Source organism: Oerskovia enterophila, from assembly GCF_001692445.1.
Classification (GTDB): domain Bacteria; phylum Actinomycetota; class Actinomycetes; order Actinomycetales; family Cellulomonadaceae; genus Oerskovia; species Oerskovia enterophila.
Map to the genome: position 1 here is coordinate 1 of NZ_MAQA01000001.1, position 55,763 is coordinate 55,763.

A 55,763-nucleotide genomic window follows, 5' to 3' on the forward strand; every position below is an offset into this window, starting at 1 on the left:
AGATGGGGGGCTCCTTGCCGGGGCGGGGACTGTCCCGCGACCCTACCGGCGGGTGAGGCGCGACGCTCAGTCGTTCGGCGTGACCTCGGGCAGCGGCGACGGACCGTCCGCGGGCACCCAGCCCTTGGGCGGTCGGATCGTGGGGACGTCGCCCACGATCGGCACCGGGCGGCGGTGGAACGGGAAGCCGTAGCGCGTCACGAGCCCGGCGAGCGTCGTGAGGCGGTTGCGGGGCCCGATCAGGCTCATGATGTGCACGAACAGCCACGCCAGCCACGCGCTGCCGCGGGTCAGCCGCAGCTTCCCGGCGATGTCCGCGACGGCCGCGCGCCGCCCGATGACGGCCATGGTGCCCTTGTCGAGGTAGGTGAGCGACGTCGTCGGGCGTCCCTGGACGAGCGCGCGGATGTTGCGCCCCGCGACCTTGCCCGACTGGATCGCGGGCTGGGCGAGCTGCGGCAGGCCCGCGGGCGAGATCGCGATGTCGCCGGCCGCGAAGTGGTCCGGCCAGCCCTCGACCTGCAGGTCGTCGCCCACGCGGATGCGCCCGCCGTCGCCCAGCGGGAGGTTCCAGCGCGAGACCTCCTCGTGCGGGGCCACGCCCGCGGCCCAGACCGTGAGGTCCGAGCGGATGAAGGTGCCGTCGGTGAGCTCGACGCCGTCGGGCAGGACCTTCGCGACGCCCGCACCCAGGTGCAGGTCGACACCGCGACGCTGGAGCTCGCGCGCCGCGTAGGTGCGGAGCTTGGCGGGGAACGGCTTGATGAGCTCGGTGCCGCGCTGGACGATCTTGACGCTGAACGCGTCGCCGTGGATCTCCGGGTACGCCGGGGCGAGGCCCTGCGTGCGCAGCTCGGCGAGCGCTCCCGCGACCTCGACCCCCGTCGACCCGCCGCCCACGACGACCACGCGGAGCCCGTCGTCGGTCTCCGGGGTGGCCGCGGACTTCTCGAGCCGCACGAACAGGGTGTCGCGGATCTTGAGCGCCTGCGAGCGCGAGTACATGGCGAACGCGTGCTCCTTGGCGCCGGGCGTGCCGAAGAAGTTGGTCGTGACGCCGTTGGCGAGGACGAGGTAGTCGTACCGGATCTCCTCGTCGTTGAGGAGCCGGAGGGTCTTGTGCTGCGGGTCGAGGCCCACGAGGTGCTCGTGCACGACACGCACGTTGGGCTGCTTGAGGCGCAGCGCGCGCAGGAAGTACGTGACGTCGCCCGGGTTCAGGCCGCCCGTGGCCACCTGGTAGAGCAGCGGCTGGAACGTGTTGTAGACGCGGCGGTCGATCAGCGTGATGCGCACCGGGGCGCCGGCGAGCGCCTTGACCGTCGCGAGGCCGGCGAACCCGCCGCCCACGACGACGACGTGGGGGAGCGTGTCGTGCGCCCCGGTGGGTGCGGGCTGCGCGGCGGTGCCGTCGTTCACTGTGTGCCTCTCGATACGTCTCGTGGTGCGACACGACGATGTGCCGGGTGGTCCGGGGCACGAGCGTATGCCGGGCGGGGGCCCGCTGCCACGGTGCCGCGCGCTGCGCAGGGGAGCGGGGCGGGGGCGACAGGGGTGTCACCAGCGGCCGGGCCGCGGGTCCGGGCGGCGCCCGTGATGCGGATCACGGGCCGTTCTATCTGACGTCGTGTGGACAACCCGGCCTCTCGGCGCGTAACTTCGAACTGACCGGTCAGTCTAAAAGAGTGGCCGGACTGGAACTTTCGGAGGAACCCCCATGAACCAGCCCGTCGCCCGACACGGCAGCGACGAGGCCACGTACCTCGTGCAGGCCACCGTGACCACGCCCGCCGGCGCCCCCGGCACCACGAACCACCAGGTGCCCGACGGCGCCGCGCACCTCCCGCAGGGCCGGCTCGCCGCCGCGGACATCGCCGACGACATGACGCTGCGCGGCCCGCTCGGCGGCGAGATCGCCGAGACCCTCGAGCCCGCCGACGGCACCCCGCTCCCCGCCGCGGCCCCGCACGCGATCAGCGCCTACGACCTCCAGCTCCACGGCCCGCGCGGCCTGGTCTACGGGCCGGTCGACCTCGAGGTCCCGGCCGGCGAGGTCGTGGTCCTCCAGGGCCCGCAGGGCGCGGGCCGCTCGAGCCTGCTCCTGACCCTCGCGGGCCGCATGGCCCCCGACCACACCCCGGACGGCTGGCTCGTCGTGCTCGGCGAGAGCCTCACGGGCCGTCGTGCGCGCCGCACCGCGGTCCAGCGTCGCGCGGCGATCGCCGGCTTCCACGGGATCGACGAGCTCGACGACGCGGTCACGGTCGGCGACTCGGTGCGCGAACGCCTCACCTGGCTCGCGCCCTGGTACCGCCGTACCCCCAAGGTCACCCAGGAGGTCTACGAGCGCGTGGCCCGTCCCGTGTTCGGCCCGCGCGAGCTGCCCGCGCTCGACTCGATGGTCTGGGACCTCGACGAGGTCGACGCGATGCTCCTGCGCATCGCGATCGCCATGGCCCAGGGGCCCGAGCTGCTCGTGGTCGACGACCTCGACCAGGTCCACGACTCGGCCCGCCGCCAGATCGTCTGGGAGCGCCTCGAGGCGATCGCGGCCACGGGAGTGACCGTCGTCGGCTCGGTCGCCTCGGCCGGCGAGGTCGACGCGATGCGCTGGGGCCGTGCCCCCCACGTCGTGCGGCTCACGACCGGCCCGCAGCTCGTCGCGGCCTGACCCCACCACCCGGGCGACGCTCGTCGCCCCGCCCACGCTCCGCCGTCGGGCCTCATCCTTCGCACGTACAGAACGGAAAACACCTCTCGTGATGTCTTGGACCTCCACCGGTACGGAGCTGCGGCGGTTCCGCCGCGGCCTCCTGCCCAAGCTCGCCGTGGGCGCGATGATCTTCGTGCCCCTGCTCTACGGGGCCATGTACCTGTGGGCCTTCTGGGACCCGACCGGCAACCTCGACAAGCTGCCCGTCGCGATCGTCAACGCGGACACCGGCACCACGATCGCCTCGGACGACGGCGACGAGACGCTGAACGCGGGCGACGAGGTCGCGACCAAGCTCGTCGACTCGGGCGACCTCGAGTGGGCCCAGGTCGACGCCGCGACGGCCGAGAAGGGCGTCAAGGACGGCACCTACTACTTCGCGCTGACCATCCCCGAGGGCTTCTCCGAGGGCATCGCGAGCGCCGCGGGCGACGACCCGCAGGCCGCGCAGCTCATGGTCACGTACAACGACGCGAACTCGTTCCTCGCCACGACCCTGGGACGCAGCGCCATGACGCAGGTCCAGGGCGCGGTGCGCGAGGAGATCGGCGCGCAGGCCGTCGACAAGGTACTCGTGGGCCTCGGCAGCGCGCGCGACGGGTTCGCACAGGCCTCCGACGGCTCGCTCACGCTCACGACCGCGAGCGGTCAGCTGACGGACGGTGCGACGCAGGTCGCCGACGGCGCCTCGTCCGCCGCCGACGGCGCAGGCACGCTCGCGTCCGGGATCGACCAGCTCGCCGACGGCGCGGGCAGCGCCGTGACCGGCGCGGGCAAGCTCGCGAACGGGGCGGGCGCGCTGTCCCAGGGCGCGTCCTCCGCGAGCGCGGGCGCCTCGAAGCTCGCCGCGGGCGCCTCGTCCGCGGCCGACGGGGCCTCGGCCCTCGCGGCCGGTGCGGCCACGACCCAGTCGGGCATGGTCCAGCTCGCCGACGGCGCGCACCAGCTCGCCACGGGCTTCACGGCCCCGACCGGCCTCGTGGCCGGGGCGGACAAGGCCGCCGCGGGCGCCCAGCAGGTGTCCGACGGCGTCGCGCAGGTCCAGGGGCAGGTCACCTCGCTCGCCGGGAGCGTCCCGACGCTCCGCGCGCTGCTCCAGCAGAACGCGGCGGCGCTCGGCGCCTCGACAGACCCCCAGGCCCAGGCGCTCGCGGCCGCGAACCGGCAGGCTCTGGGCCAGCTCCCCTCGGACGCCGAGCTCGCGCAGAGCGCGGCCGGCCTCCAGGCCCTCGCCGACGGCTCGCAGCAGGTCGCCGCGGGGCTGCCCGCCCTCTCGTCGGGTATCAAGGCCGCCTCGGCCGGGGCCGCGCAGATCGACGCCCAGCTCCACCCGGGCGCGGGCACGCAGACGGTCCGTGACGGCGTCGACGGCGTGGCCGCCGGTGCCGCGAACCTGAGCAGCGGCCTCTCGACCCTGCGCGGCGGGGCCTCCGACCTCGCGACCGGGAACGCGTCGCTCGCGTCGGGCGCGGGCACGCTCGCCGCCGGGACCTCGTCCCTCTACTCGGGTGCCCAGCAGCTCGCGACGGGCGCGCAGTCGGCCGCGACCGGGGCGGGGGCGCTCGCCGAGGGCACCCGCACCCTGGCCGACGGGGCCACGCAGGTCGCCGACGGCGGGGCCCAGCTCACCGAGGGCGCGCAGACCCTGACCGACAAGCTCGCCGAGGGCTCCGAGGCGATCCCCGACGACGGCACGGCCCTGCGCGAGCAGCGCGCCGAGGTCATCGCGGCCCCCGTGACCGTCGCGGACACCGACCTGGCCGAGGCCGAGGGCTTCGGCGAGGGCTTCGCGCCGTTCTTCATCCCGCTCGCCCTGTTCGTGGGCGCGCTCATCACGTGGCTGCTCATGCGTCCGCTGCCCTCGCGGGCCCTCGCGACGCCCGCGTCGGGTCTTCGCACCACGCTCGCCGGGTTCCTGCCCGCGCTGTGCATCGGGTTCGCGCAGGTCGCCGTGATGCTCGCGGTCATCCACTGGGGCGTGGGCCTCGACATGACCCACGCGCTCGGGACGCTCGCGTTCACGACGCTCGTCGCCGCGACGTTCCTCGCGCTCCAGCAGGCCCTCATGGCGCTGCTCGGCCCGGCCGCGGGCAAAGTCGCGATCCTGGCGCTGCTCATGCTCCAGCTCGCGTCCTCGGGCGGCACGTACCCCGTGCAGACCACGCCCGCGTTCTTCCAGGTCATCCACCCGCTGCTGCCCATGAGCTACGCGGTCGACGGCCTGCGCCAGACGATCACGGGCGGGGTCGACGGACGGCTCTGGTTCGCGGTGGTCTACCTCGGCGTGCTGCTGCTAGCGTCGCTGGCGATCAGCGCCTGGCGGGCGGGACGCATGCGCACCTGGACCCTCGACCGCCTGCACCCGGCGCTCGAGATCTGACGACGAAGAGGTTGGACGAACGATGACGACGACCGAGGCGGACCCGACGGCGGACGGACGCGACGCCGTCGGGCCCCTCGAGCCCGGTGCTACCGCTGGGGCCGCTGGCTCCGGGGCGCCCGCTGGGGCCGCTGAGCCCGACGTGCCGACGGGGACCCGGCGCGAGCAGGCCTTCGCGGCCCGCCGCGCCGGGACCCGGCAGCAGATCATCGACGCGGCCGTGAGCCTCATCGCCGACCAGGGCTTCACGGCCACGTCCGTCGAGGACATCGCGTCCGCGGCGGGCGTGGCCAAGGGCAGCGTCTACTACAACTTCGGGTCCAAGTCCGACGTGTTCGAGGCCGCGCTCGCGGGCGGGCTCGAACGGCTGACCCTCACGCTCGAGTCGGCCCGCGCGGACCTGCACGGCAAGGCGGCGCTCGCGGCGCTCATCGCGTCCCTGCTCGAGCAGATCCGCGCCCACCCGGACTTCGCGAAGCTCCTCGCGGCCGAGGTCTTCCGGGTCGGGCGCGAGTGGCAGGAGACGGTCGGGCACATCCGCGCACGCGTCATCGAGTTCTACGCGGCCGCGCTGCGCGAGGAACGACCGGGGGCCGACGTGTCGCTGCTCGCGGCGTCGGTGTTCGGGGCGACGCTCGTCGCGGGCCTCGAGTGGCTCGTGTTCCAGCCCGAGCGCGAGTTCGACGAGGTCCTGGCCGCGGTGCTGGAGCTGGTCGCGGGGCTGTGACGGGCGTCGGCCCACCGGCCTGAGCCGTGGTGCCGGCCGCACTCGCCGCCCGCGGGCGCCGGGCGCGCGACAAGCGGTGCGTGCCTTGCCGTCGGCAGCGCACTGCACAGACGGGATGCGGTCCGCCCGGGACCCAGGCCTGTGCCCGGCTCGGCCGAGACGCGACGGCGGGACGCACGCTCCGCCGTCGGGCCGCTGCACTGCTCAGCCGAGCAGGAGCTTCCAGCAGCCCACTCCGATGAGCCCCGCGAGGAGCGGAGCCACGACGGGCACCCACGCGTAGCCCCAGTCGGAGGGGCCCTTGTGCTTGAGGGGCAGGAGCGCGTGCACGATGCGCGGCCCGAGGTCACGGGCCGGGTTGAGCGCGGGCCCCGTCGGCCCGCCGAGCCCCGCGACGAGCCCCCACACCAGGAAGCCGAGCGCGAGGTGCGCGAGACCGGGCTCGGTCGTCGTCAGGGGCGAGTTGATGATCGCCAGGGCGCACGAGAACAGGATGACCGAGCCGAGCAGCTCGTTCGCGAACCCGTTCAGGCGGCTGTGCGCGGCGTTGACGGTCGAGAAGGTCGCGAGCACGTCGTCGACGTTCTCGGTGCGGTCGTAGTACGGCTTGTGCGTGGCGACGATCGCGAGCTGCCCCGCCATGGCCCCGAGCATCTGCGCGACCACGTACGGCGCCACGTCGGCCCACGGGAACATGCCCCACGTCGCGAGCCCGATCGTGAACGCCGGGTTGATGTGGTTCCCGCTGATCCCGCCGAACATGAGGGCCGGGATCATGACGCCGAACCCGTAGCCCATCGCGATCAGGCTCCAGCCGCCGCCGTAGCCCTTGGACCCCTTGAGGTGCACGTTCGCGACCGTGCCGTTGCCGATGATGATGAGAATCGCCGTGCCGATGAACTCGCACGCGGCGCGCACGGCCAGGGAGTAGTCGGGATCCATGCGCACACCCTGCCAGGGGCGGGGGCCGGGCGGGCGGCGCGACACCCCGCGAGACGCGGCCTGGCGACGGGGCCACCGAGACCCCGGAAGTCACCTGAAAAGGGACGATGCGGTAAGTATCGTGTTAAGTCCCCGCTTTCCTCTGTCGTGTTCTGCCCGCTGCCCTTACGCTCGCGACAACCGAACTCCCCGCAACGTCGCGCCGAGTGTGCGGTCGCCTGCGTGGGGGACCAGTGGAGGAGAACGAGTGTGAGAACACGTCCGATCGTCCCGTCCGTCGCCGCGCTGAGCCTGGGGCTCGCCGCGGTGTTCGTCCCACCGGCAGCGGCGGCCCCGCCTGCCCCGCCCGCCCCGCTCGAGGACCACGTCTCGGGCGAGGCCGTCATGCAGCACCTCGAGCAGTTCCAGGCCATCGCGGACGCCAACGGCGGCAACCGCGCCATCGAGACCCCCGGCTACGAGGCCAGCGCCGCGTACGTCGAGCAGGTCCTGACCGACGCCGGGTACACGCCCGAGCGCCAGTACTTCACGTTCGAGGACCTGAACGTCGACGAGCTCTCGCTCACGGCCGCCGGGGTCGCCGTCACCGAGGACGTCTACCCCGCCGAGTTCGCCCCCGACACCCCCGCAGGAGGCGTGACGGGCCCGCTCGTCCAGCCTGTCGACGCCCTCAAGCACGGCTGCACGGCCGAGGACTGGGCCGGGGTCCAGGCCACGGGCGGCGTCGCTCTGATCAGCCGCGGCACGTGCGCGTTCGGCCTCAAGGTCCAGCTCGCCGCCGAGGCCGGCGCCTCGGCCGTCATCATCTACAACAACACGGTCGGCGCCATCAACCCGACGCTCGGCGCGCCCAGCGACGACTGGGTGCCCGCGGTCGGGATCCCGCAGGCCGCGGGCCAGGCCATCGTCGCGGCGCTCGCGGGCGGCCCGGCCGACGCGACCTACGTGCTCCAGACGTCGATCGTCTCGCACACGACCTTCAACATCCTCGCCGAGACGAGCACGGGCCGGGCTGACAACGTCGTCATGCTCGGTGCGCACCTCGACGGCGTGCCCGAGGGGCCGGGCATCAACGACAACGGGTCGGGCTCCGCGGCGATCCTCGAGACCGCGGTCCAGCTCGCCGAGCACGGCGGCCCGCTCGACAACCAGGTGCGCTTCGCCTGGTGGGGCGCCGAGGAGGTGGGCCTGGTCGGGTCGACGCACTACGTCGACGACCTGGTCGCGAACGACCCGACGACGCTCGACCAGATCGCGACCTACCTGAACTTCGACATGGTCGGCTCGCCGAACTACGTGATCGGGGTCTACGACGCCGACGAGTCCACCTACCCGGCGCCGGTCGAGGTCCCGCCGGGCTCGCCCGAGACCGAGGACGTGTTCACGGACTACTTCGACTCGATCGGTCAGGCCTGGGTCGACTCGGAGTTCTCGGGCCGGTCGGACTACCAGGCGTTCATCGCGAACGGCGTCCCGGCCTCGGGCCTGTTCACGGGGGCCGACGACATCAAGACCGACGCGGAGGTCGCGCTGTTCGGCGGCACCGCGGGGATCTGGCAGGACCCGAACTACCACTCGGTGAACGACGACATCGAGAACATCGACCCGGTCGCGCTCGACATCAACGCCAAGGCGATCGCGCACGCCACGGCGTCGCTCGCGGCCGACACGTCGGCGATCAACGGTGTGGTCTCGCCCGTCGACCCCGAGCTGACGGGGCTCACGGCGACCGCGCGCTGCACGGGCAAGGTCGCCACGCTCTCGGTCGTCGCGACCAACGGTGAGGACCGGCCGCTCGACGTGCTCTTCTCGACGCCGTTCGGCACCAAGACGTTCAACCACGTCAACCCGGACAAGAACGTGCACCAGTCGTTCAGCGCCCGGTCCGGCTCGCTCCCGGCAGGCAGCGTGACCGTCAGGGCGTGGGACGACGCGGGCTCGCAGGAGACCTACACGGTCGACTACGCGGCGCTCACCTGCTGACCCGGCCGTGAGCCCGAGGTCGCCGAGGTAGAGGCCGACCGTCGAGAGAGAGGGTCCCGGCCCTCTACCTCGACGTGATCCCTCTACCTCGGCGGCCGTGCCCGACAGCGCCCCCTCCTCCGGTGAGACTCTCGCCGGAGGAGGGGGCGCCGTCGTGCACGGGAAGGTCAGGCAGGTGGGGCCGGGTCGCCCGGCGCACCTGCCCCGCCCGGCGCACCCGCAGCCTCAGCCGCCTCGCGCGCCGCCACGTTGCGCTTCGAGAGCAGGCTGTTGCGGTACCCGAACGACGCGTAGAGCACGAGCCCGATCACGACCCACACGAGGAACCGCAACCACGTGAGGGTCGTCAGGTTCGTCATGAGCCACAGGCACGCGACGCCCGAGAAGATGGGCAGCACGGGCGACCACGGGACGCGGAAGCCGCGCGGGATGTCCGGGCGTGAGCGGCGCAGGATCGGGATGCCGAAGCTCACGAGCACGAACGCCGAGAGCGTCCCGATGTTGATCATCTCCTCGAGCAGCTCGACCTGCGCGAGCCCTGCGATGAGCGCGACCACGATGCCCGCCCCGACCTGGAGCCGGACCGGGGTGTGGAAGCGGTGCGAGGTCTTGGAGACGCCGCGCGGCAGCAGGCCGTCGCGGCTCATCGAGAACATGACGCGCGTGAGGCCCAGGAGCAGGACCATGATGACGGTCGTCAGGCCGATGAGGATGCCCACCGAGATGACGCGCCCGGCCCAGTCCGCGCCCACCAGGATGAAGGCCGTGGTCAGCGAGGGGTCGTCCGAGGCCGCGAGGTCGGTGTACGGGACCATGCCCGTGACCACGAGCGTCACCAGGATGTACAGCACCGTGACGACCGCGAGGCCGCTGAGGATGCCCTTCGGGATGGTCTTCTGCGGGTCCTTGGCCTCCTCGGCCGTGGTCGCGACGACGTCGAACCCGATGAACGCGAAGAACACGAGCGCGGCGCCCGCGAGCAGGCCCATGACGCCGTACGTCGTGGGCTCGAGGCCCGTGAGGAACCCGAACAGGGGCTGCTCGAGCGCCGTCTTCTCGGGCGCGGGCTGCGACGGCGGGATGAACGGCGTGTAGTTCTCGGCCTTGACGTAGAAGAAGCCCACGACGATCACGAACAGCGTGATCGCGACCTTGATGATCGTGAACACGCTGTTGATGCGGCTGCTGAGCTTGGTGCCGATCGCGAGGAGCGTCGTGAAGACCCCGACGATGAACACCGGCCCCCACTCGAGGTCGACCGGGCCGATCGGGATGCTCAGCGGCAGGTCCACGCCGAACAGCGAGAACGCGTCCGCGAGGTAGATGCCCCAGAACTTCGCGATCACGGCCGCCGCGAGCAGCATCTCCAGGATGAGGTCCCAGCCGATGATCCACGCGACGAGCTCGCCCATGGTCGCGTAGGAGAACGTGTAGGCCGAGCCCGCGATGGGCAGCGCCGAGGCGAACTCGGCGTAGCACATGACGGCCAGCGCGCACACGATCGAGGCGATGACGAACGAGATGATGACCGAGGGCCCGGCGAAGTTCGCGGCGGCCGTCGCACCGACCGAGAAGATGCCCGCCCCGACCGCGACCGCGACGCCCATGACCGCGAGGTCCCAGGCGTTGAGGTCGCGCTTGAGCGAGCGTTCCGGGTCGTCGAGGGACGCGAGGGACTCCTCGACGGACTTGAGTCGCAGAACACCTTTGGCCATCGCTCCAGTCTGTCGGCCGGGTGGGCATCACGCGCGGTGGGGGCCCGACGGCGCAGCATCCGTCGAGGAGGTCCCTCGCCGAGGAGGAGGGGTGCGCTCCGTGTCTCATGATGTATCTTCTGGTATCTAGTGGTACGGATGCGACGAACGGTGGAGAGCGATGACAGCGACGAACGGCCGTCCCCTGCTGGGCACGACGAAGCAGGTGGGTGCATGAGGCTCACCGCCCCGCTCACGGTGCTCGTGAACCACCTCGGCTACGCCGCGACCGGGACCAAGAAGGCCGTCGTCGCCACGACCGTCCCCGTGGACGTGACCTCCGCCCGGCTCGTGCGCGTCGGCGCCCCGGACCCGGGCGACGTGTCCCGAGAGGTGAGCCTCGCCGTCGGGCCGGAGGAACAGGTCCCCGGCTGGACCACCGGGACCTACCGTCGCATCGAGCTGCCCGAGCAGCTCGCGCCCGGGACCTACCGTGTCGAGGTGGTCGCGGCCGACCAGGTGCACGCCTCGCGCGACGTGATCGTGGGCGACCACCGTCTCCAGTACTCGACCGTCTCGGACGTCGCCGCCTACTTCCGCGCGGTCCGCTCCTCGGGGGAGATCGACCGCAAGGACCGCCACGCTCGCTTCTACGGCGACGGCTCGGGTCGCGAGGTCGACGCGCGCGGCGGCTGGCTCGACGCCTCGGGAGACTTCTCCAAGTTCCTCAGCCACCTGACCTACACGCGCATGATGAGCCCGCAGCAGATCCCGCTCTGCGCGTGGGCGCTCATGGCGGCCCGCGACGAGCTCGAGCACCGGCACCCCGAGCTCTGGCGGGCGCAGGGCAACCGGCTCCGCGACGAGGCGCTGTTCGGGGCCGACTTCCTGGTGCGCTTCCAGTCGCCCGAGGGCTACTTCTACACCGGCATCTTCGACGCGCTCACCAAGGACCTGCACGAGCGCGTGATCACGGCGCCCCTCCAGGACTCGGTGCGCACGCAGCGCTGGCAGGCCGGCTACCGGCACGGTGGAGGGCTGGCCGTGGCCGCGCTCGCTCGGGCCTCGACCCTCGACGACGACGGCGAGACGACCCGCGCCGGCTACCTCGCGGCAGCCGTCCGAGGGTTCGAGCACCTGGAGACCCACAACCGGGAGTACCTGTTCGACGGCGAGGAGTCGGTGATCGACGACTACTGCGCCCTCCTCGCGGCGTCCGAGCTGCTGGTCGCGCTCCGCGAGCCCGCCGCGCCCCGCTCCGCCGACGAGGACCTCCGCGCGACCGTGGAGGAGGCCGCGCGCCGCCGCGCCACGTCGCTCTGCGACCGCTACCGCACGGACCCGGACGGGATCGGGTTCCTCGAGGGGGACGTGCTCGGGCGTCCGTTCTTCCACGCGGCCGAGACGGGGCTGCCCCAGGTCGCCCTGCTGCGGTTCGCCGAGGCCGTGCCCGACGTGGGCGGCGACGTCCCCCTCGCGGCCCGTGCACGGCGCACGGCCCTCGCGCTCGCGCTCGCGACCGCGAGCCGGGTCGACGACGTCCCCAACCCGTTCGGCTACCTGCGCCAGTACGTGCAGCCCGACGGCGAGGAACCGCGCACCGCGTTCTTCTACCCCCACGCGAACGAGACCGGCTACTGGTGGCAGGGCGAGAACGCCAACGTCTCCTCGGTCGCCTACGCGGCGGTCCGGTGCGCCGAGCTCGACGAGTGCCCGCCGGACGCCCGGGCGCGGCTCCTGCGTCTCGCGGACGACCAGGTCCACTGGGTCACGGGGCTCAACCCGTTCGACGCGTCGATGCTCCAGGGCAGGGGCGCGAACAACGTCGAGTACTCGACGGCCTTCCAGAACGTGCCCGGCGGGATCCTCAACGGGATCACGAGCGGGTTCGACGACGAGCAGGACGTCGACTTCATGCCGCCCGGCCCGGCCAGCAGCGGCGACTCCTGGCGGTGGGCCGAGCAGTGGATCCCCCACACGGGCTGGTTCCTGCTCGCCGTGAGCGCGGTCCGGTGAGCGGGCTGCGGACGTTCGAGCCGTTCGACCTGCCCGGCATGTACGACGTGTGCCTGCGCACGGGCGACTCGGGCCGCGACGCCACCGGCCTCTACACCGACCCGCACCTGCTCGGGCACGTCTACGCGGGGCCGTACCCCGTGGCCGACCCGGGGCTGACGATCGTCCACGTCGACGAGCTCGGCCTCGGGGGCTACGTCGTGGGCACCGCCGACACGCTCGCGTTCGAGGAGTGGCTCGAGGCCGCGTGGTGGCCCGCGCTCCGCGCGCAGTACCCCCGCAGCCTGGCCGCGGACCCTCGTGACGGGACGCAGGACTGGGAGCGCGTCGCGCACCTCCACGACGTCCGGGTCACGCCCGACGAGCTCTACGAGAGGTACCCCGCGCACCTGCACGTCGACCTGCTGCCCCGCTGCCAGGGGGCGGGCGTCGGGAGGCGCCTGATCGCCGAGCTCGTGGCGAGGCTCGAGGAACGCGGGGTGCCCGGGCTGCACCTGGGGGTGGGGTCGGGCAACCCCGGGGCGCGCGCCTTCTACGAGCGCGTCGGGTTCACGTCGGTCAGGGACGCGGACTGGGGCTCGACCATGGTCATGGACCTGCGCTGAGCCCGCACGGCGGGGGCCGGGTGACGACGGGACCTCGTCGTCACCCGGCGCCTGACCGACGGGCTCAGGGGGCGTCGGCGACCGACTCGACCCAGGTGCGGGTGGCGCCGATCGTGTCCGTCGACGTCCGCTTCCACACGCCCTCGCCGCCCTGCTGCCAGGGGTGGGGACCCTCGAGCGGGCGGTACTCGACGCCCAGCGCGTCCAGCCGGGCCAGGTGGTGCCGCAGCCGGGCGTCGAAGTCCGGGCGGTCGTCGATCGCTCCGGACCACAGCACCTCGGCGAGGGCGCACGCGCGGGGGAACGCGAGGTAGTCGATGCGCCGCTCGTCGGGGACCCACTCGCTCCAGACCTGGAACTGCCCGCCCAGGACGTGGCCGCGCTGGGCGTCGGTCCAGCCGGCGGGAGCCGGGGCGAAGGCCGCGACGTCGTCGAGCGTGATGGCGCCTCCCTCGGAACGGGGCTCGCGCGGGTCGTCCGACTGGTCGAAGTTGAAGTAGGTCGGGAAGAGGGGCGAGCGCACCACGTCGTGGGTCTCGGCCGCACGGGACGACGCCCGCTCGCCGCGCCAGGCCATGACGATCGTGTCGTCGAGCACCCCGCCGGTCACCAGGCCCTCGTCCCACACGATCGCCCGCACCCCGCGGGTCGAGAGGTGGGTCGCGAGAGCGCGCAGCAGGTGAGCGTGCATCTGGGCGGGCTCGGTGTAGCCGTGCTCGGCCATCTCACGGGAGATCTCGGGGTCCTCGGACCACCAGGACATGTCGCACTCGTCGCCTCCGAGATGGACGTAGGGGACGTCCATCGCGTCGCACAGCTCGTCGAGCACCTCGGTGAGGAACGTGACCACGGGCCGGGTCGGGCTCACGGACGAGCCCCCGGCCCACACGGTGTCCTGGACCGTGTGGTCGACCCCCGGCCGGCCGAGCTCCGGGTAGGCGGCCCGGAGAGCCGACGTGTGGCCCGGGACGTCGATCTCGGGCACGACCACGACGCCCCGCTCGCGCCCGTAGCGCGCGATCTCGCGCAGGTCGGCCAACGAGTACCGGCCGCCGTGGGGCGTGCGGTCGTGCTCACCGTCGGGGCCCAGGCGCGTCGAGGGCCGCCAGCTCCCCACCTCGGCCAGCCGGGGGAAGCGTTCGCTGGCGATCCGCCAGCCCTGGTCGTCGGTCAGGTGCAGGTGCATCCGGTTGAACCGGTGGGCTGCCAGCAGGTCGATGTAGCGCAGGACGGTGCGCTTGGGAGCGAAGTGGCGCACGACGTCGAGCATGCCCCCGCGCCACGGGTACCGGGGCGAGTCCTCCACGCGCCCGCACGGGAGGTCGAGCGCCGTGTCGGGCAGGCCCGACCCGCGCAGCGCCGAGGGGGGCAGGAGCTGGGCGAGGGTCGTGAGGGCGTGCGAGACGGACTCGAGGTCGGTCGCCTCGATCGTGACGCCCTCGGGGGCCACGTCGATCGTGTGGGCGGGGCCTTCGGGTTCGGTCGCTGTCCGGCCCACCCGGACCTCGAGGGGCACCGGTGGGCCGTCGTCGCGCAGGTTCCCCGCGAGCAGGCCCAGGCGCGCGACGGCGCGGAGGACGGACTGCTCCGCGGCGGCGAGCGTGCCGTCCGGCAGGTGGGCGCCGACGGGCGCCGCCTCGGTGCGGAGCCCGACGCGGACCGCCACGCCGGGCCGCAGGTCGAGCCGCCCGGGCCGCTGACCTGCGCGTTTCGGGCGGGGAAGGAGCGTGTCGTAGGGTCCCCGGGGCATGTCGTCGGCGAGACCTTCATCGGTCGCCGAGCGCGGATTCGTATAAGACAACATGGGACAACCTTCCCGCGGATCGGCGATCTTGTCACTCTCTTGGACTCAGTGGTATGTTCCTGGCAACTAGTGGTCTTATCTGGTTTGCAGTGGAGCAGGCCAGAGGGCGACGGGAGAGAGAGGGTCAGCGTGGCACTGGACCAAGCACCTGCGCGGACGGAGGCGGGGCGCCCCCACGAGCCGTCCCCGGCGGGCACACCACCCAGGAGGCACGTCGCCTTCCTCACCCGGCTGCGCCGCGACTACCCGCTGCTCGTCATGGTGGCGCCGGCGGCCCTCGTGCTGCTGCTCTTCACCTACGTCCCGCTCCTCGGCAACGTCATCGCGTTCATGGACTACGTGCCGTTCCTGGGCTTCACCGGCTCGGAGTGGGTCGGGTTCGACAACTTCACGACGCTCTTCGCCGACTCGGCGTTCTGGAGCGCGCTGTCGAACACCCTGCAGATCACGGCGCTCCAGCTCGTGCTGTTCTTCCCGGTGCCGATCGTCCTCGCGGTCTTCCTCAACTCGGTCGTGCGGCCCACGATCCAGCGGTTCACCCAGTCGGTGATCTACCTGCCGCACTTCCTGTCGTGGGTCATCATCGTGGCGCTCTTCCAGCAGATCTTCGGTGGCGCGGGGGTGCTCAACCGCTTCCTCATCACGAACGGCCTGACACCGATCGACATCATGTCGAACCCGGACACCTTCAAGCTCCTGCTGACCGTGCAGGGCATCTGGAAGGACGCGGGCTGGGGGACCATCATCTTCCTCGCGGCGATCGCGGCGATCGACGGCCACCTCTACGAGGCCGCGGCGCTCGACGGCGCGGGCCCCTGGAAGCGCTTCTGGCACGTCACGCTCCCGGGGATGCGGCCGATCATCGTCCTGATGCTCATCCTGCGTCTCGGCGACTCCCTCACGGTCGGGTTCGAGCAGATCCTGCTCCAGCGCGACGCGGTCGGACCCGCGGCCGCCGAGGTGCTCGACACCTACGTCTACTACAACGGCGTCGTCGACGGGAGCTGGGGGACGGCCACGGCCGCGGGCCTCCTCAAGGGGATCATCAGCCTCGTCCTCGTCCTCGCCGCGAACAAGCTCGCGCACAAGCTCGGAGAAGAAGGGGTCTACCAGCGATGAGCACCGTCCAGCGCCCCGCATGGCAGGGCACGCCACGCCTGGGTACGTCGATCGCGCGAGGCCTCGGGCTCGCCCTCCTGTGCGCCCTCGTCCTCTTCCCGTTCCTCGTGGTGGTCTCGACGAGCCTGGCGACCCAGGCCGACATCGACGCGAACGGCGGCTACGTGATCTGGCCGGCGAGCTTCTCGCTCGACGCCTACCGCCAGATCTTCGACGGCACCCAGGTGACCCGGTCGATCTTCATCAGCATCGGCATCACCGCCGTGGGGACCGCCTTCAGCCTGTTCTGCACCGTGCTCGCCGCGTACGGGCTCAGCCGGCGCGGCTCGCTCTTCCAGCGCGGCCTGCTGACGTTCGTGCTCATCACGCTGCTGTTCGGCCCGGGCATGATCCCCGTCTACCTCATGGTCAAGAACCTCGGGATGCTCAACACCTACTGGGCGCTCATCATCCCGGGCGCGGTGAGCGCGTTCAACGTGGTCATCGTGCGCGGCTTCATCCAGGGGATCCCCGGGGAGCTCTTCGACGCGGCCCGGATCGACGGCGCGAGCGAGTGGCGCGTCCTGTGGTCGATCGTCATGCCCCTGTCGCGAGCCGTCATCGCGGTCGTCGGCCTCTTCCTCGCCGTCGGCTACTGGAACAACTACTTCGGCCCGCTGCTCTACCTGAACGACTCGGAGATGTGGCCGCTCCAGCTGCTCATGCGCTCGTTCGTCCTGCAGAACAACGTCACGAGCACGGCCTCGCCCCTCCCGGGCACGGTCATGCCACCCCAGCAGGCGGTCCAGATGGCGCTCGTCGTGATCGCCACGCTGCCGATCCTCTGCGCCTACCCGTTCCTCACCAAGCACATGTCCAAGGGCATGCTCACCGGCGCCGTCAAGGGCTGAGCAGCCAGACCAAGGAGATAGAGACGATGACGCAACACCGTGGTTCCTCATTCGGCCTCGAGACGACGGGGGTCTCCCGCCGGACGATCCTCAAGGGGTCGCTGTTCGGGGTCGCCGCCGCGGCCTTCGGCGGTTCGCTGCTCTCCGCCTGCTCGACCGGGGGCGGCACGTCGGGTGCCGCCGCCGCGGCGGGCGGCCCCGCCGTCGCGCCCCCGACCTACCTCGAACCCCTCAAGCCCACCCCGACCCTCGCGGGGACGGCCCAGGGCGTCATGGACGTGTACGACCGGTTCCCGCTCGACGGTCCCCGCACCGTCACCGAGGCCGTCGGGGACGGCGGGGACTTCGAGTTCCTCGTCATGACCTACGGCCAGCCGGCACCGCCCCTCGAGGAGAACGCCTACTGGCAGACGCTCAACGAGGAGCTGAATCTCAAGCTCAAGCCGGTCCTCGTCCCCTACGCCGACTTCCCGACGAAGTTCCCGGCCATGGTCGCGGGCGACGACCTGCCCCGCGTGGTCTCCGTCCCGGTCAACATGAGCGTCTCGCGGCTCCCCGAGCTGGCCGCGGCGCAGTTCACGGACCTCTCCGACCACCTGTCGGGAGACGCCGTCCTGAAGTACCCCAACCTCGCGGGCATCCAGGAGTACGCCTGGCGCAACGGCATGCTCGGCGGGCGCATCTACGGCGTACCCAAGTCCGACCCGGTCTTCGGCGGCCAGATGTACACCAAGACCGACCTGTTCCAGGCCGCCGGGGTCAGCGAGCACCCCCAGGACTACGCCGAGTTCGTCGAGACGCTCAAGGCGGTCACCGACGCCAAGGCCGGCGTCTACGCCCTCGCGTCGCCGATCACGGACTTCCTGCTGCAGATGGACGGGCTGCCGAACAAGTGGCAGAAGAGCTCGGACGGGACGTTCACCTCGCACTACGAGCACGAGGGGTTCGTCCCGGCGATCGAGCGCATGGCTGCGCTCTACAAGGAGGGCTACTTCCACCCGGACACCGCCACGATGGACAAGACGCAGCGCGACTCCCTGTTCAGCTCGTCGCGTCTGGCGATGACGTACGACGGCAACCGGGCCTTCGGCATCATCTCGGAGCACCGGGACCTGAAGTTCGGCATGATGAGCTCGTTCGGCACGGACGGCGGGAACCCGACCTACTGGACCGGGCGCGGCGCCTACGCCATCACGATGCTCAAGAAGACCGAGGACGCGGCCGAGGTCGACCGGTTCCTGCGCGTCATGAACTGGCTCGCCGCGCCGTTCGGCTCCGAGGAGTCGTTCGTCCAGTCCTACGGCCGCGAGGGCGACAACTACACCCTGCAGGACGGCGTGCCCGTCCTCACGACGCGCGGCCAGCGAGAGCAGGACCTCGGGTTCGCGTACATCGCGGGCGGTGCGCAGGTGCTCTGCACGCCGCAGGGCGCCCCGGGGGTCGACGCGGCCATCCACGCCTGGCAGAGCTCGGTCATCCCCTACCTCACGGACAACCCGGTGCAGCACCTCTACTCCTCGGTGCAGAACGCCAAGGGGGCCTCGCTCGAGCAGGGCATGACGGACGCGATCACCGCGGTGTTCCTCGGCCGCGAGAAGGCTTCGAGCCTGGACGCCGCCGTGGCGAAGTGGAAGAAGAACGGTGGCGACAAGATCGCCGCCGAGTACGCCGAGGGAGCGGCGTGAGGCTCTCCCGGCCCCTGCGCGCCCTGGTCGTGGTGGACGGCACGGACCTCCACCACGACCTGCTCGGCGCCTCGTCGGCCCTGCGGGACATCGTCCTGGAGGGCGGCGTGGTCGCCGATCGCGCGGTGGGTGCGGACCGCTTCGTCGACCCCCTGCCGGTCACGGCCGAGGCCGACGTCTACGTGCTCTACCGGTCGAGCACCCACCTCGCGCCTGAGCAGCAGGCGGCCCTGTCGGCGGCCGTCGCCGCCGGCAAGGGGCTCGTCGTCCTGCACTCCTCGAACCTCTTCGGGTTCGAGGAGGGCGGGATCGACGCCGACCAGGTGGCGTACGAGCTCGTCGGCTCCCGCTACGTGTCCCACGGGGACGCCGGTTCCGAGGGGACCTACACGGTCCGGGTCCGCGGTGGACACCCGGTCACGGCGCACATGGCCGACTTCGTGATCGAGGACGAGTACTACGTGATCGAGTGCCGCGACGACGTCACGGTGCTCGCCGATCGCACGACCCCGGAGGGGGGCACCCAGCCGATCGTCTACGTCCGCGAGCACGGCGAGGGACGCGTGGTGTACGTGGCCCTGGGGCACGACATGCGCGCGTGGGGCAGCCCGCACTTCCGTCAGGTCGTGCGGCAGGCGGTCCTGTGGGCGGGGGGCGTCGGCCTCGACGCCGTCGCGTCGTGGTCCACGCGCTTCCCCCTGGGGAACGGTCGCTTCATCGGGCCCGACGGCGGAGCGCCCGCATGAGCGCGCCCGTCGCCGTCCAGCTGTGGTCCGTCCACACGCTGGCCGGACGTGACCTCCCCGCGGTGCTCGGACGCCTCGCCGCGATCGGCTTCGCCGCTGTCGAGCCCATCTCGCTGTACGGGCGCAGCCCCGCGCAGTTCCGCTCGCTCACCGACGGGTTCGGGCTGGAGATCTGCTCCGCGCACGCGCCGTTCCCCGCGGGGGACGAGGGGGAGAGGACGCTCGACACCTACGAGGAGCTGGGGGTCGACACGCTCGCATGGAGCCTCGAGCCCGAGGAGCTCGTGACCCGGGACGCCATGCTGCGCGGCCTCGAGCGGGTGAACGAGGGAGCCGAGCGAGCGGCGCGGCGCGGCATGACCATCGCGTACCACAACCACTTCGCGGAGCTCACGGCCTCGTACGAAGGCGAGCTCGCGTACGACGCGCTCCTCGCGGCGCTCGACCCCGCGGTCGTGCTCGAGCTCGACATGTACTGGGTCGCGGTCGCCGGGCTCGACCCGGCGGCGCTCGCGGCACGCCTGGGCGACCGGGTGAGGCTGCTGCACGCGAAGGACGGCCCGGCGCGCGGCATGGACGACCACATGGTCGCGCTCGGGGACGGGACGCTCGACGTCGACGCTGCCGTGCGCTCCTGTACCGCGCTCGACTGGTGCATCGTCGAGCTGGACCGGACGTCCGGGGACATGTTCGAGGCCCTCGAGAAGTCCTACGACCACCTGACCGGGCGGCGGCTCGCGCACGGGCGCTCCGGCGTCGGGCAGGCCGCTCGCACCCACGGCAAGGAGAACCCGTGACCATCCCCCTCCGACTCCTCTTCCTCGGCGGGACCGGCGTGATCAGCTCGGCGTGCGTCCGCGAGGCCGTCGCGGCCGGGCACGACGTGACCGTGGTCAACCGCGGTCTGTCGACGACCCGTCCGGTGCCCGCGGGGGTGCGGACGCTCGTGGCCGACGCCCGGGACGCCGACGCCCTCCGCACCGTCCTGGGTGGCGAGCGCTTCGACTCGGTGGCGAGCTTCATCGGCTACAGCGCCGCCGACGTCGCGACCGACGTGGAGGTGTTCTCGGGGCGGACCGACCAGTACGTCTTCGTCTCGACGTGCTCGGTGTACGAGCACCCGGCGGCGGTCCTGCCGATCCGCGAGTCCGCGGCGCGCAGCGCTCCGCGCTTCGAGTACCCGGCCGGCAAGATCGCCGCCGAGACGTACCTCGAGACAGCGCACCGGGCGGGGTTCCCCGTGACGGTCGTGCGCCCCTCGCACGTCTACGACCGCACGACGCTCCCGCTGCTCGCCGGCTGGACCGCGGTCGAGCGCATGCGCCAGGGGAGACCGGTCGTCGTCCACGGCGACGGCACCTCGCTGTGGAACCTCATGCACGCGGACGACTTCGCCCGCGCGTTCGTCCCGCTCCTGGGGAGCGCGCACGCCGTGGGCGAGGCCGTCCACATCACCTCGAGCGAGCTCGTCACCTGGGACGGGATCCACGAGGCAGTGGGACGGGCGGCAGGCGTGCGTCCGACGCTCGTCCACCGGTCGAGCGAGGACGTGGGGAGGGTCGTCGACTGGATGGGGCTCGTGCTCCAGGAGGACTTCCGCCACACCGTGATCTACGACCGGACGCGTCTCGAGCAGCTCGTCCCGGGGTTCCGCGAGCGCTACGACGTCGCGCGCGGGATGCGGGAGTCCGTGGCCTGGTTCGACGCCGAGCCGTCCCGCCGTACGGTCGACGCCGGGCTCGACGAAGCGTTCGACGAGCTGGCCGGGGTACGGGTCCCGCAATGAGCCCGGCAGGTCCCGGCGGGGTGTTCAGGTGGTTTGCGGCTATATTCACGGAGAGGTTCGACGGTTGACGATCCAGACGCGAGGGGCTTGGAACATGATGCGGTCGACGGTGTCGGCGACGGACGACCCGGATCCCCTGTGGGTGCAGGCGGCCAACATCATCCGGGCGCAGATCACCGACGGTGACCTTCCTCCTGGCCGCCGTCTCCCCGCCGAGCGCGAGCTCTGCCTGCAGCTCGGGGTCAGCCGCGTCACGCTCCGCAAGGCGCTCCAGCAGCTCGTCGAGGAGGGCGCGCTGCGCTCGTCGCACGGTCGCGGTTGGTACGTGGCCCAGCCCCAGGCGGAGCCCGAGTGGCCCAACACCCTCGAGTCCTTCACCGAGACGGCTCACCGCAAGGGGCTCGAGCCCACGTCGGTCGTCCTCCGGGCAGAGGTGCGCCCCGCGTCGCTCGACGAGTCCGAGGAGTTCGGGGTCGTCGCGGGCACCGAGGTCTTCCACCTGGTCCGCGTGAGGCTCCTCGACGGCGTGCCCATCGGGATCGACGACTCGCGCGTCCCGCTGCCGTTCGCCCCGGGGATCGACGGCGTCGACTTCTCCGACGCCTCGCTCCTCGACGAGCTCGCCGCCCGGGGCGCGACCCCGCTCCAGGCCGACTCGATGATCGAGGCGCGCGGGAGCAGCGCGGAGCACGCCGGACCGTTGGGGCTCACCGAGGGAGCGCCCGTCCTGGTCATGCGGCAGGTGCTCGAGGACGGTGCGGGGCGCGTCGTGCTCATCACGACCATCACCTACCGTGGTGACCGCTACCGTCTGCACACCACGTTCGCGCGGCCGAACGGCCACCGCCCGCTCTGACGGACGGTCTCCGGCCTACCTGACGACCGCCCTCCGGGGTGGTCGTCGCTCGGTCGTCCCCGCGCCGGGAGGCGCGTCCACCTCCTGATCGCCTCGATCCTCGCGGTGCTCGTCCGCCGACGCCGACGGCATCTCCCGATCCGCTGAACACACACTCCTGGTATCACTCTGATGCCATGTGGTCTATATTGGTATTAGTAATGTACTCACTGGTTCCTCGGTCTGCCCCTTGATGTGGGCCGTCGGAGCACCATGACGGGGAGGTCGACATGTCCGCTCAACGCATCGACTATCGCGAGGCGCAGTTGCGCCAGCCGCAGGCGCTCGTGAGGGTCGCGGCGCACGTCGCCGGACAGCTCGCGAGCCGTACCGCGCCCGACCTCTCGACCCTCGTCGCGGGGGCGGTGCCGGTGTTCCTCGGGATGGGGGCGAGCTGTGCGGCCGCAGCGCTGCCCGTCGCGCTCCTGAACGCCGGAGGGCGTCCGTCGGTGCGCGAGATCGCGAGCGAGACCGACCAGGCGACGGACCGCACGGGCACCGTGGCGATCGCGGTCTCGCAGTCCGGCCGCAGCCCCGAGACCATCGAGGCGTTGCGGACGTTCCCTGTCCGCTGGGCTCTCGTCAACGTCGCCGGGAGCTCGCTCGCGGAGGTCGCAGGCGACCTCGCGGTGGACCTCGGCTCGGAGCCCGACAGCTACGCCTCGACGATCGGGTACACGGGCACCCTCGTCGGTCTCACGATCCTCGCGCGCGCCACGCTCGGGACGGAGCCGCTCGTCGCGGCGTCCGAGTGGGACGGCATCGACCGTCTCGTCGAGAGCCTCGAGGCGGACCAGGCTGCCCCGCTCCGAGCGCTCGCCGACGCGGCCGCGACGATCACCTCGGTCGACGTGGTCGCGGCGGGAGCCTCCCGAGCAGCCTCCGAGGCCGGAGCCCTGCTCCTGCGGGAGGTCTGCCGGATCCCGAGCGCAGCGGTGGTCACCCGCAACTACCTGCACGGCGAGATGGAGTCGGCCGGAGGCACGCTGCACGTCGTGATCGGGGACGGTCGCGAGGTCCGCCTCGCGCACACGCTCGCCGACGCGGGCCACCCCACGCTGCTCGTCACGACCCAGGACGTCGAGCCCGCCGGGCACCTGCGCGTCGTCCGGCTGCCCGCGGTCGGCGAGCCCGTGCGCGTCGTGCTCGAGACGGTCGTGCTCCAGCGGCTCGCGAGCTCGTTCGCGGACGCTCGAGGCGTCGCCATCGAGGACTTCGTCTTCGAGCACGACGACACCAAGGTCACCGACGCGACGGGTACCTCGGGGCCGCCGCCGCTCGTCGGCGCGAGCGCGTCGCTCGGCGGCGGCCTCGCCGACGGCGTCGCGGGGCGCGAGCGATGAGCGTCGTCGTCGGAGTCGACGTCGGCGGCACCAAGACCCACGTGCGTGTCGCGCGTGGCGAGGAACGCTTGGTCGACCTTGTGGTGCCCAGCACCGGGTGGTCCGCCCAGCCTTCCGGTGCAGCGGCCCGCTGGATCGCCGAGCGCGTGCGCGCCGCACTGGGGCGCTGCCGCCCCTCGCTCACCGTCGCGGACGTCGCGCACCTCACCGTGGGCGCGCACGGGTGCGAGACGCCCCGGCAGTGCGTGACCCTCGCGGAGGAGCTGCGGCTCCTGCTGGACGTCTCGTGCACCGTCGTCAACGACGCGCAGCTGCTCGTCCCGGCCGCGGGCCTGGACGAAGGGATCGGTCTCGTCGCCGGCACGGGCTCGATCGCGGTGGGGCGCCATCGCGAGACGGGCGCGTATCTCTCGGCAGGTGGGTGGGGGTGGGTCCTCGGCGACGACGGCTCGGCCTCCGCGCTGGTCCGGGAGGCTGCGCGGGCACTGTTCGTGCGGGCCGACGTCGGCGCGACGCGGGACCCGCTGGAGCCTCGGCTCCTCGCCTCGTTCGGCGCCGAGAACCTCGTCGAGCTCGCCTCGATCATGAGCTGGCGCGGTGGGGTCGAGACGTGGGGCCAGCACGCACCTGTCGTCTTCCGGGCCCTCGACGCCGGGTCCCAGGTGTCGCGCGCCGTCGTGACGGCCGGGGGTGGCGCGCTCGCGGAGCTCGTCGGCAACCTCGTCTACCGCGGGGCGGTGGGGACGACCGTCGTCGTGGCGGGTGGCGTCGTCACCCAGCAGCAGGCGCTCCGGAACGCTCTCGCCGACGCACTGGAACGGCGCGCCCCGCAGACCACGCTGCGCATGCTCGACGAGGACCCGGTGGAGGGGGCGGTCTTCCTGGCGAGGAGGAGCGTCGCCACGGGCCGCGCTGCTCTCGCCCCGACCCGCTCGAACGCGTCATGAGGGTCCACGAGACGGTCGGCCCGCGCACCTCGCGCCTGGCCGAGGTCGATCCGCCGGTGCCGGGGCGAGGCGAGGTGCTGGTCAAGAGCCTTGCCCTGGGGGTCTGCGCGTCGGAGCGTGGTGCGTGGGGGACGCACGAGGGCGCGGAGCCGCTGCGGCTCGGGCACGAGGTCGCGGGGGAGGTCGTCGCGCTCGGGCCGGACGTCTACGGGTGGTCCGTGGGTGAGCGCGTGACAGGCTTCGCCCATCCGGCGTTCGCGGAGCAGGTCGTCATGAGCACGGCGGACCTGGTCCTCGTCCCCTCCAACGTCCCGACGTGGGCGGCCCTCGGCGAGCCGCTGGCCTGCATCGTCGAGGCCGTGGAACGCAGCGGGGTCGGTCCGGGGATGCGCGTCGCGGTCGTCGGGCTCGGCTTCATGGGGCTCGGAGCCCAGCAGGTCGCGCTCGCGCTGGGGGCCGACGAGGTCGTGGGCTTCGACGTCGCCCCGGCCAAGCGGGCGCTCGCCGAGAGGCTCGGTGCAGCGGCGACGCACGACGCGCGCCTCGTCCCGGACGCGGCGCGCGCGACGTTCGACGTCGTCGTCGAGTTCACGGGGACCGCGCCCGGGCTCGCGCTCGCGGGGGACCTGACGGGCCGGCACGGGACCCTGTGCGTGGGCGGCTACCACCACGACGGTCCGCGTGAGCTGGACGTCGAGCTCTGGTACCGCGGGGTCACGATCGTCAACGGCTTCAGCCCGGACCGCGACCGGCAGCGCAAGGCGCTGGGACGGGGGATGCGCATGATGGCGGACCGGCAGGTCACGTTCGAGCCCCTGGTCACCCACCGCCTGCCCTTCGAGGACCTCGACGCCGCGTTCCACCTGTTCGAGGAGCGCCCGGAAGGATTCGTCAAGGCGGTCCTCGAGCCCTGACGGCGACGCCCGACGGCGGGTCGTCCGTCCGTGCGGGCGTCGCCCGAGCCGTGTCCTCAGGAGGCGTCGCCGGCCGCCCCCGGGGCCCGACGCCGTCGGGCCGCTGTCCGCGGCGCCCGCGCACCTGGGAGAATCCTCCGATGACCACCGCAACCCCGGAACCCACCCGTCCCGGTGCGCCGCTCGGCGCGACCGGGGAGCTCCTGGCCGTGTGCCGCGTGCACGTGCTGCTGCCCGACGCGGGCGCGGTCGGCGTGACCGCGATCGACAAGCGCCCCGTCGAGGGACCGGTCCGGGTCCGGCCCCTGGGCCTGTACGCCGACGTCCAGGCGGACCGCGCGCACCACGGCGGCGAGGAGCAGGCCGTGTACGCGTACTCGCAGGAGGACGCGGACCACTGGTCGGGCGAGCTCGGCTACGAGGTCGCGCCCGGGTTGTTCGGCGAGAACTTCCGTACGCGCGGCGTGGCGGCGAGCGGGGCGCTCATCGGCGAGCGATGGCAGGTCGGCAGCGCGGTGCTCGAGGTCACGCAGCCGCGCACGCCCTGCTCGACGTTCGCACGGCGCCTGGGCGAGGACCGCTGGGTCAAGCGCTTCACCGACGCCAACCGGACGGGCGCGTACCTGCGCGTCGTGACCACCGGGGAGGTGCAGGCGGGCGACACGGTCGAGGTCGTGTTTCGGCCCTCGCACGGCGTGACGATCGCCGACTGGTTCGGGGCGCGCGTCGCGGGAACCTCGGTCGAGGTGTCACGGCGGCTGCTCGCGTCAGAGGCCGAGGGCGAGATCCGGCTGTCGCACGAGGTGCGGGAGCGGGCCGAGCGCGCCGTCCGCTGATCCGTCGCCGAGTGCATGATTCGGCTGTGACACGCCGGGTGTGTCGCAGCCGAATCATGCACTCGGCGGAAGCGCTGGGTGGCTCAGCGCGTGGGCTCGCTCGGGGGCCACTCGCCGTCGTCCGAGCCGTCGTCGGCCGCGAACAGCAGCTCGTGCAGCCGGACCTGGACCTCCTCGACGCGCGGGACGTCGGGCAGGGTCATGCCGGGCTTGGCGGTCGCGTCCGAGATGATGAGCGTCCCGCAGCCGAACATCCGGTCGACCAGGTCCTTCTCGTACGTGACGTCGTTGATGCGGTAGAGCGGGATGTCACGGCCAGTGCGCGTGATGATGCCCGAGCGGGTCGAGAGGCGCTTGGTCGTCACGGTGTAGTTCGTGGTCAGCCAGCGCAGGTGCGGCACCACGACCCAGACGATCGCCGCGACCGTGGCCACGCCGAGCGTTCCCCACAGGACCACGGGGTGCTCGGGGGCGAACCAGAGGATGGCCGTCGCGGCGGCCACGATCAGGACCAGGACGAGGATCGGCAGGAACAGGGCCTTGGGGTGGGTCCGCAGCTCCATGACGACGGTCTCGCCCTCGGCGAGGTTCTTGTTGACGCTCATGGGGAGCATCGTGCCATCTCACGCCGTCGGCAGGTTCCAGCCCTCCATGGTGTGCAGTCCGTGCCCGTGGCCGAGCAGGCTCACGCTCGCGGTCCCGAGCTCGAACCGCGCGGCGGCCGCCGGGCCCAGCTCGAGCCACACGGCCGCGAGCACGCGCAGCAGGTGCCCGTGCGCGACGAGCAGCACGTCGCCGCCGTCGCGCAGCACGGGCTCGGCGCGGCGGACGACGGCCCGCGCCCGCTCGGCGACGTCGTCGAGCGTCTCGCCGGGCCGGGCGTCCACCGCACCCTGCGCGCCGACGACGTGCACCCCGTCGCGGAAGATGAGCCAGTCCCGCCCGAGCTCGCGGCTCACGTCGTCGGCCGTGCGCCCCTCGACGGGGCCGTAGTCCCACTCGGCGAGGTTCGGGTCGGCGACCGCGTCGGGGAACCCGGCGAGCTCGGCGGTCCGCCGGGCGCGCAGCAGGGGGCTGCGGAGCTCGAGCGCGAACTCGCGCCCGGCGAGGAACGCCCCGGCGCCGCGCGCCTGCTCCTCGCCGTGCGGGGTCAGGGGGATGTCGCTCGTCCCGGTGTGCTGCCCGGTCAGGCTCCACTCGGTCTCGCCGTGCCGCAGGAGCACGAGCTGGGGGTCGGGCATGAGGGCCTCCGGGCGTCGGGACGTGGTCCCCTGAGCATCTCTCAGGCCCGACGGCGGAGCACCCGCTGGGCGCTCGCGTCGCCCCGCGCACGGGACGGGGCGGGCGGGGGTGTGACGGAGTCGGGGGTCGTCGGATGCCGGTCGGTACCTCTAGGCTCGACCGTCATGACTACCTACTCGATCCTGACGGTCACCGCTGCGCTCCGAGGCGAACCGTTCGAGGCCGAGAGCGACGAGGCGGCGCTCGACGTCGTCCGGTCACGCAAGCGCAGCGGGAACCTGCCGCTGACGTCCTTCACGCTCCAGACCTCCGAGCAGCGCACCGTGGCGTCCTGGTCCGGGGCTCACGAGGTCGTCTGACCGACCCGGAGCTACCCGGCACGACCCTCGGTCGACCCGACCCCGTCGCGGACGGGAAGGTACCTCCCCAGGATGAGGGCGTCGTCGGGCCCGTCGAGCGGAGCGAGTCCCAGGCGTTCGTAGAACGCGATCGCGCCCGTGTTCTCCGACCCCACGCCGAGGTGCAGCCCGGGGACGTCGAGGGCCACCAGCTGGTCCACGAGACGCTCGACGAGCCGCCGCCCCCACCCGCCGCCCTGGGCCTCGGGCAGCAGGTCGATGTGCAGGTGTGCGGGGTGCGAAGCAGGGTCGACGAGCCAGGGGCGCACCTCGACCGACCGGTCGTGGATCTGGCGGACCAGGCCTGCGTCGGGGGACTCGTCGGCCGGGTCGGGCAGCAGGTGCCGGGCCCGCAGCTCCGGCCACCACTCCCGTTCGCACCAGTCCTCGAAGGCGAGGGTGTCGCGGCAGCCGATCACGTACCCGACCACGCGCTCGTCGTCGGTGACGAGGACCGAGACGAGCCCCGGGTCGTGGGCCGCGTAGGGGGCGGCATAGACCTCTCCGAGGAGCCGCGGGTCGGCGAAGCGGTTGCTCGCGTCCCGGCCGTTGTCCCCCGTGCGCAGACAGATGTCGTAGAGCGCGTCCAGGTCGCCGGGCGCGTAGGGACGGATTCTCACGGTGGTGCTCCCTCGGGTCCGCGGGGTCGTCCGTCTCGGTGCTGAGGTCACGGTTCTGACTCGGCCTCTTGCGCGGGGCGACTCCGTGTGGAAGATTACTAGTCAAGTTTACAGACAATTAATTCGGCCGACATCGATGGTGACGTCAGGTTCAGGCACTCTTGAGCCGGAGCACCGCAGACGTCGGGCTCGGTCAGGAGACGACGCAGTGAGCACGGACAGCACCAAGAGGGTCGGCAACGCGACCGTCCTGCGCGCCCTCAACGACGGGGCGGCGCTCGAGGCGCTGCTCCGGCACGGGCCCATGACCTCCGCAGGGCTCCAGGAACGACTCGGGCTGTCCAAGCCCGCGACCGCGACCCTCGTGGCTCGCCTCGAGGCGGCCCGGCTCGTCGAGCGCTCGGGTCACCGCGACGGCCGACCCGGTCCGCGCGCCGTCGTCTGGACGTTGCGTGCGGCCGCCGGCTACGCGGCCGGCGTCGACGTCGCGGTCGGCAAGATCTCGGTCCTCGTCGCCGACCTGAGCGGTCAGGTGGTCGGCCGGTCCGAGCGCGAGACCGAGTGGGCCGCCGAGGAGCACCCTGACGGCGCGCACCTCGCGCTGGTCCGTACCGTCGTGGAGGAGGCCTGTGCGCAGGCCGAGATCGGCCTCGCCGACCTGCTCCAGGTCGCGGTCGGCTTCCCCGGGTCGATCGACCCGGCGACCGGACGGCTCGCCTACGCGCCGCACATCGAGGTCTGGAACGACCAGGACGTCGAGGCCCAGCTGGGCGAGGTGCTGGGTGTCCCCGTCGCGGTCGAGAACGACGTCAACCTCGTCGCGCTCGCGGAGCTCGGGCGCGAGGACCTCGCGGACGTCACCGACCTCTTCGTGCTCTGGGTCGACCAGGGAGTAGGTGCTGCGACGCTCCTCGACCGGCGGATCCGCCGTGGTCGTCGGGGCGGCGCTGGCGAGATCGACCACGTCCCGGTCCCCGACCCCGCCCGCCGGGGCCGTGAGCCCGAGGGGCGTCGCAACGTCGCCAACCTCGTCCAGCTCGACGGCGTCGCGCGCCTCGCGCAGGCCTACCGTCTTCCCCCCTTCGACTCCGCACCGCTCGACACGCTGCGGATCGACCCCGCTCCGGAAGGCAGGGCGTCCGACGCCGCCCGCAGCCCCGAGGTCCGCAAGGCCGCGACGAGCGCGCTCGAGCGGGCCAGCAGCGAGCCGGTCGGCGACGCCGGGGACTTCCTCGACGACCTCGGTCGGCGTCTCGCGGTGGTCCTGAGCATGGTCGTCGGCGTCCTCGACCCCGACGCCGTGGTGCTCGGGGGCGAGGTCGCCGTCGCCGGCGGTGAGCCGCTCCGCGGCCGCGTCGCCACGGCCCTCCGCACGGAGCACGGCGCTCTTGCTCCTGTCCTCCTGTCCACCGCCCGAGGCAACGGCGTCGTCGAAGGAGCTCTCGCCGCTGCCCTCGACGAGGCAAGACGCCGCGTCTTCGGAGCGGGGAGCGTCACCCCCTCCTAGCCCGCACGGTCCGCCCGGACCGTTCGACCACCAGACCCCACACCTCACGCGACCCCGGTCGACCACCCCCTGACCCGTCGCACCCTCCACCAGGCACCACGCCGTCCCGGGCTCTCTCGCGCCCATTTCTCGAAGGAACGATGATGATCCGCACCCTGAACCTCCCGTCCCGAGGCGTCCCCGCCCGGGCGGGCCGGACCACCGGACGCGTCCGCGCCCGGGTGACCTCCGCCGTCGGGACGCTCGCCGTGAGCGCCCTCGCGCTCTCCGCCTGCACCGCCGGGACCGACGGCGGCGGGGGCAGCACCGCGGCCCCCGCCGACGACGAGGAGGTGTCGATCTCGATCTGGAGCGGCTTCTCCGACCGCGAGCTCGGCATCATCGACGAAGCGGTCGCCCGCTTCGAGGCCGACCACCCCAACTACACCGTCACGAGCCAGGGCAGCCAGGACGACGACAAGCTCGCCCAGGCCATCCGCGGGGGCAACGCGCCCGACGTCGCGGTGTCCTTCTCGACCGACTACGTGGGGCAGAACTGCTCGTCGGGAGCCTGGCAGGACCTCGGGCCGTTCATCGAGCGGGACGGCGTCGACCTCGAGCAGATCCCTGCGGCCGTGCGCGGCTACACCGAGTTCGAGGGCACGCGCTGCGCCCTCCCCATGCTCGCCGACGTCTACGGGCTCTACTACAACCTCGACCAGTTCGCGGCGGCAGGCGTGACCGAGCCGCCCCGCACCACGAGCGAGCTCCTCGAGACAGCCAAGAAGCTCACGCAGTTCAACGAGGACGGCTCCATCAAGGTCGCCGGGTTCGTGCCGCTCATGAACTTCTACGCCAACACCCCGCAGGTCGTCGGCCCCATGTTCGGCGCGCACTGGACCGACGACTCGGGAAGGTCGAGCATCTCGACCGACCCGGCGTGGGCCGCCCTCGCGACCTGGCAGAAGGAGCTCGTCGACTGGTACGGCTACGACAAGCTGCAGAAGTTCGTCGCCGGGTCGGGGCAGCAGTACTCGGCCGACCAGGACTTCCAGACGGGCCGCATCGCGATGGCCCTCGACGGGGAGTACCGCACGGCGTTCATCGACGACGCCGCGCCGGACCTGGCCTACGCGACCGCCCCGGTCCCCGTGAGCGACGACCGGGTCGACGAGTACGGCGGCGGGTACGCGACGGGCACCGTGATCGGCATCCCCCAGGGAGCAGAGAACCCCGGGGCCGCGTTCGAGCTCGTCAAGTACCTGGCGTTCGACACGGGCTCGCTCGTGGCGATGTCCAACGGGCTCAAGAACGTCCCGACGACGCTCGACTCGCTCGAGTCGCCCGAGCTCGAGGTCACGCCTCAGTTCCAGACGTTCCTCGACGTGTTCGCCTCGGACGGGCTGTCCAACAACCCGCCGTCGGCGAACGGCGGTGCCTACCTCAAGACCGTGTCCGACTTCTTCGACAAGTGGCAGGCGGGCGGCGTGAGCGACCTCGACGCCGCTCTCGCCCAGGTCGACACGGACATCGAGAACGCCAAGGGCATCGGCGGCTGACCATGACCGTCCTGGCTCCTGGCCACCCCGGTTCCCCGGCCGCCACCGTGCGGCCGGGGGACCCGGCGGGCCCTGCTCTGCGGCGCAAGCGCTCGCGGCGCCGTGCGCTGACCGTCCTTGCCTTCATGGCGCCCTGGATCGTCGGGTTCACGCTGTTCCTGGTGTACCCGCTGGTCTCGACCGTCTACTTCTCGTTCACGAACTACGACCTCATCTCCGCCCCGACCTTCGTGGGCCTGCGCAACTACACGCACATGTTCACCGCGGACCCCATCATGTGGATCGCGATCAGGAACACTGCGTGGCTCACGGTCGCGATCACGGTGGGACGCGTGCTGTTCGCGCTCGTGACCGCGGTGACGCTGACCAAGGTCAAGCGGGCTACGGGCATCTTCCGCACCCTGTACTACCTGCCGGCCCTCGTGCCCCCCGTCGCCGGCACGCTCGCGTTCGTGTTCCTCTTCAACCCCGGTTCGGGTCCGGTCAACAAGGTGCTCGGCTGGTTCGGGATCGAGGGGCCGCTGTGGTTCCAGGACCCGGCGCTCGCCAAGCCCGCGCTGACCATGCTCGTCCTGTGGGGCGTGGGCGAGCTCATGATCATCGTCCTCGCCTCGCTGCTCGACGTCCCGACCGAGCTGTACGAGGCCGCGGGCCTCGACGGCGCGGGGGCGTGGCGGAAGTTCTGGCACGTGACCCTGCCGTCGATCGTCCCCGTCCTGCTCTTCTCGGTCGTCACGTCCGTGATCGCGGGCCTGCAGTTCTTCACGCAGGCCATGGTCGCGGGGTCGGTGGCCTCGGGCTCGTCGCAGGTCGCGGGCAGCAGCCAGCTCGCGGGCTACCCGGAGAACTCGACCATGACGTTCCCCATGTGGCTCTACCAGCAGGGATTCCAGTACTACAACATGGGCTACGCCTCCGCGATGGCGGTCGTGCTCTTCCTCGTGTCGGGCGCGTTCACGCTCCTCGTGCTGCGCCGCATGACCCGAGGCTCCGACGAGGCAGGTGCCTGACATGACCACTTCCACGACCCTGCCGGCCCCCGCCGGCTCGTCCGCTCCGCACCGTCACGGGCGCACGTCGCGCACCGCGCGCCCGTCGGCCCAGCTGCCAGGGTTCCGCCTGAGCCCGCGCGCCCAGCGGATCGCTTCCTCGGTCGCGACGCACTCGTTCGCGATCGTCCTGGCCGTGATGTTCATGGCCCCGATCGTGTTCGTGGTGCTCACGGCCTTCATGTCCGACCAGCAGGCGCTCACGGGCGCCTGGTGGCCCACGTCGTGGCACGCGGAGAACTTCGCCGCGGTCTTCGACAAGGCGCCCATGCTGCGGTACTACCTGAACTCGCTCGTCTACTCGCTGCTCGCGACGCTCGGCATGCTGCTGTCGTCGGTGCCCGTGGCGTACGCGCTCGCGCGGCTGCGCTGGAAGGGGCGCAACCTGTCGTTCGTGCTCACGGTCGTGGCGATGCTCCTGCCGCCGCAGGTCGTGGCCGTTCCGCTCTACATCCTGTGGGCGCGGCTCGACATGACCGGGACGCTGTGGCCGCTGATCGTCCCGTACTTCGTGGGAGACGCGTTCAGCATCTTCCTGCTGCGCCAGTTCTTCCTCACGATCCCCGAGTCCTACTCGGAGGCCGCGCGGCTCGACGGCCTGAGCGAGCTCGGCATCCTGCGGCGCGTGATCCTGCCCATGGCCAAGCCGGGCGTCGCGGCCGCCGCGCTGTTCACGTTCATGTACACGTGGAACGACTACTTCGGTCCGCTCCTCTACACCGGGGAGAACCCCCAGAGCTGGACGCTGTCCCTGGGCCTCGCGTCGTTCCGCGGGGTGCACCAGGTGCAGTGGAACCTGACCATGGCGGCGACGCTGCTCGCGATGATCCCCGTCGTCGCGATCTTCTTCGTCGCCCAGAAGACGTTCGTCGAAGGGATCTCCTTCTCAGGTGTGAAGGGGTAGTCCGGGAGGTGCCGCGGGGGACCGGAACTGGGCCGGGAGCCCGCGGCGGAGGTGCGGGGCCGCTCGACGTCCGCGTCGGGCGGCCCCTTCGTGCGCTCCGGCCCGACGGCGGCGCCGCACCCCGGGCGGTGCGGCGCACCTCAGCCCGTGCCCGCCCCGGGCGGTCCCTGGCTCAGGCCACGCCGTCGAGGCCCACGATCGACAGGAAGACCACGAGCGACCCGAGCAGGACGACGGCGACGCCCACCGAGACGAGCAGGACGGTGCGGGGACGGACGGGCATGGGGCTCCTGCCGGGGTTGCTGGCGCACGGGCTGCGCGGGTCGCGTCGTGTGGCGCGGCCGGCCGCGGGTGCGGGGGACCCGACCATCGTAGGCAGCCCCGGCACCCGCGGCCGGCCGTTTCAGGCTCGGGCGTCGGCGAGCTCGGACGCGCTGCTCGACCGGCGCGCGAGCATCCCGTCACGCCACGTGAGGTACCCGCCGTCGAGGTTGCGCACGTCGTAGCCGAGCTGGCTGAGCAGGCGCGCGGCCGTGTGCCCGCGCTGCCCCACCTGGCAGTGCACGACGACGGGGGCCCCGGTCGGGATCTCGGCCGCGGCCCGTGCGCGCAGCTCGTCGAGCGGCACGTTGAGCGCGGGGAGCGTGCCGGTGCCGCCGTCGGGCTCGACGGTCCCGCGCGCGTGCTCGCCGGGCGTGCGGACGTCGACCACGGTCGCCCCCTGGGCGACGAGGTCGTCGAGCTCGTGCCACTGGACGCTGCGGGTCTCGCCCGCGCGCAGGTTGTCGGCCACGTAGCCGAGCATGTTGACGGGGTCCTTGGCCGAGCCGTACGCCGGGGCGTACGCGAGCTCGAGGTCGGCCAGGTCGGAGGCCGTGAGGCCGCCCGCGATGGCCGTGGCGACGACGTTGATGCGCTTGTCGACGCCGTCCCGCCCGACGCCCTGGGCACCCAGGATCAGGTCGGTCTCGGGGTCGACGAGAAGCTTGAGGGCCATCTGGCTCGCCCCCGGGTAGTAGCCCGCGTGCTGGGCGGGGTGCGTGTGGATCGCGCGGTAGGGGCGCCCCTCGGCGCGCAGGCGCTTCTCGTTGCGTCCCACGGTCGCGGCGGTGAGCCCGAACACCCCGACGACGGCCGTGCCCACCGAGGGGCGCATGCCGGCACGGCGGCCGAGGATCACGTCGGCGACGTGGCGGCCGTGCCGGTTGGCGAGGTTGGCGAGCGGGATGAGCGTGGGCTCGTCGGCCCCGGCGGGGCCCGAGCCCGCGGCGAGCCCGTCGCGCTTGGTGGCGGCGTCGCCCACGGCGAACACGTCGGGGACCGAGGTGCGCAGGTCCTCGTCGACCAGGATGCCGCCGCGGGGGCCCGTCCTCGCGCCAGCGAGGACGGCGAGCTCGACGTCGGGTCGGACGCCGACCGCGGCGACCACGAGGTCGGCCGGGACCTCTCCGCGTGGCGAGCCGTCCGCGGACGTGAGCTCGGCCGTGTCGGGGCCGAGCGCACTGACCTGCGTGGACGTGCGGACGTCCACGCCGTGGGCCTCGAGCTCCTGCCGGACGCGGACGGCCATCTCGGGGTCGAGCGGGGCCAGGACCTGGTCGGAGAGCTCGACGAGCGTCACGTCCAGGCCCCGGTGGACGAGGTTCTCCGCGACCTCGACCCCGACGAACCCGCCGCCGATCACGACGGCCGAGCGGGCAGGCGCGCGGAGGTGGTCGGTCGAGGGCTCGCTCAGGGGCGCGGCTGTGCCTGACGGGTCGGCTGCGCCGGACGGCGCGTCGACGCCGGCGCCGACGAGGGGGCCGTCGCTCGCGCGGCCCTCGATCGCGGCGACGATCCGGTCGACGTCGGACACGTCGCGCAGCACGAGGGCGCGCTCCATGCCGGGCACGGGCGGGACGATCGGGCGCGCGCCGGGGCTCAGGACCAGGCGGTCGTAGGTCTCGACGTGGTCCAGGCCCGTGGTCAGGTCGCGGACGGTGACGGTGTGCGCGGCGGCGTCGACCCCGGTCACGCGGTGGCGGACGCGGACGTCGATCCGGAAGCGGGCGGCGAGCGACTCGGGGGTCTGGAGGAGGAGCGCGTCGCGCTCCTCGATGACTCCGCCCGCGTAGTACGGCAGACCGCAGTTGGCGAACGAGACGTGCTCGCCGGCCTCGAGGACGACGATCTGGGCGTCCTCCGAGAGACGGCGCAGACGGGTGGCCGCGGACATGCCTGCCGCGACCCCTCCGACGATGACGATCTTCATGCTTTCCTCCTGGGGTTCGGGACGACTATACCCCGGGGGGTATATTGATCATCAACCCGATCAGGAGGATCACCATGTGCAGAGCTGTGACCTGCAAGAAGTGCGGCAAGACGACGTGGGCCGGCTGCGGCCAGCACGTCGACGACGTCATGCGGGGCGTCCCGCGCAAGGACCGGTGCGAGGGGCACGCGGCCGAGCCGTCGCAGGGCTCGTCGCCCGGCTCGTTCCTCGCGAGGCTGTTCGGGTCGAACAGGTCATGACCGAGCCCGGCGTGACCGCGCCGGCGGCGCCCGGGCCGCTCGCGCCCGACGCGGTCTCCGGGCCGTTCGCGGTGCAGGTCCGGCGGCAGGTGTGGGGGAGGCGTCGGCTCGTCGTCGGCGCCTCTCTCGCACCGGGAGTGCTCTGGCTGCTCGTGCAGGCCGGAGGCGGCTGGTCGCCCGCGGTCACGCCCGGGTGGGTCACCCTGCTCGTGGTGGTCGCCGTCGTCGGCGCACTCACGCTCGCGAGCTACGTCCCGGCCCGGGGCGAGGCCTGGCGGGATACCCTCGGGTGCTCGCCGTGCGCGGTCGTCTCGGGAGGCACCGTCCTCGCGGCGGCGTTCCTGGTGGGCCAGGCGCCGCACCAGGTCGGGATGGTGCTGCCCGCGCTGGCTGTTGTCCTGTTCGGGCTGGTGCAGCGCACGAGCAGCACCCGCGACGTGTGCGTGCGACGAGAGGAAGAGTCATGGAGCTCGACAAGGACGAGATGAAGAAGGTCTCGAACCGGCTCAAGCGCGCCCAGGGGCAGCTCGCCGCGGTCGTGCGGATGGTCGACGAGGGCGGCGACTGCGCCGACCTCGTGATGCAGCTCTCCGCGGTGTCCAAGGCGCTCGACCGTGCCGGGTTCGCGATCATCGCGTCGGGCATGAAGCAGTGCCTCACGGACGACGAGAACGGCCCGGCCGACGTCCAGAAGCTCGAGAAGCTCTTCCTGTCCCTGACCTAGTGCGAGGGCATCTCGAGACAGCCGCCGTCGGCGATCGGGCCGCCTGACTCCAGCGCGAGCACACCCGGCCGGACGTCTCCGAACACGCACCCGCCCGGGACGCTCACGCCGATCCCGAAAGCCGTCGTGCCGTCTCCCCAGACGTCCGTGTCGCCCGTCGTCTGGACCGTGGCGAAGCCCGCAGCGGTCAGGGCGTCGACGACGTCCTGCGAGCGGAACGTCGCACCGGACCCGGTGAGCGCGGCCAGCGCCGCCTCGACCGCCGGGACCGAGCGCGCCGCGAGAGCCGCGTCCTCCGGGGTGGAGCTCCGCTGCCGGTACGCGTCGTTCGAGCGCATGAGCGCTTCGGGGTCGTACGGCAGGCAGCCGGCCGGCGTGTCGTCGTCGGTCGCCGGGCAGGCCCCGGTCGGTGACGGCGAGACGGTCGGGGAGGCCGCTGCCGCGGGCTGGTTGGCCGAGCGATCGGCCCAGGTGTCGAGCTGCAGCGCGACCGCGCCCAGCACGAGGACCGCCCCGAGCGTGCCGACCGCCAGGATCGTGACCAGGCTCCCGAGCACCCAGCGTCCTGCGCTCACGAGGCCACGACGAGACGGGTGATCGCGGCGACGGCCTCGTCGTCCCAGGTCGCCCCCGGAGAGTCCGTGCGGGTCATGACGACGAGTGTCGTCGGCTCGACGCCGGGCCGCCACAGGACGCCCGCGTCGTTGACGACGCCGTAGCCGCCCGCGCCGGTCTTGTCCGCGAGCTCGTAGGTGCCGTCGAGGCCGGCGCGGAACCGCTTGCCGGACGTGGTGCTCCGCAGCATCCAGTCCCCGAGCCGTGCCGCGGTCAGGGCGCCGGCCCCGCGCTCGAGCAGGAGCGCGCCGTAGATGCGCGCGATGTCGTCCGGCGTCGAGGTGTCGCGGTCGTCTCCCGGCGTCGCCTCGTTGAGCTGCGGCTCGATCCGGTCGAGGCGCGTCGCGCGCGCGCCGAGCGAGGCGGCGAAGCTCGAGACCGCCGTCGGGCCGCCGATCTCCCGCAGCACGAGGTTGCCCGCGGTGTTGTCGCTGAAGCGGAGCGCGGCGTCGGCGAGCTGCGCGGGGGTCATGCGCCACGTCGTCGTCGCGGACGTCACGGGGGAGTTCTCGACGAGGTCCTCCGGGCCGAACGCGATCTCGCGCGACCAGTACGCGTCGTCGTAGGCCTTGTCCGCGAGCAGCGCCCCCACGGCGATCGGCTTGAACAGCGAGCACATCGGGAAGCGCTCGGCCGCGCGGTAGCCGTAGTCCGCCCGGCCGCCGCCACGCACGCTCACCCCGACCGTGAGCGACCGCGACCGTTCGAGGTCGCGCAGGGCCTCGTCGAGCTCGTGTCGCCCCGCGGTCGACGGTGATCCGGAGGCCGGGGCGGCGACCGCAGGGTCCGTGCCGTGCGGAGAGCAGGCGGCCGTGAGCCCCGCAGCGGCGAGCAGGGTGAGGACGGATCGGCGGGAGACCGGTGGGGCGGTCGTGTCTCGAGGAGTCATGCCACGAGTCTCGGAGCGGCGATCGATGCAGACAAAGCACGAAATGCCCCCATCGATGCAAGAGTGGCATCCATGGGTCGATCACTCGATGTCCTGGCAGCGTGCGAGGCGTTCGTCGCCGTCGCCGACCGGGAGAGCTTCACGGCCGGCGCCCTGGCGGCGGGCATCAGCCAGTCCGTGGCGAGCCGACGCATCGGTGCCCTCGAGGCCCATCTGGGCGGGCGGCTGTTCGACCGGACGTCGCGGCGGGTCGCGCTCACCGCGCTCGGCCGCGGGGTCCTGCCCAGCGCCGCCCGGCTCGTCGGTGCGGCCGCCGACCTGGTCGACGACGCCAGGCGCTCTCGTTCGCGCCCGCTGAGCGTGGGCGTCCCTCCGTCGGTGCCACCGCTCGTGCTGGCAGAGCTGTGCGCAGCCGGTGCTGCCGGGCGGCTCCCGCTGGCCCCTGTCGCGGGGAACCCGGCCGAACGCGCCGAGGCCTTCCGTTCCGGGCGTACGTCGCTCTTCCTCGAGAACGTCCCCTCGGACCGGGCGCGCTGGACGGCACGGCTCGGGGTCGGCTCCCACCCGGACGACGACGCGACGGGGACGTTCCACCTGGGTGAGCTGCGCCCCGCGCGCGGACGACCGACGGGAGCCCTGCGACGGCTCTGGCTCCAGCCCGAGGACGACGTGCCCCACGTCCGCGACCGGATGGAGCGGGCCCGGGACGAGGCGGGGCTCGCTCCCGTCCAGGTCCGCGTCGCGGAGTCGACCGTGCGAGCGCTGTCCGAGATCCTCGTGTCCGACGACCTGGTCCTCTGCACGCGGCCCGAGGCCTCGACCTACGACCTGCGTTGGCGCCCCCTCGGCGACCAGCAGCTCGTGCGGGCGTACGCCGTGGGCGCGGCCGACGAGAGCCTCGCGGCGCGTTTCGTCGCACTCTGCTCGTCTGCCGTGGTGACCGTGCTCGGGGCCGACGACGCGAGCGGCCGTGCGACGCAGACCGGGCTGGAGCCCGTCCGTGGGTGACGGGTCGGTGGTCGGGGAGGCCGTCCGGGTGCTCGACGCAGCCGGGCTCCGGGCCTCGGTCCTCGTGCAGGATCTCGGGACGGGCAGGGAGCTCGCGATCGAGCCGGACGTGCCCTACCCGCTCGCCTCGGTCGTCAAGCTTCCCCTCCTGGTCGCGGTCCTCGAGCGGGCAGCGGCGGGGACGATCGACCTGTCGGCGGTGGTCACGCTCGGCAGCTCCGAGCGGACGCCGGGGCCGACGGGGCTCTCGCAGTTCGCCCACTCCGCGAGCGTCGCCGTCGAAGACCTGCTGTACCTCGCGACCTGCCTGAGCGACGACACCGCGGCCGATGCCCTGTTCGCGCTGTGCCCACCGGGCGAGGTCAACGCCACGCTGCGCGCGCTCGGGATCACGGACGTGACGCTGCGGCACCCCATCCACGAGCTCCACCGCACGCTCGCGAGCCGCCTCGGCCCGGACGAGCTGCATCTCGCGCTCTCACTGGCCATCCGTTCGACGACCGAGGGACGGGGGCACCTCGTCCCGCAGCTCGACGTCACGCAGGCGAACGCGGGCACGGCCCGGGGGCTCGTCCGGCTGCTGCGTGAGGTGTGGACCGGACAGCGGCTCGACCGCGCGACGGTCGAGAGGACCCGTGCGCTCCTGGCCAGGAACGTCCTGCGGAACCGGCTCGCACCGGACCTCGAGAGCGACGCGTCGACCTGGTCGTCGAAGACCGGGACGTTCCTGCACCTGCGGCACGAGGTCGGGGTCCTCGAGCACCACGACGGCTCGGCCTTCGCGATCGCCGTGCTGAGCGAGTCCACCGTGCCCGCACGGATCCAGCCGGCGGCCGAGCAGGCCCTCGGGTTCGCCGCCCGCGCGCTCCACGACGAGCTCCGCTCGCGACGCTGAGCGGCGCCCCCGCAGGCGGACCACCCGCGCCCCGGGGGATGATCGCGGAGGAGAGCAGGACGCCCGGGGCGCGTGACGCCGTCGGGCACGAGCGAACCCCGACCCCGCACCCAGGAGCCACCCATGAGCGACGACGCGACCTACGGCAGCCCCGACTTCGACTGGTCCGTGCTGACCGTCCCGACCCCGCTCGCCATGGTGCGCGGGCAGCTCGGCTTCTCGTGGCTCGAGGTCCTGGGACGGCTCGTGACGCTCAGCCAGGAGGAGTTCGCGTGGGAGCCCGGGCCGGACGCGCTGCGCATCGTGCGGCGCGGTGACGAGCGCACGCCCCGCACGCTCGGGATCGGCGAGTGGGTCATGGAGTGGCCCGAGGGCTCCGACTCGCCCCAGCCGCGGACGATCGCGTGGCTCGTCGCGCACCTCACCGAGGCGTTCTTCGAACGGTGGGAGTGGACGTTCGGCGACCGGATCGCCCGGCGAGACGCGGTCGCGTTCTCGGGCGAGGTGGACCCGGCGATCGAGGGCCTGACGCGCTGGGTGGACCTGTGGCGCACCGGCGTCGACGAGCTCCCCGAGGACCAGGTCTTCACGGTCGGGCTCAGCCAGGCGACCGAGATCGACGCGCAGGCGCCGTTCGGGCACCTCGTGCTCCACATGAACCGCGAGCTCATCCACCACGGTGCCGAGATCATGGTGCTGCAGGACCTCTACCGGGCGCGGCACGCGGACTGAGCCGGCCGGTCGTCGGGCTTGACGCAGCGCCGCACGGCCCGCCGCCGAGCCGTGCGTCGGCAGGATCACACCGCTGCGGGGAATCCTCGGGCCGTCCCGGTCGTTGAAACCCGTCATGAGCGAAAAGGTGAAGGTCGACATCTGGTCCGACGTGGCGTGCCCCTGGTGCTACGTCGGCAAGCGCCGCTTCGAGACGGCGCTGGCCGGGTTCTCGGGCCGCGACGACGCCCCCGAGGTGGAGATCGAGTACCACTCGTTCGAGCTCGCACCGGACACCCCGGTCGACTTCGAGGGCACCGAGGTCGACTTCCTGGCCAAGCACAAGGGCATGCCCGCGGGTCAGGTCGAGCAGATGCTCGGACAGATGACGACGGTCGCCGCAGCCGAGGGGCTCGCGTACGACTTCGACGCCCTCCAGCACACCAAGACCCTCAAGGCGCACGAGCTGCTGCACTTCGCGAAGTCCCAGGGCAAGCAGGTCGAGATGAAGGAGCGCCTCCTCAAGGCGTACTTCGAGCAGGGCCGTCACGTCGGCCGCATCGAGGAGCTCGCGGCGCTCGCGGCCGAGGTCGGCCTGGACGCCGACGAGGTCCGCACGGTCCTCGAGAACGGTGACTTCGAGGACGACGTCGAGCAGGACATCGCACAGGCCCGCGCCTACGGCATCAGCGGCGTCCCGTTCTTCGTGTTCAACGGCAAGTACGGGGTCTCGGGCGCACAGGACCCGGCCGTCTTCACGCAGGTCCTCGACCAGGTCGTCGCGGACGCCGCGGAGTCGGTGGCCTGACCGTTCCCCCGTTCGTCCTCGGCCGCGGCCACCCACATACCGGGTCGATGCGACCGAGATCACAGGAGGAGCGGTAGCAAATGCGACCGAGTATCAGCCAGACTGTCGGGAAACCCGCAGCGTCGCTGGTCCTCGGTGGCAGCGCATCGGTCCTCCCCTTGAGACGATGCCCGCCCACCCACCACGAGCATCGCAGCACGTGACTTCAGGAGATCCCATGACCGACACCATGCAGGACAGCCCTTTCCACTCGATCGCGAACCCGCGTCGCACGACCCTCGTGACGGTCTCGGCCGCCGAGGCCGCCGCGCCGTTCACGATGATGGGCAACGACGACGCCGCGGTGTGCGTCGACGGGGTGTGCGCGCTCCCGGAGTGACCCACGCCCGCCGAGCACGAGGTTCCGTGCGCTCGAGAACGGGGTTGTGCTCGTTCTGAGGCTCAGAACGTCCGCAACCTCGTTCTCGGCGCGTCCCGCTCAGCCCCGGTGGTGCCGGCCCATCGGCACGAGGGTCGGCGTCCCCGTGATCGGGTCGGGCACCACGAGCGAGTCCAGACCGAACACCTCGCGCACCATCCGAGCGTCGACGACGTCGCCCGGTGCGCCCTCGGTGTGCACCTTGCCGTCGCGCATCGCGACGAGGCGGTCGGAGTAGCGGCACGCCATGTCGAGGTCGTGCAGCACCATGACGACCGTGGTCCCGCGCGACTCGTTGAGGTCCACGAGCAGGTCCAGCACGTCGATCTGGTGGGCGATGTCGAGGAACGTCGTCGGCTCGTCGAGCAGCAGCAGGTCGGTGCGCTGCGCGAGCGCCATGGCGATCCACACGCGCTGCCGCTGCCCGCCCGACAGCTCGTCCACGGACCGCTCGGCCAGGTCGAGCGTCCCGGTCGAGGCGAGCGCGTCCGCCACGGCCTCGTCGTCGCCCGCGGTCCAGCGGCGGAACCAGCCCTGGTGGGGGTAGCGGCCGCGGCCCACGAGGTCCGCAACCGTGATGCCGTCGGGGGCCACGGGGCTCTGCGGCAGCAGGCCCAGCGTGGTCGCGACCTGCTTGGTGGGCAGCGTGCGGATGTCCTCGCCGTCGAGCAGGACGGCCCCGCCCACGGGCTTGAGCAGGCGTGCGAGGCCGCGCAGCAGCGTCGACTTGCCGCACCCGTTGGAGCCGACGATCGACGTGATCTTCCCGGCCGCGACCGTGAGGCTGAGGTCCTCGACGACGCGGCGCTCGTCGTACGCGAGGGACACGTGGTCGGCGGCGAGCGTGTGCGTCCCGGCGGTGCGCGCGCCGGCACCACCGGCCGCGGCGTGCGGAGCCCGCGCGTCGGCAGGAGGCCCGACGGCGCCGCTCGCCTCGGGCGCGCTCCCGGCGGTCTCGGGGTGGTCGGTCATTCTCAGCCTCCGCGTCCGGAACGGTTGGTGCGCACGAGCAGCCACAGCAGGTAGGGGGCGCCGACGATCCCCGTGACGACGCCCACGGGCAGCGTCACGTCGGGGATCGCGAACTGTGCGACGAGGTCGGAGCCGAGCACGAGCAGCGCGCCCACGAGGGCCGCGGGCACGAGCGCGAGCCGGCCGTCGCCCAGGGTGCGGCGGGCGATGGGGGCCGCGACGAGCGCGACGAACGCGACGGGGCCCACGACCGCGACGGCCGAGCCGGCGAGACCCACGGCCACGAGGATCAGCAGGAGCCGGGAGCGCTCGACGCGGATGCCGAGCGCGGCCGCGGCGTCGTCGCCGAGCTCGAGCGAGCGCAGCCGCGGTGCCAGGAAGGCCGTGAGCGGCACGAGCACCGCGAAGCAGATCAGCAACGGGTTGAGCGTCGACCAGTCGGAGCGCGCGAGCGAGCCCGTGATCCACACGAGCGCGGCCTGCGCGTCACGCACGTCGCTCGTCGTGAGGACCCACGAGACCACGCTCATGCACAGGGCCGCGACGCCGATCCCGATCAGGACGAGCCGGTACCCGGCCACGCCGCCGCGCCACGCGAGCAGGTAGATCGCGACGGCCGCGACGAGCGACCCGGCGAGCACCAGACCGGTGAGCGCGAGCCCGCTGATCCCCAGGACCACGACGCCCACGACGCCCGCGGCGCTCGCGCTCTGCGTGATCCCGATGATGTCGGGGCTCGCGAGCGGGTTGCGCACGATCGACTGGAACAGCGCGCCCGACAGGCCGAGCGCGGCCCCGACGACCAGGGCCGTCAGGAGGCGGGGGAGGCGCAGCTCGACGATCACGAACTGCGTGAGGACGTCGGCTCGGCCCAGGACCGTGTCGAGGATGCCGGAGAGCGGGACGGCCGCGTCGCCCAGCGTCAGCCCGACCGCGGCGAGCACCACGAGCGCGACCGACAGCCCGGTGACCAGGCGCGCCTCGCGCGCCCGCCCGCGGTGGCGCGAGGCTCGGGCGACGTCGATGCCCTGGTGAGCGGCGCCGTCGGGCAGGCCGTGCGGGACGGTGGTCGGGGCGCTCACAGCGACACCGTCTTCCCGCGCCGCACGAGCGCGATGAACAGGGGCGCACCCACGACGGCCGTGACCACGCCCACCTGGAGCTCGCCCGGCCGGGCCACGACGCGCCCGATCACGTCGCACCCGATGAGCAGCACGGGCGCCGCGACGACCGCGTACGGGAGCACCCACCGGTAGTCCAGCCCGACGACGTAGCGCGCCAGGTGCGGGACGACGAGCCCCACGAACGCGACGGGTCCCACGGCCGCGGTCGCGGCCCCGCACAGCAGGACGATCGCGATGCCCGCGACGACGCGCGTGCGGGTGACGTCCTGCCCGAGGCCGCGCGCGACGTCGTCGCCCAGGGCCAGGCCGTTGAGCGAGCGGCCGAGCGCGAGGGCCAGGACGAGGCCCACGACCACGAACGGCAGCACCTGCCACATGACCGTCGAGCCGCGCGCCGCGAGCGAGCCGACCTGCCAGAAGCGCATGAGGTCGAGCGCCGCGCGGTCGACCAGGAGGACCGCGGTCACGACCGACGTCAGCGCCGCCGTGACGGCCGCTCCGGCGAGCGCGAGCTTGACGGGCGTCGCGCCCTCGCGTCCCACGCTCGCGACGCCGTAGACGACCGCGGCCGCGACGGCGGCTCCGATGAACGCGAACCACACGTAGCCGCCGACCTGCGAGACGCCGAAGAACGAGATCGCGCCGACCACGAAGAGCGAGGCCCCCGCGCTGATGCCGAGCAGACCCGGGTCGGCGAGCGGGTTGCGCGTCAGGCCCTGCATGAGCGTGCCCGCGGCGCCGAGCGCGGCCCCCGCGACCAGGCCCACGAGCGTGCGGGGCACGCGCTTCTCGATCACCACGAGGTGGTCGGGGTTGGTCGGGTCGTAGCTCGTGAGGGCGTCCACGACGACGCTCAGCGGCAGGGCGTTGGCCCCGACCGCGAGGCTCAGCGCGCACACCGCGGCCAAGGCAACGAGCAAGGTGGCGAGTCCGATGACGAGACGCCGACGACGGGCCGGGCGACGAGAGGTCGCCCGGCCCGTGCCGGCGTCAGTGCTGTGGGTCGTGCTCATGGGTGGTGCGAGACTACGACACCTTCTCGGCGGCGGCCGCGAGCTGCGGCACGTACTGGTCGAGCATCCACGGGATCGACAGCGCCGTGGGGGCGCTCGACGCCATGACGAACGACTCGCCGACGATCGGGGCGAAGCGGCCCTCGGCCACGGTGGGCATCGCGGCGATGACCGGGTCGGCCACGAACGTGTCGACGTCGGCCTGCGTCGCGAAGTACATGATGAGGACGTCGGTGTCGATCTTGGAGACGTTCTCGTAGCTCAGCGGGTACCAGAAGGTGCCGGACGTCGGGTCGGCGTCGAGCTCCTCGACGCTCGGGGAGAGCGTCATGCCCAGGTCCTCGACGACCTGCACGCGCGGGTCCTCGGCGCGGTAGACGTTGAGCTGGTCGGCCGTGTTGGCCGCCGCGTACAGGAACGACTTGCCCTGGATGACGGGGTACGCGTCCGACTGTGCGGTGATGCCGGCGGTCGTCTCCTCGACGAGCGCGTCGGCCTCGTCGGCCAGGCCCAGGGCGTCACCGACGATGTCGAGCTGCTCCTGCCAGGACAGCGCCCAGGGCTGGTCCGGGTAGGCGACGACCGGCGCGATCTTGGAGAGCTTGTCGAACTCCTCCTGCGTGATGCCCGAGTAGGGGGCCAGGATGACGTCAGGCTCGGCCGCGACGACCTCCTCGAACGGCACCTCGCTCGTGTCTCCGCCCGAGAGCAGGGTGGGCGTCTCGGCGCCCATCTCGTCGAGCTTCTCCGCGACCCAGGGGAGCACGCCGTCGGCGTTGCCGCCGTACGTGTAGGCGGGCATGGCGACGGGCACGACGCCCAGCGCCAGGACGGCGTCCTGCGTCGACCAGCCCCACGTCACGACGCGCTCGGGCTTCTCCTCGATGACGGCCTCGCCGAGCGCGCTGTCGATCGTGACGGGGAAGGCGCCCTCGGACGCGGTGCTGTCGGCCGCTGGCGACGAGGCGTCGTCGCCCGACCCGCCGGAGCAGGCGCCGAGCGCGAAGGCGGTGGCGACGGTCGCGGCGACCAGGGCCGTCGGCCGGAGCCGTCGAGAGATGGGGCGAGCGGACATGATGCTCCTCGGTCGGTGCTGCGCGGGGGATGTTGCTAGAGGTAAGGCTAACCTCATTGGCTGGGAGCGAGGCCGGTCGTGCGTGGTGAGGACCAGTGGGATGGTTCACAACGCGGTGTCATCTCCCGGCCAGCGGGTGTCGGGGAGCGGCCGTCCGGGGGTGGTCGGTGTGCTGGTGCTGGTGCTGGGGCTGGCGCTGGTGCGGTGCGGTGCTGGTGCCGAGCACGAGGTTGCGGTCGTTATGACCGGCTTGGTGACCGCAACCTCGTGCTCGACCGCACGGAACCTCGTGCTCGGCAGCTCGATGTCAGCCGCACGGTCGACCGACGCCCACCGCATGGTCGGCGCCGGAGGGTCGGCTCGTCGACCACCCGACCCCGACCCGCTCAGTTCCCCCGGTGGTCCTGGATCGAGAGCCTCGGCCCCCGCCGCGGCGCGTGCCCCAGCCCCGACACCTCGAGCAGCCGCACGACCCGGTACCGGTGGGGCGCGTAGGGCGCGAGCAGCCGCAGCATCCCGGCGTCGTCGGTCCGTTCGCCGGTCAGCGCCCAGCCGACGGCCTTGGCGAGGTGGAAGTCGCCGACCGACACCGCGTCCGCGTCTCCGAGCGCCCGCTGCCCGACCTCCGCGACCGTCCACACCCCGACCCCGGGCACGAGCTGCAACCGCGCCTGCGCCGCGGTCGGGTCCATCGCGGCGCACTCCTCGAGCCGGCGTGCCACGCGCGCGCACTCGACGACGGTCCGCGCCCGTCGGGGGTCGACGCCGGCCCGGTGCCAGTCCCACGTGGGGATCGTGGCCCAGGTCCGGGCGTCGGGGACCACGCGCATGCCGTCGGGGGCAGGGCCCGGCGCGGGCGTCCCGTAGCGTGCGAGCAGCCAGCGCCACGCGTGGTGGGCGGTCACGGTCTGCACCTTCTGCTCGAGGACCGCAGGCACGAGCGCCTCGAGCACCCGCCCGGTACGGGGGACGCGCAGCCCGGGGTGCCTGCGGTGCGCGTCCGCGAGGCGGGCAGGAGGCGCGAAGGAGGCTGCGTCGTCGGGCTCCCCGAGGAGCGCGGGGAGCGACGCGGCGAGCTCGCCCGCCCCGGGCCCCCACGCCTGCCCGACGACGTCACGCACCCCCGCCTGCACCAGGCGGTAGGTCACGGGTCCGGTCGGGAAGAGGCTCGTGCGCCAGGTCCCGGCCTGAGGGCCGCTCGGCACCACGCGGAACGTGGGGTCGTAGGGGCCGCGCGCGAGCTTCGCGAGCGTCGAGCGCAGGTCGAGCGGCCGCTCGGAACGCAGGACGAGGGGGAGCGGTGCGGTGGGGGTGTCGACCGGGTCGGCCGGTCCGGTCCCGGCGAGCGCCGGGGCGGGGAGCGGGGACGCGGTCATCGCTCCAGTGTCGCACCGGAGCCTGAGGCTCCCGGTGGGACGATCTGCCGAGCACGAGGTTGCGGTCGTCATGAGCCGCGGAACGGACGCAACCTCGTTCTCGGCGCGCACCGGGGGATCGTGTGGAGCCGTGGACGGGGAAGCGGGACCAGGCCCGGAACACGGACGAGGCCGCCGCCGGACGGGCAGCGGCCTCGAACCGTTCGGGCGGAGCGTCAGTCGAAGAGCGTCGACTCGGTCCAGGCGTCCGCGGCGGCCTTGCTCGCTGCGGTGGCCCCGACCTTGGTGGCCGGACGGCCCGCAGCAGCCGGCCGCTTGGCGGGCGCGACCGCGAGGTCGTCGGTGCCCGCGAGCGTGGCCCGCTCCTCGCCGCGCCCGGCGGCCCAGTCCTGCGCCGCGAGGCCCGCGAGCTGGTCGGCCCGCTCGTTGAAGTGGTTGCCGACGTGCCCCCGCACCCACCGGAACCGCACCGGTCCGGGGCGGGCCTGGATCGCGGCCTCGATGCCCTGCACGAGCTCGAGGTTCTTCACGGGGCTGCCGCCGGCCGTCCGCCAGCCCTTGCGCTTCCAGCCCTCGAGCCACTCCGACGCGCACTTGATGGCGTACTGGGAGTCGGACTCGATGAGGAGCGGCTCTGCGCTCTGGTGGGCGCGTACCGCCTCCAGCAGAGCCATGAGCTCCGCGATCTGGTTCGTCCCGGAGGCTGCGCCGCCCGAGTCGAAGGTTCCGTCGTGGTTGATCCACGCCCAACCGATCGCTCCACCCGGGTTGACCAGGCACGAGCCGTCGGTGCTGACAGTGATCACTTGTGCGTCCTCGCTCATCGGAGTCGGAAGTCCGTCGCGCCCATTGTCCCCGACTTTCGGGGGCGCCAGGACCGCCGTCTGCCCGCTGCGCGCCCGACGACGGAGCGCACCCGTGCGCGCGTGGTGCGCTCCGTCGTCGGGCACCGGGGTTCCACCGGGAACGGGGTGACGGACGCCTCAGGCGAGCGACGACCGCCGGGCACGACGAGCCCAGGAGCCCCCGGACAGCACGACGCCCCCGCTCCCACCGGCGACCGGGGGAGCGAGGGCGAGGCGTGATCAGGCCGTGGTCAGCTGACGCCGAGCAGGTCGATCACGAAGACGAGCGTCTTGCCGGACAGGCGATGGCCACCACCGGCCGGGCCGTAGGCGAGCTCCGGGGGGCAGACGAGCTTGCGGCGCCCGCCGACCTTCATCCCCGGGATGCCCTGCTGCCAGCCGGCGATGAGGCTGCGCAGCGGGAAGTTGATGGACTGGCCACGGCTCCAGGACGAGTCGAACTCCTCGCCGGAGTCGTACTCGACGCCCAGGTAGTGGACGTTGACGGTCGAGCCGGGCTGCGCCTCGGCGCCGTCGCCGACGATCAGGTCGACGACCTCGAGCTCGGTGGGGGCCGGGCCCTCGGGGGCATCGACCTCAGGACGGGTGCGTTCGGTGTTCTCGGACATGTTCCGATCCAACCACGGGACGCCCCCGCAGCGGCTGTCGGAACTCTCGCGAACCGCAGAACCGTGCGGAAAAGTTGGGGATCCCGAAACCCACGGAGGCCCCTTTCTTGCCATGATGAACGCATGACACCCCCCGCTGCCCCGAGCTCCGGCATGCCCGCGCACGCCGGCGAGGCCCGCCGTCGGACCCCTCAGGAGATCCGTCGCTGGCGCCAGTACCTGGCCGACGAGCGCGCCGAGGCCGCGTCCTACCGCGACCTCGCGTCGCGCCGCTCGGGCGAGGAGAAGGAGATCCTGCTGGCGCTCGCGGACGCCGAGAAGCGCCACGAGGACCACTGGCTCGCGCTGCTGGGCGACGACGCGGGCAAGCCCCTGCGCGGCGACTGGCGCACACGGTCGCTCGGGCTGTTCGCGCGCCGGTTCGGCGGGGTGTTCGTGCTCGCTCTCGCGCAGCGGGCCGAGGCCCGCTCGACGTACGAGACCGACGTCGACGCGACCGCCGCGATGGCCGCCGACGAACGCATCCACGAGGAGGTCGTGCGAGGGCTCGCGACGCGCGGGCGCATGCGCATGTCGGGGACGTTCCGCGCCGCAGTGTTCGGCGCGAACGACGGCCTGGTCTCCAACCTCGCGCTGATCCTGGGGATCGGGGCGTCGGGTGCGTCGAACGAGACCGTGCTGCTCACGGGTCTCGCGGGGTTGCTCGCCGGTGCGTTGTCGATGGGGGCGGGCGAGTACGTGTCGGTGCGGTCGCAGCGCGAGCTGCTCGACGCGTCGACGCCCAGCCCGTTGGCCTCGGCCGCGCTGCCGCACCTCGACGTCGACGCCAACGAGCTCGCGCTCGTCTACCGGGCACGTGGCCTGACTCCTGACGAGGCCGAGAAGCACGCGGGCGAGGTGCTGTCGACGTACACCGCGGCGACCGTGATCGCCCCTGCCGCGGAGGTCGACGAGTTCGAGACGCACGGCTCCGCGATGGGGGCGGCCGTGTCGTCGTTCCTCTTCTTCGCGTCGGGAGCGCTCGTCCCGGTGCTGCCGTACCTGTTCGGCCTCCAGGGTGGGGTCGCGGTGCTCGTCGGGAGCGTCCTCGTGGGGTTGGCGCTGCTCGGGACGGGCGCCACGGTCGGGCTGCTGTCGGGGGCGTCACCCGTCAAGCGGGCGCTGCGCCAGATCGCGATCGGGTTCGGCGCGGCCGCAGCGACGTACGCGCTGGGGCTGATCTTCGGGACCACGGTCGGGTAACGGGGCGGGTCGTGGGCGCGGGTGAATCGCCCGCGGTCGGCGTGCGGAGCGCGGCGACCTCTCCTACGGTGAGAACTCGTACGACCGTTCCACCGACGAGGATGCCGATGCCCAGGTCTGCCGCAGCTCTCCCCGTGCGCTCCCGCGCGCGGCGGTGGCTCGTGCGCGGACTTGTTGCCGGTGCCGGCGCCGGGATCGGGACGCTCCTCGCGATCGGGACCGCCGGCTCGGCTGCCGCGGCCGACGACCCGCTCGGTCTCGGCGGGCTCCTCGCCCCCGTGACGAGCACGGTCCAGCAGGTCGTCGAGCCGATCATCACCCCCGTCGTGCAGGACGTCGTCAAGCCCGTGCTCGACCCGGTCGTGCAGCAGGTCGTGGCCCCCGTGACGAAGCCGGTCGCACCGGTCGTCGAGGCGGTCGCAGCTCCGGTCGCACCCGTGGTCAAGCCCGTGGCCGACGTCGTCGCTCCCGTCACGGGTGGCGTCGCCCAGGTCGTGGCACCGGTCGCGAAGCCCGTGGTGGATGCGGTCGCTCCGGCGGTCACGCCCGTGCTCGACACGCTCGCCCCGGTGACCGCACCGGTCGCCGACTCGCTGGCTCCGGTGGTCGCGCCGATCCTCGAGCCGCTCGCTCCCGTGCTGAACCCGGTGCTCGATCCGCTGGCCCCTGTCGTCGATGCGCTCGACCCGGTCCTCGGGTCGGTGCTGGATCCTCTGGCCCCGGTCGTGGACCCGATCCTCCCGGGGACGGGTCCCGGGACGGTTCCGGGTGGTGGCAACGAGGTTCCCTCTGTTCCCGGCGGCACGGCTCCTGGAGCCGGCGTCGCGACGGTTCCTGCAGCGGGACCCGGCCTGGGCGGGGGAGCGACGGGTCTCGATGCTGCGCTCCCAGCGCTCGGGGTGGAGTCGTCGGTGGGCGTGCTCAAGGCCGCGGCGCCCGGCCGTCTCCGTCTCGGCGACAGGGCGCCGCTCGGCTCGCTCGCTTCCGTCTCCGATACCTCCGCAGCCGAGCTGAGCAGCCCCACCCACGAACCCCTGGGGAGCCCTCTGTCCGGGCCCGGGGGAGTCGACTCCGCGGCGCCGTCGAGCGGTTCCAGCACCGTGTCGCCTCGTGGCGGCTCCGGTGGTGACTCGGCTCTCTCTGCCGCCTCCCCGTTCTTCGCCCCCTCGACGCTCTGGGCGCTGCCCGACGCCGAGGCGCGTGCGGCCCATTCCTCCACGTTCTTCGAGGTCCCTGTCTCCCCTGCATGACCTGGCCACGTCGTGCCCTCGCGCGCGGCACGAGCCATCCGGCGCAGCCCCCTTCGCGGCGCGCCGTCCACGTCATGCAAGGAGAAACGATCATGCACACCTACGTTCGTCGTGCGCTGCAGACAGCGCTCGTCACAGGCGGCCTGCTGGCCGTCGGGGCCGTCTCGGCCCAGGCCTCCGAGGGGGACCTCCTCGGCAACCTCGGACTCGACCTCGGGGTCGACGTCTCGCTCAGCCAGGTCGTCGGGGTTCTGCCTGACGTCGCGGTCGACGTCCCGGTGAACGTGCCGGTCAACGTCTCGGACATCGCCGTCGGGGTCCTCGGGGACGCTGCAGTGAGCGCACCTGCACCTGCACCTGCACCTGTGCCGGTCTCGGCTCCGGCTCCGGCTCCGGTCACGGCACCCTCGACGGGTGGCCCCGCGGACATCGCGATCGACGTGCCGATCACGATCCCGGTGGACGTCTCCGGCGTCGCCGTGGGCATCCTCGGGGACGCCGCGGTGAGCTCACCTGCACCTGCACCTGCACCTGCACCGGCGCCTGTGCCCGCACCGGTGTCCGACGCCGAATCCGCCGGCGTCGATGTCGACGTGCCGGTCACGGTCCCCGTGAACGTCTCGGGGATCGCCGCAGGCGTCCTGGGGGACGCGACGGTCTCGTCGCCTGCTCCTGTCCAGCCGGTAGCTGCGGAGCCCGCTCCCGCGGGGAGTGAGGCGCCGTCGGGCGGTGTCTCGGTCGACATCCCCGTGACGGTGCCGGTCAGCGTGACGTACATCGCGGTGGGCGTTCTCGGAGACGCGTCGGTCAGTCCTGGTGCAGTTGCTGGTGCCGGCACAAGGACCGACGCAGGGGGCGCCACGGCGATCCCGGGCGGCCTGCTGGGTGGGCTGACCGGTGGTGGTCTGTTGGACGGCGTCCTCGGTGAGGACGGGCTCCTTGAGGGGCTCCTCGGGAGCGACGGCGTGCTCGGACCGCTGCCCGACGTCAGCGTGAACCTGCCGATCACCGTCCCGGTGGACGTGTCCTGCTTGGGCGTCGGCCTCCTGGGCAACGCCTCGGTCGGGTGCCCCGCCGCGGCAGTCGTCGACCCCACGGATCCCACGGACCCGGTCGACCCCACGGACCCGACGGACCCCGTGGACCCGACGAACCCCGTCGACCCCGTTGACCCGGTCATGCCGACGATCTCGGTCGACCCCGCCGGGTCGACGGACACCGTCCAGACGGTCAGCCGTCAGGTCGTGACGGGATCTGGCACGGTCGCCGCAGCCTCGGTCACGGCGGCGACGTCGGGATCGCTCGCGACGACCGGTGCGGACTACGGGCTGCTGGTGTTCGCCGGAGTCCTCGTCCTCCTGGGCCAGGCGGTCCGCCTCCTGGTGCGTCGACGCGAGCCGACGCGTGAAACGGGGATCCGCTCGGTGGACTGAGCCGATCCTGTCGCGCTGATGCTCGGCTGAACCGCAGGGCCGGGCCGTTCGTCCCTCGGACGGCCCGGCCTCGAGCGCGCCTGCCTGAACCCGGCTCGGATGCTCGTGCAGCGGGGGCTGGGTGACGGGTCGCCGGGCAACACGAGCCGAAGCCACCGGTCACCGCGACCCCGCCGCTGCGGCGCCCGACGGCGAACCGGTCGGCCGCCGTCGGGCAGGGAGGTGCGCTAGACGACCAGGCCCAGCAGCAGGATCACGATCAGCGCCACGACCGACAGCACGCACTCCATGACGGACCACGTCTTGAACGTCTGCCCCACGGTCATGCCGAAGTACTCCTTGATGAGCCAGAACCCGGCGTCGTTGACGTGGGACAGGAACACCGAGCCCGCGCCGATCGCGAGGACCAGCAGCGCCGCGTGCGTGGGCGAGAGGTCCGCGGCGAGCGGGGCCATGATCCCGGCGGCCGTGATGGTCGCGACCGTCGCCGACCCCGTCGCGACGCGGATGAGCGCCGCGACCAGCCATCCGGCGAGGAGCGGCGAGAGGTTCGCGTCGGAGATCCCGCTCGCGATGACGTCGCCCACTCCCGTGTCGACGAGCGTCTGCTTGAAACCGCCGCCCGCGCCCACGATCAGCAGGATGCCCGCGATCGGGGCGAAGGACTTGTCGACCAGCGTGCTGATCTCGTCGCGCGTGCGACCCATCGCGCTGCCGAACGCCACGAGCGACACGAGCGACGTGATGAGCAGCGCGACGAGCGGCGTCCCGATGAACTCGAGCCCCTTGCCGACGGGCGACTCCAGGGTCCCGGTCATCTCGACGACCGTCCGGGCCAGCATGAGGATCACGGGCAGCAGGACCACGGTGACGGCGACCGCGAAGCTCGGGCGCGGGGCGTCCTCGTCGCGCTCGGACACGCCCAGGACGGTCGTGGGCGGGGGCAGCTTGACCCAGACCGCGAGCGGCTTGGCGAGCAAGGGCCCCGCGACGATCACGGTCGGCACCGCGACGAGCAGGCCGAGCCCCAGCGTCAGGCCGAGGTTCGCGCCCAGCGCGTCGATCGCGAGCAGCGGCCCGGGGTGCGGGGGGACCAGGCCGTGCAGCGCCGACAGCCCCGCGAGGGCCGGGATGCCGACGAGGATCGGGGAGACCTTGGAGCGCCGCGCGACCATCATGACGACGGGGATGAGCAGGACCACGCCGACCTCGAAGAACAGCGGGATGCCGACCACGAACGCGATGAGCGCCATGGCCCACGGCAGCCTCTGCAGGGGCGTGCGCGCCAGGATCGTGTCGACGATCTGGTCCGCGCCGCCCGAGTCGATGAGCATCTTGCCGATGATCGCGCCGAGCGCGATGAGGACGCCGACCCCCGCGACGGTCGAGCCGAGCCCTGCCGAGAAGCTCACGAACGCGCTCACGAAGTCGATGCCCGCGACGATCGCGAGGACCGCCGAGCCGATCATGAGGGACAGGAACGGGTGGAGCTTGAGCCACACGATCAGGACGATGATCGTGGCGATCCCGAGCACGGCCGCGAGGATGAGCTGGGTCGTCCCGGCGTCGGTCGTCGGCGTCTCGGTGGCTGCGCGCAGGGCGCCCGCGGCGAGCGGGTGCGAGGCGAGGGTGAGCATCATCGCTCCTCGGGGTGGATGGACGTTCTGGTCGGGGTGCGCCGCGCTCGTCCGTCGGCGCGGGGGATCGTGGGGTGGGGCAGGGCCGTGGACGCGAGGATCCGGTCCACGAGCTCCTCGGGCGGTGCGCCGACGTCGAGCGTGATCCCGTCCTCGTCGGCCGCGAGGGGTTCGAGCGTCGCGAGCTGGGACGGCAGCAGGGACGCGGGCATGAAGTGCCCGCTGCGGTGCGTCATGCGGTCCTCGAGCAGCTCGGTGCTGCCCGTGAGGTGCACGAACCGGACGCGCCCGTGCGCGGTCCGCAGCAGGTCCCGGTAGCTGTGCTTGAGCGCCGAGCACGTCACGACCGCCGAGTCGCCCTCGGCGGCCTGCTCGTCGAGCCAGTCGCGCATCGCGCGGAGCCAGGGCCAGCGGTCCTCGTCGGTGAGCGGGGTGCCCGCGCTCATCTTGTCGATGTTGGCCTGCGGGTGGAACTCGTCCGCCTCGGCGTACGGGCGGTGCGTGCGTTCCGCGAGCAGGGTCGCGACCGTGGTCTTGCCCGAGCCGGCGACACCCATGATGACGAGGTGCACGGGGGCGAGGTCGACCGCGGGAGTCTTGTCCGGGGCCGCGCCCGACGACGGGGTGACGACCCGGTCCGGGGTGGGGCTGACGTCTGTGTCCATGAGGGGGTTCCTTGGCTGTCCGTCGACTGCTGCGTCGTGCGCGGACCTCTGTGGCCGCCCACCGAGCATGCACGATTGGTATCACCTTTGGCAAGACAATGGTGTGACCTATGAAAGGGCCGTAGGCTCGACCCATGTCCGCGACGGTGCTCCACAGCTCGGTGACCGACGTCCTCGGTCACCGCATCACCGCAGGTCACCTCCCTGCGGGCAGCACGTTGACCCTCGACGGGATCGGGACCGAGTTCGGTGTGTCGCGCACCGTGACCCGCGAGACCATGCGCCAGCTCGAAGCGCTCGGCCTCGTCCGCTCGGGGCGTCGCATCGGCCTGGTCGTGCTCCCCGAGCAGGACTGGAACGTCTACGACGCCCGGATCATCCGCTGGCGCCTCGCCGGACCCGGCCGGGACGCACAGCTGCGCTCGCTGACCGAGCTGCGCTGCGCCGTCGAACCCCTGGCCGCCGCAGGTGCCGCACGGCACGCGACCCCCGAGGCCCGCACAGAGCTCGTCGAGCTCGCCGCGCGCATGCGCGAGCTGGGCGAGGCCGGACGCCTCGAGGAGTTCCTCGTGCTCGACATCCGCCTGCACGCGCTGCTCCTGCGGTCGTCGGGCAACGAGATGTTCGCCGCGCTGCACGA

At 72.7% G+C, this 55,763-nt stretch carries 53 protein-coding genes (1 of these 53 running past the window's edge); 34 read left to right on the forward strand and 19 right to left on the reverse strand.

What is annotated here, in order from left to right; genetic code table 11:
- Positions 1 to 66: 66 nt before the first annotated feature.
- A complete protein-coding gene (locus OERS_RS00005; protein ID WP_068623382.1) occupies positions 67 to 1,419 on the reverse strand; it encodes an NAD(P)/FAD-dependent oxidoreductase in 1,353 nt (450 codons plus the stop codon).
- Positions 1,420 to 1,717: 298 nt separating this feature from the next.
- On the opposite strand from OERS_RS00005, the gene OERS_RS00010 reads away from it, so the two are divergent.
- From OERS_RS00010 to OERS_RS00020, 3 genes are all read left to right on the forward strand, one after another.
- A complete protein-coding gene (locus tag OERS_RS00010) occupies positions 1,718 to 2,671 on the forward strand; it encodes an ATP-binding cassette domain-containing protein (protein WP_231907859.1) in 954 nt (317 codons plus the stop codon).
- Positions 2,672 to 2,762: 91 nt separating this feature from the next.
- Positions 2,763 to 5,093 carry a YhgE/Pip family protein gene (locus OERS_RS00015; protein ID WP_068623386.1) on the forward strand — a complete coding sequence of 777 codons (2,331 nt, stop codon included), beginning with the start codon at positions 2,763 to 2,765 and terminating at the stop codon, positions 5,091 to 5,093.
- A 22-nt stretch (positions 5,094 to 5,115) separates the two neighbouring features.
- Positions 5,116 to 5,820 (forward strand): TetR/AcrR family transcriptional regulator, encoded by a 705-nt coding sequence (locus OERS_RS00020; protein WP_083201100.1) that lies wholly within the window; start codon positions 5,116 to 5,118, stop codon positions 5,818 to 5,820.
- Positions 5,821 to 6,024: 204 nt separating this feature from the next.
- On the opposite strand, the gene OERS_RS00025 is transcribed toward OERS_RS00020, so the two are convergent.
- Complete coding sequence (locus OERS_RS00025; RefSeq protein WP_056652954.1) at positions 6,025 to 6,762, reverse strand: MIP/aquaporin family protein; 738 nt, start codon at positions 6,760 to 6,762, stop codon at positions 6,025 to 6,027.
- 249 nt (positions 6,763 to 7,011) lie between these two features.
- Between OERS_RS00025 and OERS_RS00030 the strand changes: the two genes are divergently transcribed.
- On the forward strand, positions 7,012 to 8,745 hold the full coding sequence (locus OERS_RS00030) for a M20/M25/M40 family metallo-hydrolase (RefSeq protein WP_248948236.1): 1,734 nt from the start codon (positions 7,012 to 7,014) through the stop codon (positions 8,743 to 8,745).
- 167 nt (positions 8,746 to 8,912) lie between these two features.
- Here the strand turns inward: OERS_RS00030 and OERS_RS00035 are convergent, their stop codons facing one another.
- The gene (locus OERS_RS00035; RefSeq protein ID WP_068623388.1) at positions 8,913 to 10,460 is read right to left on the reverse strand and encodes an APC family permease; all 1,548 of its coding nucleotides are present in this window, start codon (positions 10,458 to 10,460) and stop codon (positions 8,913 to 8,915) included.
- 213 nt (positions 10,461 to 10,673) lie between these two features.
- Between OERS_RS00035 and OERS_RS00040 the strand changes: the two genes are divergently transcribed.
- Positions 10,674 to 12,455, forward strand: coding sequence for a glycoside hydrolase family 9 protein (locus OERS_RS00040; RefSeq protein ID WP_068623390.1), 1,782 nt, complete (start codon positions 10,674 to 10,676; stop codon positions 12,453 to 12,455).
- Positions 12,452 to 13,060: a GNAT family N-acetyltransferase gene (locus OERS_RS00045; RefSeq protein WP_248948238.1), complete on the forward strand. Its 609-nt coding sequence runs from the start codon at positions 12,452 to 12,454 to the stop codon at positions 13,058 to 13,060. Before OERS_RS00040 ends, OERS_RS00045 begins: the two co-directional genes overlap by 4 nt.
- 64 nt (positions 13,061 to 13,124) lie before the next feature.
- Here OERS_RS00045 and OERS_RS00050 read toward each other — a convergent pair whose 3' ends face one another.
- Positions 13,125 to 14,810, reverse strand: coding sequence for a beta-N-acetylhexosaminidase (locus OERS_RS00050; RefSeq protein ID WP_169834153.1), 1,686 nt, complete (start codon positions 14,808 to 14,810; stop codon positions 13,125 to 13,127).
- Between the two features lie 183 nt (positions 14,811 to 14,993).
- Between OERS_RS00050 and OERS_RS00055 the strand changes: the two genes are divergently transcribed.
- From OERS_RS00055 to OERS_RS00105, 11 genes are all read left to right on the forward strand, one after another.
- Entirely contained in the window at positions 14,994 to 15,983 is a 990-nt protein-coding gene (locus tag OERS_RS00055) for an ABC transporter permease (protein ID WP_248948240.1), read from the forward strand.
- Complete coding sequence (locus tag OERS_RS00060; protein WP_068623396.1) at positions 15,980 to 16,873, forward strand: carbohydrate ABC transporter permease; 894 nt, start codon at positions 15,980 to 15,982, stop codon at positions 16,871 to 16,873. Before OERS_RS00055 ends, OERS_RS00060 begins: the two co-directional genes overlap by 4 nt.
- 26 nt (positions 16,874 to 16,899) lie before the next feature.
- Positions 16,900 to 18,558, forward strand: a complete 1,659-nt coding sequence (locus OERS_RS00065) for a type 2 periplasmic-binding domain-containing protein (protein ID WP_068623398.1) — start codon at positions 16,900 to 16,902, stop codon at positions 18,556 to 18,558.
- Positions 18,555 to 19,304: a ThuA domain-containing protein gene (locus OERS_RS21335; protein WP_068623400.1), complete on the forward strand. Its 750-nt coding sequence runs from the start codon at positions 18,555 to 18,557 to the stop codon at positions 19,302 to 19,304. Before OERS_RS00065 ends, OERS_RS21335 begins: the two co-directional genes overlap by 4 nt.
- Positions 19,301 to 20,101: a sugar phosphate isomerase/epimerase family protein gene (locus OERS_RS00075; RefSeq protein ID WP_068623402.1), complete on the forward strand. Its 801-nt coding sequence runs from the start codon at positions 19,301 to 19,303 to the stop codon at positions 20,099 to 20,101. The genes OERS_RS21335 and OERS_RS00075 overlap by 4 nt, the downstream gene beginning before the upstream one ends.
- Positions 20,098 to 21,090 carry an NAD-dependent epimerase/dehydratase family protein gene (locus OERS_RS00080; RefSeq protein ID WP_248948242.1) on the forward strand — a complete coding sequence of 331 codons (993 nt, stop codon included), beginning with the start codon at positions 20,098 to 20,100 and terminating at the stop codon, positions 21,088 to 21,090. The genes OERS_RS00075 and OERS_RS00080 overlap by 4 nt, the downstream gene beginning before the upstream one ends.
- A gap of 94 nt (positions 21,091 to 21,184) precedes the next feature.
- Positions 21,185 to 21,946, forward strand: coding sequence for a GntR family transcriptional regulator (locus OERS_RS00085; protein ID WP_139107594.1), 762 nt, complete (start codon positions 21,185 to 21,187; stop codon positions 21,944 to 21,946).
- A 269-nt stretch (positions 21,947 to 22,215) separates the two neighbouring features.
- On the forward strand, positions 22,216 to 23,328 hold the full coding sequence (locus OERS_RS00090; protein ID WP_068623404.1) for an SIS domain-containing protein: 1,113 nt from the start codon (positions 22,216 to 22,218) through the stop codon (positions 23,326 to 23,328).
- Positions 23,325 to 24,275 (forward strand): BadF/BadG/BcrA/BcrD ATPase family protein, encoded by a 951-nt coding sequence (locus tag OERS_RS00095; protein ID WP_068623406.1) that lies wholly within the window; start codon positions 23,325 to 23,327, stop codon positions 24,273 to 24,275. The genes OERS_RS00090 and OERS_RS00095 overlap by 4 nt, the downstream gene beginning before the upstream one ends.
- A complete protein-coding gene (locus OERS_RS00100; protein WP_068623408.1) occupies positions 24,272 to 25,189 on the forward strand; it encodes a zinc-dependent alcohol dehydrogenase in 918 nt (305 codons plus the stop codon). The genes OERS_RS00095 and OERS_RS00100 overlap by 4 nt, the downstream gene beginning before the upstream one ends.
- A 140-nt stretch (positions 25,190 to 25,329) precedes the next feature.
- A complete protein-coding gene (locus OERS_RS00105) occupies positions 25,330 to 26,025 on the forward strand; it encodes an MOSC domain-containing protein (RefSeq protein ID WP_068623410.1) in 696 nt (231 codons plus the stop codon).
- Between the two features lie 83 nt (positions 26,026 to 26,108).
- On the opposite strand, the gene OERS_RS00110 is transcribed toward OERS_RS00105, so the two are convergent.
- A complete protein-coding gene (locus tag OERS_RS00110) occupies positions 26,109 to 26,630 on the reverse strand; it encodes a PH domain-containing protein (protein ID WP_068623613.1) in 522 nt (173 codons plus the stop codon).
- 18 nt (positions 26,631 to 26,648) lie between these two features.
- The gene (locus tag OERS_RS00115) at positions 26,649 to 27,266 is read right to left on the reverse strand and encodes a histidine phosphatase family protein (protein ID WP_068623413.1); all 618 of its coding nucleotides are present in this window, start codon (positions 27,264 to 27,266) and stop codon (positions 26,649 to 26,651) included.
- Positions 27,267 to 27,431: 165 nt separating this feature from the next.
- Between OERS_RS00115 and OERS_RS00120 the strand changes: the two genes are divergently transcribed.
- Positions 27,432 to 27,626, forward strand: a complete 195-nt coding sequence (locus OERS_RS00120; RefSeq protein WP_068623415.1) for a hypothetical protein — start codon at positions 27,432 to 27,434, stop codon at positions 27,624 to 27,626.
- 11 nt (positions 27,627 to 27,637) lie between these two features.
- Here the strand turns inward: OERS_RS00120 and OERS_RS00125 are convergent, their stop codons facing one another.
- The gene (locus OERS_RS00125; RefSeq protein ID WP_068623417.1) at positions 27,638 to 28,285 is read right to left on the reverse strand and encodes a GNAT family N-acetyltransferase; all 648 of its coding nucleotides are present in this window, start codon (positions 28,283 to 28,285) and stop codon (positions 27,638 to 27,640) included.
- A 208-nt stretch (positions 28,286 to 28,493) separates the two neighbouring features.
- Between OERS_RS00125 and OERS_RS00130 the strand changes: the two genes are divergently transcribed.
- The 4 genes from OERS_RS00130 (at position 28,494) to OERS_RS00145 (ending at position 33,283) form a co-directional block, all read left to right on the forward strand.
- On the forward strand, positions 28,494 to 29,792 hold the full coding sequence (locus OERS_RS00130) for an ROK family transcriptional regulator (protein ID WP_056652935.1): 1,299 nt from the start codon (positions 28,494 to 28,496) through the stop codon (positions 29,790 to 29,792).
- Positions 29,793 to 29,932: 140 nt separating this feature from the next.
- Complete coding sequence (locus OERS_RS00135; RefSeq protein ID WP_231907864.1) at positions 29,933 to 31,330, forward strand: extracellular solute-binding protein; 1,398 nt, start codon at positions 29,933 to 29,935, stop codon at positions 31,328 to 31,330.
- A 2-nt stretch (positions 31,331 to 31,332) separates the two neighbouring features.
- A complete protein-coding gene (locus OERS_RS00140) occupies positions 31,333 to 32,340 on the forward strand; it encodes a carbohydrate ABC transporter permease (protein WP_082609046.1) in 1,008 nt (335 codons plus the stop codon).
- 1 nt (position 32,341) lies between these two features.
- Positions 32,342 to 33,283 (forward strand): carbohydrate ABC transporter permease, encoded by a 942-nt coding sequence (locus tag OERS_RS00145; RefSeq protein ID WP_056652932.1) that lies wholly within the window; start codon positions 32,342 to 32,344, stop codon positions 33,281 to 33,283.
- A 403-nt stretch (positions 33,284 to 33,686) separates the two neighbouring features.
- Here OERS_RS00145 and OERS_RS00150 read toward each other — a convergent pair whose 3' ends face one another.
- A complete protein-coding gene (locus tag OERS_RS00150) occupies positions 33,687 to 35,534 on the reverse strand; it encodes an FAD-dependent oxidoreductase (protein WP_068623419.1) in 1,848 nt (615 codons plus the stop codon).
- Positions 35,535 to 35,608: 74 nt separating this feature from the next.
- On the opposite strand from OERS_RS00150, the gene OERS_RS00155 reads away from it, so the two are divergent.
- The 3 genes from OERS_RS00155 to OERS_RS00165 are packed head-to-tail and all read left to right on the forward strand — an operon-like array spanning position 35,609 to position 36,518.
- Positions 35,609 to 35,794, forward strand: coding sequence for a hypothetical protein (locus OERS_RS00155; protein ID WP_056652926.1), 186 nt, complete (start codon positions 35,609 to 35,611; stop codon positions 35,792 to 35,794).
- A complete protein-coding gene (locus OERS_RS00160) occupies positions 35,791 to 36,282 on the forward strand; it encodes a hypothetical protein (RefSeq protein ID WP_068623420.1) in 492 nt (163 codons plus the stop codon). The genes OERS_RS00155 and OERS_RS00160 overlap by 4 nt, the downstream gene beginning before the upstream one ends.
- Positions 36,258 to 36,518, forward strand: a complete 261-nt coding sequence (locus OERS_RS00165; protein ID WP_056652920.1) for a metal-sensitive transcriptional regulator — start codon at positions 36,258 to 36,260, stop codon at positions 36,516 to 36,518. The genes OERS_RS00160 and OERS_RS00165 overlap by 25 nt, the downstream gene beginning before the upstream one ends.
- Here OERS_RS00165 and OERS_RS00170 read toward each other — a convergent pair.
- Positions 36,515 to 37,093, reverse strand: a complete 579-nt coding sequence (locus tag OERS_RS00170; RefSeq protein ID WP_139107596.1) for a DUF6993 domain-containing protein — start codon at positions 37,091 to 37,093, stop codon at positions 36,515 to 36,517. The two genes, OERS_RS00165 and OERS_RS00170, sit on opposite strands and share 4 nt — an antisense overlap.
- Positions 37,090 to 38,022 carry a class A beta-lactamase gene (bla, locus tag OERS_RS00175; protein ID WP_068623424.1) on the reverse strand — a complete coding sequence of 311 codons (933 nt, stop codon included), beginning with the start codon at positions 38,020 to 38,022 and terminating at the stop codon, positions 37,090 to 37,092. The genes OERS_RS00170 and bla overlap by 4 nt, the downstream gene beginning before the upstream one ends.
- A gap of 72 nt (positions 38,023 to 38,094) precedes the next feature.
- Here bla and OERS_RS00180 point away from each other — a divergent pair, with 72 nt between their 5' ends.
- The 5 genes from OERS_RS00180 (at position 38,095) to OERS_RS21340 (ending at position 41,823) form a co-directional block, all read left to right on the forward strand.
- A complete protein-coding gene (locus tag OERS_RS00180; RefSeq protein WP_068623426.1) occupies positions 38,095 to 39,030 on the forward strand; it encodes a LysR family transcriptional regulator in 936 nt (311 codons plus the stop codon).
- On the forward strand, positions 39,023 to 39,925 hold the full coding sequence (locus tag OERS_RS00185; RefSeq protein WP_139107597.1) for a serine hydrolase: 903 nt from the start codon (positions 39,023 to 39,025) through the stop codon (positions 39,923 to 39,925). The genes OERS_RS00180 and OERS_RS00185 overlap by 8 nt, the downstream gene beginning before the upstream one ends.
- 123 nt (positions 39,926 to 40,048) lie before the next feature.
- Positions 40,049 to 40,657: a DinB family protein gene (locus OERS_RS00190; RefSeq protein WP_068623428.1), complete on the forward strand. Its 609-nt coding sequence runs from the start codon at positions 40,049 to 40,051 to the stop codon at positions 40,655 to 40,657.
- A gap of 115 nt (positions 40,658 to 40,772) precedes the next feature.
- Entirely contained in the window at positions 40,773 to 41,444 is a 672-nt protein-coding gene (locus OERS_RS00195; RefSeq protein ID WP_056652905.1) for a DsbA family oxidoreductase, read from the forward strand.
- Positions 41,445 to 41,661: 217 nt separating this feature from the next.
- Positions 41,662 to 41,823, forward strand: coding sequence for a hypothetical protein (locus OERS_RS21340; RefSeq protein WP_157516481.1), 162 nt, complete (start codon positions 41,662 to 41,664; stop codon positions 41,821 to 41,823).
- Positions 41,824 to 41,922: 99 nt separating this feature from the next.
- Here the strand turns inward: OERS_RS21340 and OERS_RS00200 are convergent, their stop codons facing one another.
- The 7 genes from OERS_RS00200 to OERS_RS00230 all read right to left on the reverse strand — a co-directional run bounded on the left by OERS_RS00200 (position 41,923) and on the right by OERS_RS00230 (position 48,896).
- Positions 41,923 to 42,834, reverse strand: coding sequence for an ABC transporter ATP-binding protein (locus OERS_RS00200; protein ID WP_083201103.1), 912 nt, complete (start codon positions 42,832 to 42,834; stop codon positions 41,923 to 41,925).
- Positions 42,835 to 42,836: 2 nt separating this feature from the next.
- A complete protein-coding gene (locus OERS_RS00205) occupies positions 42,837 to 43,916 on the reverse strand; it encodes a FecCD family ABC transporter permease (RefSeq protein ID WP_248948244.1) in 1,080 nt (359 codons plus the stop codon).
- Complete coding sequence (locus OERS_RS00210) at positions 43,913 to 44,971, reverse strand: FecCD family ABC transporter permease (RefSeq protein ID WP_068623430.1); 1,059 nt, start codon at positions 44,969 to 44,971, stop codon at positions 43,913 to 43,915. Before OERS_RS00210 ends, OERS_RS00205 begins: the two co-directional genes overlap by 4 nt.
- Before the next feature lie 13 nt (positions 44,972 to 44,984).
- Positions 44,985 to 46,046 carry an iron-siderophore ABC transporter substrate-binding protein gene (locus OERS_RS00215; protein ID WP_068623432.1) on the reverse strand — a complete coding sequence of 354 codons (1,062 nt, stop codon included), beginning with the start codon at positions 46,044 to 46,046 and terminating at the stop codon, positions 44,985 to 44,987.
- A gap of 386 nt (positions 46,047 to 46,432) precedes the next feature.
- Positions 46,433 to 47,422: a DNA-3-methyladenine glycosylase family protein gene (locus tag OERS_RS00220; protein WP_068623433.1), complete on the reverse strand. Its 990-nt coding sequence runs from the start codon at positions 47,420 to 47,422 to the stop codon at positions 46,433 to 46,435.
- A gap of 215 nt (positions 47,423 to 47,637) precedes the next feature.
- Positions 47,638 to 48,228: a ribonuclease H family protein gene (locus OERS_RS00225; RefSeq protein WP_082609044.1), complete on the reverse strand. Its 591-nt coding sequence runs from the start codon at positions 48,226 to 48,228 to the stop codon at positions 47,638 to 47,640.
- 290 nt (positions 48,229 to 48,518) lie between these two features.
- On the reverse strand, positions 48,519 to 48,896 hold the full coding sequence (locus tag OERS_RS00230; protein WP_056652896.1) for an FKBP-type peptidyl-prolyl cis-trans isomerase: 378 nt from the start codon (positions 48,894 to 48,896) through the stop codon (positions 48,519 to 48,521).
- Between the two features lie 153 nt (positions 48,897 to 49,049).
- On the opposite strand from OERS_RS00230, the gene OERS_RS00235 reads away from it, so the two are divergent.
- The 3 genes from OERS_RS00235 to OERS_RS00245 all read left to right on the forward strand — a co-directional run bounded on the left by OERS_RS00235 (position 49,050) and on the right by OERS_RS00245 (position 52,821).
- On the forward strand, positions 49,050 to 50,138 hold the full coding sequence (locus tag OERS_RS00235) for a VIT1/CCC1 transporter family protein (protein WP_068623435.1): 1,089 nt from the start codon (positions 49,050 to 49,052) through the stop codon (positions 50,136 to 50,138).
- Positions 50,139 to 50,245: 107 nt separating this feature from the next.
- Positions 50,246 to 51,388: a hypothetical protein gene (locus OERS_RS00240; protein WP_139107598.1), complete on the forward strand. Its 1,143-nt coding sequence runs from the start codon at positions 50,246 to 50,248 to the stop codon at positions 51,386 to 51,388.
- Positions 51,389 to 51,480: 92 nt separating this feature from the next.
- Positions 51,481 to 52,821 carry a hypothetical protein gene (locus OERS_RS00245; RefSeq protein ID WP_068623439.1) on the forward strand — a complete coding sequence of 447 codons (1,341 nt, stop codon included), beginning with the start codon at positions 51,481 to 51,483 and terminating at the stop codon, positions 52,819 to 52,821.
- Positions 52,822 to 53,048: 227 nt separating this feature from the next.
- Here OERS_RS00245 and OERS_RS00250 read toward each other — a convergent pair whose 3' ends face one another.
- Complete coding sequence (locus OERS_RS00250) at positions 53,049 to 54,461, reverse strand: GntT/GntP/DsdX family permease (protein WP_056764502.1); 1,413 nt, start codon at positions 54,459 to 54,461, stop codon at positions 53,049 to 53,051.
- The gene (locus tag OERS_RS00255; RefSeq protein ID WP_211268421.1) at positions 54,458 to 55,123 is read right to left on the reverse strand and encodes a gluconokinase; all 666 of its coding nucleotides are present in this window, start codon (positions 55,121 to 55,123) and stop codon (positions 54,458 to 54,460) included. Before OERS_RS00255 ends, OERS_RS00250 begins: the two co-directional genes overlap by 4 nt.
- A gap of 134 nt (positions 55,124 to 55,257) precedes the next feature.
- Here OERS_RS00255 and OERS_RS00260 point away from each other — a divergent pair, with 134 nt between their 5' ends.
- Positions 55,258 to 55,763, forward strand: partial view of a FadR/GntR family transcriptional regulator gene (locus tag OERS_RS00260; protein WP_068623442.1) — the 5' portion only. The gene runs 181 nt beyond the window's last position; 506 of the gene's 687 nt are visible here — the first part of the coding sequence; its start codon is at positions 55,258 to 55,260; the stop codon falls past the right edge of the window.

Excerpts from the sequence above, each read along its gene's own strand:
- OERS_RS00010 (WP_231907859.1), top strand. The coding sequence starts at position 1,718 with ATGAACCAGCCCGTCGCCCGACACGGCAGCGACGAGGCCACGTACCTC.
- OERS_RS00015 (WP_068623386.1), top strand. The coding sequence starts at position 2,763 with ATGTCTTGGACCTCCACCGGTACGGAGCTGCGGCGGTTCCGCCGCGGC.
- OERS_RS00020 (WP_083201100.1), top strand. The coding sequence starts at position 5,116 with ATGACGACGACCGAGGCGGACCCGACGGCGGACGGACGCGACGCCGTC.
- OERS_RS00025 (WP_056652954.1), bottom strand. The coding sequence starts at position 6,762 with ATGGATCCCGACTACTCCCTGGCCGTGCGCGCCGCGTGCGAGTTCATC.
- OERS_RS00035 (WP_068623388.1), bottom strand. The coding sequence starts at position 10,460 with ATGGCCAAAGGTGTTCTGCGACTCAAGTCCGTCGAGGAGTCCCTCGCG.
- OERS_RS00040 (WP_068623390.1), top strand. The coding sequence starts at position 10,674 with ATGAGGCTCACCGCCCCGCTCACGGTGCTCGTGAACCACCTCGGCTAC.
- OERS_RS00050 (WP_169834153.1), bottom strand. The coding sequence starts at position 14,810 with ATGCCCCGGGGACCCTACGACACGCTCCTTCCCCGCCCGAAACGCGCA.
- OERS_RS00060 (WP_068623396.1), top strand. The coding sequence starts at position 15,980 with ATGAGCACCGTCCAGCGCCCCGCATGGCAGGGCACGCCACGCCTGGGT.
- OERS_RS00065 (WP_068623398.1), top strand. The coding sequence starts at position 16,900 with ATGACGCAACACCGTGGTTCCTCATTCGGCCTCGAGACGACGGGGGTC.
- OERS_RS00075 (WP_068623402.1), top strand. The coding sequence starts at position 19,301 with ATGAGCGCGCCCGTCGCCGTCCAGCTGTGGTCCGTCCACACGCTGGCC.
- OERS_RS00085 (WP_139107594.1), top strand. The coding sequence starts at position 21,185 with ATGATGCGGTCGACGGTGTCGGCGACGGACGACCCGGATCCCCTGTGG.
- OERS_RS00090 (WP_068623404.1), top strand. The coding sequence starts at position 22,216 with ATGTCCGCTCAACGCATCGACTATCGCGAGGCGCAGTTGCGCCAGCCG.
- OERS_RS00095 (WP_068623406.1), top strand. The coding sequence starts at position 23,325 with ATGAGCGTCGTCGTCGGAGTCGACGTCGGCGGCACCAAGACCCACGTG.
- OERS_RS00100 (WP_068623408.1), top strand. The coding sequence starts at position 24,272 with ATGAGGGTCCACGAGACGGTCGGCCCGCGCACCTCGCGCCTGGCCGAG.
- OERS_RS00105 (WP_068623410.1), top strand. The coding sequence starts at position 25,330 with ATGACCACCGCAACCCCGGAACCCACCCGTCCCGGTGCGCCGCTCGGC.
- OERS_RS00110 (WP_068623613.1), bottom strand. The coding sequence starts at position 26,630 with ATGAGCGTCAACAAGAACCTCGCCGAGGGCGAGACCGTCGTCATGGAG.
- OERS_RS00115 (WP_068623413.1), bottom strand. The coding sequence starts at position 27,266 with ATGCCCGACCCCCAGCTCGTGCTCCTGCGGCACGGCGAGACCGAGTGG.
- OERS_RS00120 (WP_068623415.1), top strand. The coding sequence starts at position 27,432 with ATGACTACCTACTCGATCCTGACGGTCACCGCTGCGCTCCGAGGCGAA.
- OERS_RS00135 (WP_231907864.1), top strand. The coding sequence starts at position 29,933 with ATGATGATCCGCACCCTGAACCTCCCGTCCCGAGGCGTCCCCGCCCGG.
- OERS_RS00140 (WP_082609046.1), top strand. The coding sequence starts at position 31,333 with ATGACCGTCCTGGCTCCTGGCCACCCCGGTTCCCCGGCCGCCACCGTG.
- OERS_RS00145 (WP_056652932.1), top strand. The coding sequence starts at position 32,342 with ATGACCACTTCCACGACCCTGCCGGCCCCCGCCGGCTCGTCCGCTCCG.
- OERS_RS00150 (WP_068623419.1), bottom strand. The coding sequence starts at position 35,534 with ATGAAGATCGTCATCGTCGGAGGGGTCGCGGCAGGCATGTCCGCGGCC.
- OERS_RS00155 (WP_056652926.1), top strand. The coding sequence starts at position 35,609 with ATGTGCAGAGCTGTGACCTGCAAGAAGTGCGGCAAGACGACGTGGGCC.
- OERS_RS00160 (WP_068623420.1), top strand. The coding sequence starts at position 35,791 with ATGACCGAGCCCGGCGTGACCGCGCCGGCGGCGCCCGGGCCGCTCGCG.
- OERS_RS00165 (WP_056652920.1), top strand. The coding sequence starts at position 36,258 with ATGGAGCTCGACAAGGACGAGATGAAGAAGGTCTCGAACCGGCTCAAG.
- bla (WP_068623424.1), bottom strand. The coding sequence starts at position 38,022 with ATGACTCCTCGAGACACGACCGCCCCACCGGTCTCCCGCCGATCCGTC.
- OERS_RS00180 (WP_068623426.1), top strand. The coding sequence starts at position 38,095 with ATGGGTCGATCACTCGATGTCCTGGCAGCGTGCGAGGCGTTCGTCGCC.
- OERS_RS00190 (WP_068623428.1), top strand. The coding sequence starts at position 40,049 with ATGAGCGACGACGCGACCTACGGCAGCCCCGACTTCGACTGGTCCGTG.
- OERS_RS00195 (WP_056652905.1), top strand. The coding sequence starts at position 40,773 with ATGAGCGAAAAGGTGAAGGTCGACATCTGGTCCGACGTGGCGTGCCCC.
- OERS_RS21340 (WP_157516481.1), top strand. The coding sequence starts at position 41,662 with ATGACCGACACCATGCAGGACAGCCCTTTCCACTCGATCGCGAACCCG.
- OERS_RS00200 (WP_083201103.1), bottom strand. The coding sequence starts at position 42,834 with ATGACCGACCACCCCGAGACCGCCGGGAGCGCGCCCGAGGCGAGCGGC.
- OERS_RS00210 (WP_068623430.1), bottom strand. The coding sequence starts at position 44,971 with ATGAGCACGACCCACAGCACTGACGCCGGCACGGGCCGGGCGACCTCT.
- OERS_RS00215 (WP_068623432.1), bottom strand. The coding sequence starts at position 46,046 with ATGTCCGCTCGCCCCATCTCTCGACGGCTCCGGCCGACGGCCCTGGTC.
- OERS_RS00220 (WP_068623433.1), bottom strand. The coding sequence starts at position 47,422 with ATGACCGCGTCCCCGCTCCCCGCCCCGGCGCTCGCCGGGACCGGACCG.
- OERS_RS00230 (WP_056652896.1), bottom strand. The coding sequence starts at position 48,896 with ATGTCCGAGAACACCGAACGCACCCGTCCTGAGGTCGATGCCCCCGAG.
- OERS_RS00235 (WP_068623435.1), top strand. The coding sequence starts at position 49,050 with ATGCCCGCGCACGCCGGCGAGGCCCGCCGTCGGACCCCTCAGGAGATC.
- OERS_RS00240 (WP_139107598.1), top strand. The coding sequence starts at position 50,246 with ATGCCCAGGTCTGCCGCAGCTCTCCCCGTGCGCTCCCGCGCGCGGCGG.
- OERS_RS00245 (WP_068623439.1), top strand. The coding sequence starts at position 51,481 with ATGCACACCTACGTTCGTCGTGCGCTGCAGACAGCGCTCGTCACAGGC.
- OERS_RS00250 (WP_056764502.1), bottom strand. The coding sequence starts at position 54,461 with ATGATGCTCACCCTCGCCTCGCACCCGCTCGCCGCGGGCGCCCTGCGC.
- OERS_RS00255 (WP_211268421.1), bottom strand. The coding sequence starts at position 55,123 with ATGGACACAGACGTCAGCCCCACCCCGGACCGGGTCGTCACCCCGTCG.